The organism is Nanhaiella sioensis, assembly GCF_046557775.1.
GTDB classification, from domain to species: Bacteria; Bacillota; Bacilli; order Bacillales; family SM2101; genus Nanhaiella; species Nanhaiella sioensis.
This window is the reverse complement of sequence record NZ_JBKAEG010000001.1, coordinates 1153430-1211100: the sequence shown is the minus strand read 5'-3', so window position 1 is coordinate 1211100 and position 57671 is coordinate 1153430. Positions and strand designations below refer to the sequence as shown.

51 protein-coding genes, 1 pseudogene, 2 riboswitches and 2 other annotated features (1 of these 56 cut by a window edge) are annotated in these 57671 nt (G+C 34.8%); of the genes and pseudogenes, 43 read left to right on the top strand and 9 right to left on the bottom strand.

All coding sequences use genetic code 11. The features are described from left to right. Positions 1 to 1096, top strand: the 3' portion of a protein-coding gene (locus tag V1503_RS05610) for a chromate transporter (RefSeq protein WP_320258783.1). Its footprint begins 101 nt before the window's first position; 1096 of the gene's 1197 nt are visible here — the last part of the coding sequence; its start codon lies off the left edge, out of view; its stop codon occupies positions 1094 to 1096. A gap of 75 nt (positions 1097 to 1171) precedes the next feature. Here V1503_RS05610 and V1503_RS05605 read toward each other — a convergent pair whose 3' ends face one another. Further along, positions 1172 to 2266 carry a citrate/2-methylcitrate synthase gene (locus tag V1503_RS05605; protein ID WP_410625471.1) on the bottom strand — a complete coding sequence of 365 codons (1095 nt, stop codon included), beginning with the start codon at positions 2264 to 2266 and terminating at the stop codon, positions 1172 to 1174. A gap of 112 nt (positions 2267 to 2378) precedes the next feature. Between V1503_RS05605 and V1503_RS05600 the strand changes: the two genes are divergently transcribed. The 4 genes from V1503_RS05600 to V1503_RS05585 all read left to right on the top strand — a co-directional run bounded on the left by V1503_RS05600 (position 2379) and on the right by V1503_RS05585 (position 7763). Continuing rightward, the gene (locus V1503_RS05600; protein WP_410625469.1) at positions 2379 to 3290 is read left to right on the top strand and encodes a LysR family transcriptional regulator; all 912 of its coding nucleotides are present in this window, start codon (positions 2379 to 2381) and stop codon (positions 3288 to 3290) included. 197 nt (positions 3291 to 3487) lie between these two features. Beyond that, positions 3488 to 4972 carry a methyl-accepting chemotaxis protein gene (locus V1503_RS05595; RefSeq protein WP_410625467.1) on the top strand — a complete coding sequence of 495 codons (1485 nt, stop codon included), beginning with the start codon at positions 3488 to 3490 and terminating at the stop codon, positions 4970 to 4972. A 66-nt stretch (positions 4973 to 5038) separates the two neighbouring features. Then, positions 5039 to 5321: a binding site (T-box leader), on the top strand. 132 nt (positions 5322 to 5453) lie between these two features. After that, positions 5454 to 7082, top strand: coding sequence for a methionine--tRNA ligase (gene metG / locus V1503_RS05590; RefSeq protein WP_410625465.1), 1629 nt, complete (start codon positions 5454 to 5456; stop codon positions 7080 to 7082). 99 nt (positions 7083 to 7181) lie between these two features. Next, positions 7182 to 7763: a YhcN/YlaJ family sporulation lipoprotein gene (locus tag V1503_RS05585; RefSeq protein WP_214483471.1), complete on the top strand. Its 582-nt coding sequence runs from the start codon at positions 7182 to 7184 to the stop codon at positions 7761 to 7763. A gap of 52 nt (positions 7764 to 7815) precedes the next feature. On the opposite strand, the gene proS is transcribed toward V1503_RS05585, so the two are convergent. Then, positions 7816 to 9252 carry a proline--tRNA ligase gene (gene proS / locus V1503_RS05580; RefSeq protein ID WP_410625462.1) on the bottom strand — a complete coding sequence of 479 codons (1437 nt, stop codon included), beginning with the start codon at positions 9250 to 9252 and terminating at the stop codon, positions 7816 to 7818. A 160-nt stretch (positions 9253 to 9412) separates the two neighbouring features. Beyond that, positions 9413 to 9638: a binding site (T-box leader), on the bottom strand. Between the two features lie 253 nt (positions 9639 to 9891). Here proS and V1503_RS05575 point away from each other — a divergent pair. The 9 genes and pseudogenes from V1503_RS05575 to V1503_RS05535 all read left to right on the top strand — a co-directional run bounded on the left by V1503_RS05575 (position 9892) and on the right by V1503_RS05535 (position 20013). Beyond that, positions 9892 to 10251 (top strand): hypothetical protein, encoded by a 360-nt coding sequence (locus tag V1503_RS05575; RefSeq protein ID WP_214483473.1) that lies wholly within the window; start codon positions 9892 to 9894, stop codon positions 10249 to 10251. A gap of 516 nt (positions 10252 to 10767) precedes the next feature. Then, positions 10768 to 12054, top strand: coding sequence for a purine/pyrimidine permease (locus V1503_RS05570; protein WP_410625459.1), 1287 nt, complete (start codon positions 10768 to 10770; stop codon positions 12052 to 12054). Positions 12055 to 12161: 107 nt separating this feature from the next. After that, a riboswitch (TPP riboswitch) is annotated at positions 12162 to 12268 on the top strand. Positions 12269 to 12520: 252 nt separating this feature from the next. Then, entirely contained in the window at positions 12521 to 13204 is a 684-nt protein-coding gene (tenA, locus tag V1503_RS05565; RefSeq protein WP_410625457.1) for a thiaminase II, read from the top strand. Positions 13205 to 13350: 146 nt separating this feature from the next. Then, positions 13351 to 13932 (top strand): ECF transporter S component, encoded by a 582-nt coding sequence (locus tag V1503_RS05560; RefSeq protein ID WP_214483476.1) that lies wholly within the window; start codon positions 13351 to 13353, stop codon positions 13930 to 13932. Between the two features lie 14 nt (positions 13933 to 13946). After that, a complete protein-coding gene (locus V1503_RS05555; protein ID WP_410625454.1) occupies positions 13947 to 15416 on the top strand; it encodes an ABC transporter ATP-binding protein in 1470 nt (489 codons plus the stop codon). Positions 15417 to 15427: 11 nt separating this feature from the next. Then, complete coding sequence (locus tag V1503_RS05550) at positions 15428 to 16228, top strand: energy-coupling factor transporter transmembrane component T family protein (protein WP_320210477.1); 801 nt, start codon at positions 15428 to 15430, stop codon at positions 16226 to 16228. 25 nt (positions 16229 to 16253) lie between these two features. Further along, complete coding sequence (thiM, locus tag V1503_RS05545) at positions 16254 to 17060, top strand: hydroxyethylthiazole kinase (RefSeq protein ID WP_410629387.1); 807 nt, start codon at positions 16254 to 16256, stop codon at positions 17058 to 17060. Positions 17061 to 17756: 696 nt separating this feature from the next. Then, positions 17757 to 18876 (top strand): annotated as a pseudogene (gene tnpB / locus V1503_RS05540) (IS200/IS605 family element RNA-guided endonuclease TnpB). Between the two features lie 261 nt (positions 18877 to 19137). Next, positions 19138 to 20013, top strand: a complete 876-nt coding sequence (locus V1503_RS05535) for an SDR family oxidoreductase (RefSeq protein WP_410625451.1) — start codon at positions 19138 to 19140, stop codon at positions 20011 to 20013. Positions 20014 to 20281: 268 nt separating this feature from the next. Here V1503_RS05535 and V1503_RS05530 read toward each other — a convergent pair whose 3' ends face one another. After that, complete coding sequence (locus V1503_RS05530) at positions 20282 to 20977, bottom strand: 5'-methylthioadenosine/adenosylhomocysteine nucleosidase (protein WP_410625449.1); 696 nt, start codon at positions 20975 to 20977, stop codon at positions 20282 to 20284. A gap of 129 nt (positions 20978 to 21106) precedes the next feature. On the opposite strand from V1503_RS05530, the gene V1503_RS05525 reads away from it, so the two are divergent. Then, a complete protein-coding gene (locus V1503_RS05525) occupies positions 21107 to 21568 on the top strand; it encodes a DinB family protein (protein ID WP_410629386.1) in 462 nt (153 codons plus the stop codon). Between the two features lie 302 nt (positions 21569 to 21870). Here V1503_RS05525 and aroA read toward each other — a convergent pair whose 3' ends face one another. After that, positions 21871 to 23214, bottom strand: a complete 1344-nt coding sequence (aroA, locus tag V1503_RS05520) for a 3-phosphoshikimate 1-carboxyvinyltransferase (protein WP_410625447.1) — start codon at positions 23212 to 23214, stop codon at positions 21871 to 21873. A gap of 120 nt (positions 23215 to 23334) precedes the next feature. Here aroA and V1503_RS05515 point away from each other — a divergent pair, with 120 nt between their 5' ends. After that, a complete protein-coding gene (locus V1503_RS05515) occupies positions 23335 to 24222 on the top strand; it encodes a LysR family transcriptional regulator (RefSeq protein WP_410625445.1) in 888 nt (295 codons plus the stop codon). A 371-nt stretch (positions 24223 to 24593) separates the two neighbouring features. Here V1503_RS05515 and ald read toward each other — a convergent pair whose 3' ends face one another. After that, on the bottom strand, positions 24594 to 25727 hold the full coding sequence (gene ald, locus V1503_RS05510) for an alanine dehydrogenase (RefSeq protein WP_410625443.1): 1134 nt from the start codon (positions 25725 to 25727) through the stop codon (positions 24594 to 24596). A 189-nt stretch (positions 25728 to 25916) separates the two neighbouring features. Further along, positions 25917 to 27158 carry a PucR family transcriptional regulator gene (locus tag V1503_RS05505; protein ID WP_320258768.1) on the bottom strand — a complete coding sequence of 414 codons (1242 nt, stop codon included), beginning with the start codon at positions 27156 to 27158 and terminating at the stop codon, positions 25917 to 25919. 186 nt (positions 27159 to 27344) lie between these two features. Here V1503_RS05505 and V1503_RS05500 point away from each other — a divergent pair, with 186 nt between their 5' ends. Beyond that, complete coding sequence (locus V1503_RS05500; protein ID WP_410625440.1) at positions 27345 to 28274, top strand: alpha/beta hydrolase; 930 nt, start codon at positions 27345 to 27347, stop codon at positions 28272 to 28274. A 114-nt stretch (positions 28275 to 28388) separates the two neighbouring features. Here V1503_RS05500 and V1503_RS05495 read toward each other — a convergent pair whose 3' ends face one another. Then, a complete protein-coding gene (locus tag V1503_RS05495) occupies positions 28389 to 29471 on the bottom strand; it encodes an AI-2E family transporter (protein WP_410625438.1) in 1083 nt (360 codons plus the stop codon). A gap of 470 nt (positions 29472 to 29941) precedes the next feature. Between V1503_RS05495 and V1503_RS05490 the strand changes: the two genes are divergently transcribed. From V1503_RS05490 to V1503_RS05385, 22 genes are all read left to right on the top strand, one after another. Continuing rightward, on the top strand, positions 29942 to 30754 hold the full coding sequence (locus tag V1503_RS05490) for a class I SAM-dependent methyltransferase (protein ID WP_410629385.1): 813 nt from the start codon (positions 29942 to 29944) through the stop codon (positions 30752 to 30754). 58 nt (positions 30755 to 30812) lie between these two features. Continuing rightward, a complete protein-coding gene (locus V1503_RS05485) occupies positions 30813 to 31355 on the top strand; it encodes an NfeD family membrane protein (RefSeq protein WP_410625436.1) in 543 nt (180 codons plus the stop codon). A gap of 45 nt (positions 31356 to 31400) precedes the next feature. Next, positions 31401 to 32963, top strand: coding sequence for a flotillin lipid rafts scaffold protein FloT (gene floT / locus V1503_RS05480; protein WP_410625434.1), 1563 nt, complete (start codon positions 31401 to 31403; stop codon positions 32961 to 32963). Between the two features lie 568 nt (positions 32964 to 33531). Further along, positions 33532 to 34335: a FixH family protein gene (locus V1503_RS05475; protein ID WP_410625432.1), complete on the top strand. Its 804-nt coding sequence runs from the start codon at positions 33532 to 33534 to the stop codon at positions 34333 to 34335. A 292-nt stretch (positions 34336 to 34627) separates the two neighbouring features. Next, positions 34628 to 35017 carry a hypothetical protein gene (locus V1503_RS05470; protein WP_410625430.1) on the top strand — a complete coding sequence of 130 codons (390 nt, stop codon included), beginning with the start codon at positions 34628 to 34630 and terminating at the stop codon, positions 35015 to 35017. A 55-nt stretch (positions 35018 to 35072) separates the two neighbouring features. After that, positions 35073 to 35393, top strand: coding sequence for a helix-turn-helix domain-containing protein (locus V1503_RS05465; protein WP_214483490.1), 321 nt, complete (start codon positions 35073 to 35075; stop codon positions 35391 to 35393). A 185-nt stretch (positions 35394 to 35578) separates the two neighbouring features. After that, complete coding sequence (locus tag V1503_RS05460) at positions 35579 to 36232, top strand: class D sortase (RefSeq protein WP_410625428.1); 654 nt, start codon at positions 35579 to 35581, stop codon at positions 36230 to 36232. 174 nt (positions 36233 to 36406) lie between these two features. Then, a complete protein-coding gene (locus V1503_RS05455) occupies positions 36407 to 36532 on the top strand; it encodes an anti-repressor SinI family protein (RefSeq protein ID WP_214483492.1) in 126 nt (41 codons plus the stop codon). A 206-nt stretch (positions 36533 to 36738) separates the two neighbouring features. Further along, the gene (locus tag V1503_RS05450) at positions 36739 to 37065 is read left to right on the top strand and encodes a helix-turn-helix domain-containing protein (protein ID WP_214483493.1); all 327 of its coding nucleotides are present in this window, start codon (positions 36739 to 36741) and stop codon (positions 37063 to 37065) included. A gap of 364 nt (positions 37066 to 37429) precedes the next feature. Continuing rightward, complete coding sequence (locus tag V1503_RS05445) at positions 37430 to 37744, top strand: YbjQ family protein (RefSeq protein WP_214483494.1); 315 nt, start codon at positions 37430 to 37432, stop codon at positions 37742 to 37744. Positions 37745 to 38062: 318 nt separating this feature from the next. Beyond that, positions 38063 to 38169: riboswitch (TPP riboswitch) on the top strand. A gap of 384 nt (positions 38170 to 38553) precedes the next feature. Next, positions 38554 to 39171 (top strand): thiazole tautomerase TenI, encoded by a 618-nt coding sequence (tenI, locus tag V1503_RS05440; protein ID WP_410625424.1) that lies wholly within the window; start codon positions 38554 to 38556, stop codon positions 39169 to 39171. Next, complete coding sequence (thiO, locus tag V1503_RS05435) at positions 39168 to 40277, top strand: glycine oxidase ThiO (protein WP_410625422.1); 1110 nt, start codon at positions 39168 to 39170, stop codon at positions 40275 to 40277. Before tenI ends, thiO begins: the two co-directional genes overlap by 4 nt. A gap of 169 nt (positions 40278 to 40446) precedes the next feature. Next, positions 40447 to 40650, top strand: a complete 204-nt coding sequence (gene thiS, locus V1503_RS05430) for a sulfur carrier protein ThiS (RefSeq protein ID WP_410625420.1) — start codon at positions 40447 to 40449, stop codon at positions 40648 to 40650. 1 nt (position 40651) lies between these two features. Further along, positions 40652 to 41419, top strand: coding sequence for a thiazole synthase (locus tag V1503_RS05425; protein WP_214483498.1), 768 nt, complete (start codon positions 40652 to 40654; stop codon positions 41417 to 41419). After that, on the top strand, positions 41416 to 42435 hold the full coding sequence (locus V1503_RS05420; protein ID WP_214483499.1) for a thiazole biosynthesis adenylyltransferase ThiF: 1020 nt from the start codon (positions 41416 to 41418) through the stop codon (positions 42433 to 42435). The genes V1503_RS05425 and V1503_RS05420 overlap by 4 nt, the downstream gene beginning before the upstream one ends. A 262-nt stretch (positions 42436 to 42697) precedes the next feature. Then, positions 42698 to 43501 carry a bifunctional hydroxymethylpyrimidine kinase/phosphomethylpyrimidine kinase gene (gene thiD, locus V1503_RS05415; RefSeq protein ID WP_410625417.1) on the top strand — a complete coding sequence of 268 codons (804 nt, stop codon included), beginning with the start codon at positions 42698 to 42700 and terminating at the stop codon, positions 43499 to 43501. A 1-nt stretch (position 43502) separates the two neighbouring features. Further along, the gene (thiE, locus tag V1503_RS05410; RefSeq protein ID WP_410625415.1) at positions 43503 to 44159 is read left to right on the top strand and encodes a thiamine phosphate synthase; all 657 of its coding nucleotides are present in this window, start codon (positions 43503 to 43505) and stop codon (positions 44157 to 44159) included. Positions 44160 to 44740: 581 nt separating this feature from the next. Continuing rightward, positions 44741 to 46498 carry an ABC transporter ATP-binding protein gene (locus V1503_RS05405; RefSeq protein ID WP_410625413.1) on the top strand — a complete coding sequence of 586 codons (1758 nt, stop codon included), beginning with the start codon at positions 44741 to 44743 and terminating at the stop codon, positions 46496 to 46498. Then, positions 46495 to 48519 (top strand): ABC transporter ATP-binding protein, encoded by a 2025-nt coding sequence (locus V1503_RS05400; RefSeq protein ID WP_410625410.1) that lies wholly within the window; start codon positions 46495 to 46497, stop codon positions 48517 to 48519. The genes V1503_RS05405 and V1503_RS05400 overlap by 4 nt, the downstream gene beginning before the upstream one ends. A gap of 278 nt (positions 48520 to 48797) precedes the next feature. After that, positions 48798 to 49034, top strand: coding sequence for a hypothetical protein (locus V1503_RS05395; protein WP_410625408.1), 237 nt, complete (start codon positions 48798 to 48800; stop codon positions 49032 to 49034). Between the two features lie 15 nt (positions 49035 to 49049). After that, complete coding sequence (locus V1503_RS05390; protein WP_410625406.1) at positions 49050 to 49991, top strand: phosphotransferase; 942 nt, start codon at positions 49050 to 49052, stop codon at positions 49989 to 49991. Positions 49992 to 50159: 168 nt separating this feature from the next. Then, positions 50160 to 51296 (top strand): serine hydrolase, encoded by a 1137-nt coding sequence (locus V1503_RS05385; RefSeq protein WP_410625404.1) that lies wholly within the window; start codon positions 50160 to 50162, stop codon positions 51294 to 51296. 353 nt (positions 51297 to 51649) lie between these two features. Here V1503_RS05385 and V1503_RS05380 read toward each other — a convergent pair whose 3' ends face one another. Continuing rightward, positions 51650 to 52036, bottom strand: coding sequence for a globin domain-containing protein (locus V1503_RS05380; RefSeq protein ID WP_410625402.1), 387 nt, complete (start codon positions 52034 to 52036; stop codon positions 51650 to 51652). 567 nt (positions 52037 to 52603) lie between these two features. On the opposite strand from V1503_RS05380, the gene qoxA reads away from it, so the two are divergent. Genes qoxA through qoxD form a run of 4 tightly spaced genes read left to right on the top strand, consistent with a single transcriptional unit; the run spans position 52604 to position 56460 of the window. Further along, positions 52604 to 53596, top strand: a complete 993-nt coding sequence (qoxA, locus tag V1503_RS05375; protein ID WP_320258751.1) for a cytochrome aa3 quinol oxidase subunit II — start codon at positions 52604 to 52606, stop codon at positions 53594 to 53596. Next, the gene (qoxB, locus tag V1503_RS05370; RefSeq protein ID WP_410625399.1) at positions 53586 to 55568 is read left to right on the top strand and encodes a cytochrome aa3 quinol oxidase subunit I; all 1983 of its coding nucleotides are present in this window, start codon (positions 53586 to 53588) and stop codon (positions 55566 to 55568) included. The genes qoxA and qoxB overlap by 11 nt, the downstream gene beginning before the upstream one ends. Continuing rightward, the gene (gene qoxC, locus V1503_RS05365) at positions 55552 to 56154 is read left to right on the top strand and encodes a cytochrome aa3 quinol oxidase subunit III (RefSeq protein WP_214483511.1); all 603 of its coding nucleotides are present in this window, start codon (positions 55552 to 55554) and stop codon (positions 56152 to 56154) included. The genes qoxB and qoxC overlap by 17 nt, the downstream gene beginning before the upstream one ends. Before the next feature lie 3 nt (positions 56155 to 56157). Further along, positions 56158 to 56460, top strand: coding sequence for a cytochrome aa3 quinol oxidase subunit IV (gene qoxD, locus V1503_RS05360; RefSeq protein ID WP_214483512.1), 303 nt, complete (start codon positions 56158 to 56160; stop codon positions 56458 to 56460). Between the two features lie 354 nt (positions 56461 to 56814). Here the strand turns inward: qoxD and V1503_RS05355 are convergent, their stop codons facing one another. Beyond that, positions 56815 to 57039, bottom strand: a complete 225-nt coding sequence (locus V1503_RS05355) for a hypothetical protein (protein WP_214483513.1) — start codon at positions 57037 to 57039, stop codon at positions 56815 to 56817. Positions 57040 to 57671 lie beyond the last annotated feature (632 nt).

Below are 57671 nucleotides of genomic sequence, written 5' to 3'. Positions count from 1 at the left end.
CCATTTGGGGTTTTTCCAAAATGAATATGTCAAAAAAAGAAAATGGCTAGATGATCATAGCTATGCTAATTTGGTTGCTCTTTGTCAGTTTCTTCCTGGTCCAGCGAGTAGTCAGGTGGGGATTGCGATAGGGATGATTCGTGGTGGCTTGCTAGGTGGAGTGATTTCATGGTTAGGGTTTACACTCCCATCTGTCATTGCCCTCGTCCTGTTCGCTTATTTATATCAAAGCTTTGACTTAGGTGGTGCAGGCTGGATACACGGGCTAAAGATTGTGGCGGTGGCAGTTGTTGCCCAGGCTATCATGAACATGGGGAAAAAGCTAGCTCCAGACCGACCTAGAATATCTATAGCTATATTGAGCGCTATATTTATACTCATTTTGCCAACAGCCATAAGTCAACTAGCATTAATTTTAATTGCTGGGTTGGTGGGATTAATCCTCTATAAAAACAAACAAAACACTCCGATGAAAGAATTAAAGGTTGGGATTAATCGCAAAATTGGTGTTTTTGCTTGGGTATTATTCTTTGGGTTATTAATAGGGCTTCCTATACTTAGACAACTATCAGCAAGTCAATCGCTTGCCATATTCGATACGTTTTATCGCGTAGGATCACTCGTTTTTGGTGGTGGTCATGTTGTATTACCAATGTTAGAAAGAGAAGTTGTTCCTAGCGGTTGGATTACTAAGGAAACATTTTTAGCTGGGTATGGAGCTGCGCAGGCAGTACCTGGTCCATTATTTACTTTTTCTGGGTATTTAGGTGCGATTATTAACGGATGGAAAGGTGCTACAATAGCTACAATTGCAATATTTTTGCCATCATTTTTACTTATTATAGGAACATTACCATTCTGGGATATGATTCGTAAGTACCCTTATATACAGTCTGTATTAATGGGAGTAAATGCAGGGGTGTTAGGAATTTTATTAGCTGCTCTTTACGATCCAATTTTTACTAGTGCTATAGCTACACCCGTGGATTTTGCACTTGCAATAGCAGCATTTACATTACTCGTTTATTGGAAAGTTCCAGCATGGCTTGTCGTTATATTAGCAGCCTTAGGTGGAGCCATCGTAGGAATTTTATAATGGATTTGAGCTAGATGACAATGTCACCGCTACCCATAGAATGTGGGGAATGGTGACATTGGTCAGATAGCTTTTTTAAATAGGGGTATGTCCAATATATTGAGCTTTTGGACGGATGATTCTATTGTTTGCAGCTTGTTCTAATACATGTGCCGTCCAACCTGCCATTCTACTTGCTGTAAATGTTGGTGTATAAAGGTTTACAGGCATTTTCACTGCCCGGAGCACAGCTGCTGCATAAAATTCTACATTCGTATATAACTTCCTACCAGGCTTATGTTTTTCAAGCAAAGCAATCGCTTCTTCTTCTACATGGATCGCCAAGTCAAACCATTCATCGTCCTCCACAAGTTGCTGAACAATGTTTCTTAAGGCCAATGCACGAGGGTCATGAGTTTTATACACTCTATGGCCAAATCCCATAATTTTCTTTCCTTGTTCAAGTTGCTCAGTTATCCACTTGTTGGCATATTGCTTTGAGTTAATCTCATTAAGCATGTCAACTACATCTGTAGGTGCACCGCCATGTAGTGGTCCTTTCATTGCTCCTATCGCACCAACAATTGCTGAGATAAGGTCAGATTGTGTTGATGTGATTGTACGTGCAGAAAAGGTTGATGCATTCATACCATGCTCCGCTGTAAGGACAAAGTATGCTGATAATGCTTTTACATGTGCCTGCTTTGGTATGACGCCTGTTAACATGTATAAATAATTCGATACATGGTCTAAGGTTAGATCTGTTTCAATGAAATCTGTATTTGTCAAACGATGATAGCGGTAAGTAATAATTGTTGGAGTCATAGCAATAACTCTAATTGCATCATTTATAGCTGGAGGCCAATCAGTTAATTGTCCACCTAAACACGAAATAGCAGTACGTAGTACACTCATCATATCCATTTCAACTGGTAAGTTATCGATAATGTTCTTAACATCCTCTGGTATGTTACGATATGCAGTTAATTGGTTTTGTAGTTGTATTAATTGATCAATTGTTGGTAGCTCTCCATACAGAAGCAAATAAACAATTTCTTCATAAGAATGATTTTCTGCCAATTCCTGTGCATGATAGCCACGGTAGATCAGTTTCCCATTTTGTCCGTCAATAAAACTAATTTCAGAATTTGCTACGATAACACCTTCTAACCCTTTGTTCATTGTCAACATACATTCCTCCTAGGTAATCTTAATATACTAATAGTTTATAACGTTGCATTAATTACGAATATTAAATAATATAAAGTATATTAATAAGGAATTTTAATTAAAGGAGGAGTATATGGATATTCGTTGGCTCCAAACATTTATTGTAGCTGCAAAGTATCAAAATTTTCGTATTACATCAGAAAAATTATTTATGGCACAACCAACTGTAACTTTCCATATTCAAAACTTAGAAAGATTTCTAGGTGCTACTCTTTTTAGTAAAAAAGGAAGAAATATTGAACTTACTTCAACAGGCATGAAGTTTTTACCATATGCGATAAATGTCGTACAAAGTTTAGAAATTGGTATAGATGAACTTGAAAGCTGGCGACAGGGTTATAATCGCAAGTTAACGATTGCTACGTCGCCATTAATAGCAGCTTCTATTCTCCCTAATTTACTTAGAGTGTTTATTAAAAAACATCGAGAAATAGAAATTGCTGTAAAGGTCATGGAATCAGAGGACATTGCTACTGCTGTGAAAAATAGGGAGGTTGACATAGGTTTATCTCGTAAATACGTTGTAGACTCATCATTACAAATAACAAAAATTATTGATGATCCTGTTGTATTAGTTATTCCTCATGATGGATGGGATTTTGACGCAGGTATACCATTTGATATAGAAGAGATTATAAATAATTATTTAATATTCACACATAATCATCCGGATTATTGGGAGGGACTTCTTCATCAACTTAGGGACAGGTATGCTAAAATGCGTAGAATGGAAGTCACTCAAGTAAATGTAACGAAGAGATTTATTGAGGAGGGGCTAGGTATATCTTTTCTGCCTCGGTCAACAATTATTCGTGAAACGTTAGAAGGTCGATTGTTAGAGGTCGAAATACAAAATTTCGCCATGCCAAAAGCAGCAACATATTTAATCGTTAATCACTCTGAAAGCGATGAAGTCTTGTTATTTAAAGATAGTTTAATACATTTTTACCACGGTAATACAAAAAATAAAAATAATGAAAGTTAGAATGAATTTTCAGAAAAGAATCAGGTATAATTAACTTGTTCGAAAAATTATTTCTTTATATTTTACTTACTAGTAAGTAAAATTTTCGCCAAAGTTGTAGTTACGTTATATTGCAAGCTATGAGCAATTGTTGAAGATTAGAGAAAAAAACAATAGTAGAAAAGAAACAGCATAAAAAAAGGGGGAGAGAGATTGATATGGGAAAGGTTGAAGCATTAAAAATTAAGGATGTAAGAACGAAAAATTTGTTAATGTTTTTGACGTTTTCAATTACTCTCATAGGTGGGTTATTGAATGCTTTAGTTAATGACGGTGGGAATGTAAAAGTTATTTTATATATTAGCACGATCATGGTAAATACGATTACTTTTCTCAGCTATAAAAAGTTTAAAAATGAAATAATTTATGCATACATAGCAGTTATTTTATGTTTTATTCCACCTATCATTATATTACCAATTAGTAAGTCAACAATTACTATACTACTCATTGCATTTTACACAGCTGTATTTTCAGCCATACAATTACAAAAGAGGCTATTTGTACTTGGGTATACACTAGGTTTTATTATTTTGATCGGCATAATATATTTTGAGCCTAGAGACATGACATTTTATTCAGATTCATCAGCTGCGCTATTCCTGACGTATATACTAATAGGGGTGTTACTGTTAGTACTCACAACTTTAAGTGAAAGGCAGTATCGAAATTTGCATGCACACATTGAATCAACCGAAGCTCAAGCGCTAAAATCAACAAAACAAAAGACAGCCTTACAGGGTAGCATAAAGGAAGTGATTGATAATATAGAAAGAATTTATGAACAATTAAATCAAAATCTTATTTCCCAAAATGACATGAGTACTGCTATTAGTGAAGTATCTGTTAGTAGTCAAAAACAGACAAATCATATTCTCGATATTGCTAATCATTTAAGGCAAACTAGATCACTCATCACAGAAGTTCATCAAACATCAGAAATTGTGAAGAATGATTCTGAAAATGCTCAATCGGTTGCACAAGAAGGAACTTATAAGATGAATGAATTAGCACATGAAATGAATAACCTGCATAATAGCGTATCTGAGATGAATGACACTTTTCTAATATTAACCGAAAAAATTAATGACTCAAATAGTTTGACTGATACAATTAAATCAATCACTTCACAAACTAATTTACTCGCATTAAATGCATCTATAGAGGCTGCAAGAGCTGGAGATGCTGGGAGAGGTTTTTCGATTGTTGCTGAAGAAATCCGCAAGCTTGCTGAAGTTACTGAGCAAACAACCGTACAGATTGAAAATAATTTAAAACAAATAAATGACAGCAACAGCTTAGTTCAGGAAAAACTCATGGAAAGTAGTGATAAATTAACGACGAGTTTGGAGACAACGAATAGTAGTACTTCTTACTTTAACGAAATTAATCACTCATTGGTTGAACTATATAACAGAATGGAAAAACTTACAGGAGTTTCAGAAAATGTTCAATTAAAAACAGTAAATGACGAGAATTCAATAGAGGAGTTTTCTGCACTTCTTGAACAAACGTCAGCTAGTTTACAACAAATGTCTGCAACGATTGATCATTTAAATGGTGATAATAAAAAAATTATGAATTATTTAACCGAAACGGATAACAAAGTGCAAATGATACGTAATCAATTTGATATAAAGTAATATAAATGAACGTGTTTACTTTACTACTCTTTTGTTATATTATACAAGGAAGATTAAAGTTGTAAGTTAAAGGCAATGAAGAGAAAAAGTAGGGCATTTTTTTCTTAACAGAGAGCTTCGGTAGCTGAAAAGAAGTAAGAAAAGATTGTTTGAACAATGGTCTCTGAGCTTTACACTGAACGATGGAGGCATTAAATTACCATTTAGTAGGCTGTGACGGGATTTGGCACCTGTTATCAATGTCAAGGTATAAGAGTATTATTTTGCTCCGTACTGTTTGAGGCTAATAATAAAAGGTTATTATTAGTGAATTAAGGTGGTACCACGAGATTTTTCCCTCGTCCTTAGACAAATTTGTCTTTAGGGCGAGGTTTTTTATTTTTCACTGAATTCATTGCCCTCTTATCGTAAGGGGATGTCAATTAGAACGAAGGGGTAAAAAACTAGATGTCAAAATAACGTGATAGTAGGAGGTTTGTTTATGAGTATTTTTATTGGCGGGGCATGGCCTTATGCTAATGGTTCATTACATGTAGGACATATTGCTGGCTTGTTACCTGGAGATGTATTAGCAAGATATTTCCGTTTGAGAGGGAAAGAAGTATTATATGTGTCTGGAAGTGATTGTAACGGAACACCTATCTCAATTAGAGCAAAACATGAAAAGGTTACTCCGACTATGATTACTAATAGGTATCATAAGGAGTTTGTTGATTGCTTTTCCAAGCTAGGGTTTTCATATAATATGTACACTAGAACTGATCAACAGGAGCATCATAAGGTCGTTCAACAAGTTTTTTTAAAGCTTTTAGCAGAAGGTTTATTGTACAAAAAGTCTGAAGAACAAGTATATTGTGAAACAGATGAACAATTTTTACCGGATAGATATGTTGAAGGGGAATGTCCAAATTGTGGGAGTGATGCTAGAGGAGATCAATGTGAGATTTGTTCAGCAATTTTTGAACCGATAGAATTAAGAGCAAAGAAATGTAAGCTTTGTGGTAGCACACCCACAATTAGGTCAACTGAACATTTCTATTTCGCATTATCGACAATTCAACAGCAAATTGAAGAATTTTTTACGTCTATAAAACACAAAGGAAATTGGCGAGAAAATGCAGTTCAATTAACCGAGAGATATATATTAGAAGGACTGAGAGATCGTGCAGCAACTAGAGATTTACCAATTGGTGTACCTGTACCCTTAAAAGAATTTGATGAAAAGAAAATATACGTTTGGATAGAAGCAGTAACTGGCTATTTGTCTGCGAGTATGCAATGGGGGAAACAAAATAATGTTGATTGGCGAAGGTTCTGGAATGAAGGAACATCCGCATATTATGTACATGGTAAGGACAACATACCATTTCATTCAATTATCTGGCCGGCAATATTATTAGGTATTGGAGAGAAAAGTTTACCAGATTATATTTTTTCAAGTGAGTATATGACGCTTGAAAAAAGAAAAATTTCAACGAGCAAAAACTGGGCAGTATGGATACCGGATTTACTTGAGCGGTATGATCCAGATTCACTCAGATATTATTTACTCATCAATGCACCAGAAAATAGAGATACTGACTTTTCATGGCGAGAATTTATATATAGTCATAATAGTGAATTGCTAGGAGCATTTGGAAATTTTGTGAATAGAAGCTTAAAGTTTATCGAAAAGTACTTTGGTGGAAATGTGCCTGAAGGTAATATTGACTCAACGATTAAGAATGAGCTGCAAAATTTATATCAACATGTCGGACAATGTATTGAGCAAGGTTATTTTAAACGAGCAATTGAAGATATATTCCTGTTTATCCGGCATAGCAATAAGTATTTTGACGAACAAAAACCTTGGATTCAAATTAAAGAAGAAAAGAAAAATTGTGAACATACATTATATACATGTACACAGATCATCACAAACTTATCAGTATTATTACAACCATTTTTGCCGTTTTCATGTAAGAAAATTTCAGAAATGTTGCAATTAGACCATAACTCATGGGCTTATACGGAAATTCAACAAGGTAAACTTGATCAAGTAACAGCATTGTTTGATCGTATTGATGTTAACCAAATTGATGAAGAAGTGGCTAGTTTACAGGAACGATAAGTGTACGAGATGTTTAACAATAACTGACAGGCATGTGAGCAATTGATTTTGCCAACTCTAAGGGTGTAAGTTTATTTCACTCTCAAGGAGTTGATATTATTGAAACAGCTGAAGCTATTATCGGTAGCGATGCTATCGGTTCCTTTATTATTTGCTTGTAATACTGCACCTAATGAAGAAGCAATAGATGTTAGGGATAATAACACTTTACGAAATGTCACTTATAATGAAAACCGCGCAGTTAGGCGTAATATAGCATACGAAGGAAATCTTGCTAATCGTAATGTGACCTACGATAGAATGCGTGTTAATAATGCAAACAATCGTACAAATACTGCAAATGAAACACGTATGGAAGTGGCACAAGACGCAGCAGATCGCATCACTGCAATGAAAGAGGTAAGAAGAGCCAATGTTATTGTTACTAACAATAATGCTTATGTAGCAGCAACATTAAATGACAATACAACAGGGACTACAACGAAAAAGCTGGAAAGCCGTATAGCTGATAAGGTTAGAGCTCAAGATAAAAACATTGATAATGTTTATGTGTCGACAAATCCTGATTTCATTAATCGTATGACTGATTATGGTAACAGGATAAATAGAGGTGAACCAGTAGAAGGATTTTTTACAGATTTTAACGAAACAGTTAGAAGAGTATTTCCAACCGCTCGATAAAAAATAAGACTTAATAGGTGCTGGAATGATCATTTTCCAGCACCTAAAATTGTTAATATGCCTTTGCCCAATAGACCATTTGTTTTGCCTCGTTATTACAACATACACATGTTGCTGAAATCTTGTCTTGTTCAAATGGGATACATCTAGAAGTTGCACCAGTCTGCTCTTTAATTTTTTCTTCACAGGATTGCTTACCACACCACATGGCCTTAACAAATCCATTGTTAGTACTAAAAAAGTTTTCAAATTGCACCATGTTTTCCACAGTAGTTGTTTTAGATTGACGATTTAAAAGTGCCTTATGATATAAATGATCTTGTATTTGTATTAATTTTTCTGAAATAGTAGTAGCTAAGTTCTCCATTGGTACCTTTTCTTTTTCTCCCGTATCTCTTCTTGCAAGAACAACTTGTTTATTCTCAATATCCTTGGGGCCGATTTCAAGACGTAGAGGTATCCCTTTCATTTCGTGTTCATTAAATTTCCAGCCTGGCTTTTTATCGCTAGCATCGATGTCAATTCGAATGTCAGAGGAAAGTGATTCCTTCATTTCATAAGCCTTATCTAGTACACCTTCTTTATGCTGTGCAATAGGTACAATCATTACTTGTGTTGGCGCAATATTAGGTGGTAACACTAGCCCTCTATCATCACCATGGACCATGATAAGGGCACCAATTAAACGCGTAGTTATTCCCCATGAAGTTTGATGAACGTATTGTAATTCTCCACTTTGATCTGTATATTGAATGCCAAATGCTTTTGCAAAGCTGTCACCAAGATGATGTGATGTTCCAGTTTGTAACGCCTTGCCATCATGCATAAGACTTTCTATTGTATACGTGAATTTAGCTCCAGCAAATTTTTCTTTTTCCGTTTTTTGACCTTTAATGACTGGTATAGCTAGGAATTGTTCACATACTTCAGTATATACATCCAGCATTTTTCGGGTTTCTTCATGTGCCTCCTCATCTGTTGCATGAGCAGTGTGACCTTCTTGCCAAAGGAACTCAAGTGATCTGAGAAAAGGCCTCGTAGTTTTTTCCCAACGTACGACGTTACTCCACTGATTATATAATTTTGGTAGGTCGCGATATGAGTGTATGATATTTGCATAATGCTCACAAAACAATACTTCTGACGTTGGTCGGACACATAGCTTTTCAGCTAATTCTTCAGAGCCTCCATGTGTAACCCACGCTACTTCAGGTGCAAACCCTTCAATATGATCTTTTTCCTTTTGCAGTAGCTTTTCTGGTATAAATAATGGCATGTACACATTTTCATGACCTGTTTCCTTTATTTTTGAGTCTAAAATATGACGAATATTTTCCCATATAGCATAGCCATATGGACGAATTATCATTGAACCACGGACAGATGAGTAATCGATTAAATCAGCTTTCTTAACAATATCTGTATACCATTGCGCAAAATCCTCATCCATTGATGTTATTTCTTCAACAAATTTTTTTTCTTTACTCATTATACTCCACCTTCCTAAAATGCCTTATCAGCTGGTTTCATTAATTTTGTTATACTGTAATTAAATTAGAATAGCAAGCTGCCGTGAAAGCTAGTTGTAACGAATTAATAAAATACAGTCGATGAGATGATAACAACAAAATAAAAAACCTCTAATCCCAAAAAGGGACCGAGGTTTTCGGCGGTACCACCCTAGTTTGTTTACTACGTGTAGTAAACACCCTTGTATTTGATAACGGTTACAATCCGCTTGTACCTTCATGATCATAATCACTCGATACAGTACTCAAAGGTAGGTTCAAACATGTACTTTAGAAATCTCGCAGCAAATAATTTCCTCTCTAAAAAAGCACATAATGTTTTACTAGTCCTTATCAACGTTTACAATATAAAAGCTGTTTTCGCATTAATTGTTGTTATTGTATTAAGTGATAAACACTTTGACATCTTTTCTATTGAAAAACGATGTCAAACGTATTAAACCTCTTCTTACTATGCTAACTTGGTGAGGCAACAATATTTTCGAAAAGAGCCTTAATAAATTAACATATACTATATTTTCTTTTTCACCTTATGTCAAGAGTAACTTTTGATCTTGGCTGCATAAGATAATTGTAAAAAATTAAGGTGATGGTGTAATGTGACAAATAATATAGACCAAACCTTCATAGAAGAAAAATGGTATCATCCTGTAAATAAAACGGAAGCTGCTGTTTTTGCGAATGAACTATTAAACGAGCAAGTGAAGGTTGTAACGAAGTATGGAAAAATTTTTGAGGGTATAATTGAAAATACTAATGCGAGAAATCTATATTTGCTTACTCCACTGTTTAGGTCTAATGATCTGAATAACTATGAACAAAAGCCGAACTACGATAGCAGTAATTTCGGATTCCTCTCTGCCTTATTTAGCAAACCAGAACCTTTTGCCCAAATAATCATTCCACTTATATATGTAACAGCCTATGGAGCAAAAGTAAATAAAGATAAGACACCTTAAATATAGGCTTTTATCGTAAGACTGTTTTCGTAAGCATTTCGTTCTAATATGTAAGGACGTATATATATATTTAGCGTTCGAGGTATCTTTTCTACTTTTATAATTATTGAGGTTTCATAAGACTCTTCATACTGTCCATTGTTAGTAAAAATAGCAACAAAGTTTACGAAAGGGACATTTCGTAAACTTTGTTGCTTTTATTCACGTGAACTGGGGTTTATTTGTTATAGTCTAAGGAAGTCTCCGAACGTTAGTATATTCGTATTTTGCTCTTATTACGAACTACAACATGCTAAAATATATGACCATATGTATGATAATAGAAAAATCCATATCATAGTTTATAACGCTAACCTCAATTGGTTAGCTATTTTATTATTTCTTTTTAAAGTTAGAAATATTGCACTTATCATTTAGGAGATTCCATGTATTGGGGCAAATTGAATGTATGTTAATATAAAGAATTATAGTAACAATTTCCTGAATTGAATATATATGATAGGATGGAGGTTTTTTATGAGGTTATTATTTTCATCAATGCAATGGATGATTTTTATAATTACAACAAGTGTTGTGGCTCCTATAGTTATTGGAAATTCCTTTGGGTTACCCCAAGCAGAAATCGCTACATTACTACAAAGAACATTATTCGTTTTAGGTCTTTCAGGTCTATTACAAGCAGTATTAGGTCATCGTTTACCGATTATGGAAGGTCCCGCAGGGTTATGGTGGGGTGTGTTTATCGTTTATGCGAGTATCGTTGAAGCTGGAAATCTTGGGACATATGAGGGTTTACAACAGCTTGAAATGGGGATGATACTAAGCGGAGTTTTATTTATCTTATTAGCTCTTTTTAAATTGATCGATCTCTTGAAGAAACTGTTTACTCCAATTGTCACAGGAACTTATTTATTATTGTTAGTTGCACAACTAAGTGGTTCGTTTATGAACGGTATTTTTGGTGTAGGGTATAAACAAGATTCAGTAGATTTTTCGGTCGCTGTTCCTGCGGTTTGTGTTTTAGTTATAACGATATTATTGGCAAAAAGTCGTGTTCCGTTTATTCGAAGATATTCTGTTTTACTTAGTTTACTCATTGGATCACTTCTGTTTGCTGTGCTTCGGCTAGGAAAAAGTATTCCGCCGACCACAAGTGGTATTTCAGTACCACAGATTTTTGCTTGGGGAATGCCACAATTGAATAGCGGGATGATTATTACTTCCATTATGATAGGCTTACTATTATTAACAAATATGCTTGCCTCGATTTATGTTGTAGAAAAAGAGCTACAAGAACATACAAAAAATTATGAAGCTGTAAACTACAATAAAGCAAGCTTTGTTATGGGGATAAACCAGTGGTTAGGTGGTATTTTTTCTGCAATTGGTAGTGTACCGATTTCTGGATCAGCTGGATTTATTGCAATGACCAAAATTATTAATCGCTTACCATTTATTTTAGGAAATGTATTTATCATTTTACTTAGTTTCTTCCCGATGTTTACTACATATGCTGCTATGATTCCCGAACCAGTTGGCTATGCAATTTTATTTTACCCATTTACTATCATGATTGGTTTAGCATTAAAAGATTACCAATCTACACAATTAGGAGATAGAGAATATTTTATTATTGGGCTTTCATTATTGGTTGGCATTGGTTTATTGTTTATCCCTGGACAAGCAATAAATGAACTTCCATCCATGTTAAGACCAATAATAAATAACGGATTAGTAGTAGGCACAGTTATATGTATTACTTTAGATCAAGTGATAAAAAAACAAACTTCCGTGTCATATTAATTTATATCACATTGGATAAAAGGGAAAATATTGAAGTGAGTATGTAGGAATCTTTTGCTTGTGGAAATAATAAAAGTATAGTAAGGTTGTATGTGAAATTAAATATCGCTTACCACTAGGGGTGCAAATCACGTTTGCTGAGAGGGGCTTTGCTGCCTTAACCCTTATACCTGATCTAGTTAATGCTAGCGTAGGGAAGTGGATTGATGACAAACATATTGGATCACATTTTCCAATTCGTCTAATTCCACTCTATTGTAGAGTGGTTTTTGTTTTCTAATGCCTTTATAACAAAGCTATTTATTCATGAACTTTTACTATTTATTATAATGATGTTTTGTTATGATCGAAAACAAAGACAAGGATAGGCAATATGCTGTCAAGAAATTTTCCACTTCATCTTTTTATCATTAGGGTGCCTTACTCTTAGTGAAGCGAATGTTATAAAAGAAGGGTGGAATTTATCATGAAGTTTTCCAAAAAAATTAGAGAAGAAGCAGACCAAATTTGGCAGAGGAGCTTTGATCATCCATTTGTGAAAGAGCTTGCAGATGGGACATTATCATTGGACCGCTTTCGCTATTATGTTCTACAAGATTCTTATTACTTAAGTCATTTTGCAAGAGTGCAAACATTAGCAGCAGCACAAGCAACTGATCTAAAAATAGTGAGCCAAATGGCATCTCATGCGATCGGTACGAATGAAGCTGAATTATCTCTTCATAAGGACTTTATGGTTCAGCTAGGTATCACCGAAGAAGAAAAAGCTAATTTTAAACCAGCTCCAACAGCATACGCATACACTTCTCATATGTATCGTGCAGCACATACTGGGCATATAGGAGACACAATCGCTGCTTTGTTACCATGCTACTGGTTATATTATGAGATTGGAGAGCAGCTCGTTCATGCAAATCCAACTGAACCTATATACCAACAATGGATTCAAACATATGGTGGTGATTGGTTCCGCAAATTAGTTGAAGAAGTCATCGATTTGCTTGATGACATTGCTGATCAAGTAACAGAAGCTGATAGAGAAAGAATGCAGGAGCACTTTATCATTAGTAGTCAATATGAACTAATGTTTTGGGAGATGGCATATACACAAGAAACCTGGCCTATTTCAGCAATGTCAACATCCAAATAAAGCATGCTAGTCAGGTTGAAAAATTTTGTGAGGTCTCTTATCTAATATAAAACGATGACAATCGCATAATTCTCGTTTTTGGCTTGTAATTTTGGAAAACAACTTAGAGCGTTTTTGATTGATATAAAAGATAGGAGGAAATAACTATGAACAAAGGTTTAAAATTAACTGATATTTTAGTTACAATAGTCATTGCAATCGTATTTGGAATCGTATACAAATTATGGGGAACATTCTATGAAACGATAGGCGCATTTGGGTTACAAGTAGATCAGCTTGCATATGGAATGTGGTTTATAGCAGCAACTGTTGCCTTTTTGGTTATTCGTAAAGCTGGTGTGGCAATTATTGCTGAAATGGCAGCTGCATCGGGTGAATTTATCATGGGATCTGAATACGGATTAGAAGTAATGCTATATGGGTTGTTACAAGGATTAGCTGCAGAACTAATATTTGCAGCAGCACGTTATAAACGCTATGATATCTTAATTGCTTCACTTGCAGGTGCTGCATCAGCAGTAGCATCAATAGGGATGGATTTTTACAAAGGGTATATTGGTGATCTAGCAGCTTGGAATTTAACATTATTCATTGGATTCCGAGTAATCAGTGGGATTATAATAGCTGGTGTTTTTGCATATTATCTCGTTAAGGCTTTGGAAGCAACTGGTGTTACAAATTTAGTTCGTCCTGCATCAAAAGAAGACTATGATGCGTTGGATAAGTAGTTGAGGTGTTATACATGCAAGAAATCACAAGTGTGAAAAATTTACGCTTAAAGTTTACTGGGAGTGCATCTTTATTATTTAAAGATGTCTCCTCTTCTTTTTATGAAGGGGAAAAAGTATTAATTCTAGGCCCTTCGGGATGCGGTAAATCTACGCTTTTGCAAGTGTTATCAGGAATCATTCCAAATTCGATTGAAGTACCTATTAAAGCTGATGAAATTATTACACCGGAATCTTGGGGATATGTTTTTCAAGATCCAGACACGCAATTTTGTATGCCTTTCGTTGATGAAGAAATTGCATTTGTGTTGGAAAATTTGAGGGTTAAGCGGAAGGATATGCCCGAAAAAATTCGCGAATATGTAAATATGGTAAAGCTTGAAGTAGATGACCTCCATACATCAATACAAACGTTATCAGGAGGAATGAAGCAACGCTTAGCGATTGCTTCAGTGATGGCCCTTCAACCTGAAGTATTATTTTTAGATGAGCCGACGGCTATGCTTGACCCAAAAGGGACGAAACAAATATGGGATACGATAAAAGATGTGAGCCGTGACAAAACGGTTATCGTCGTTGAACATAATATTGACCATGTATTAGATTTTATCGAACGAATTATTTTGTTTAATGAACATGGAGAAATCGTGGCAGATGGTCCTAAAGAGTTTGTGCTGTCTACATATAAACAAGAGCTAATTGACCAAGGTATATGGTATCCTGATGCCTGGCATGACTATATTGACAGAACAACAAAGCAAATTCCTACTGTACCTGTTTTGGAAGAATCATTTGTTAGCGTTTCACAATTCAAAGGGTATCGTGGAAAAAATGTAAAAATTGATATAAACAACGCAAATATTTCTGAGGGTGAATGGATTACGATCGTTGGTGAGAATGGTGCTGGCAAAAGTACGTTACTTCACTCACTTATGCAACTGATAAAAACGACAGGTAATTATACAATTGAAGGAAGACAAGTAAAGGAAATAGGTAAATTAACGGATTACTTAACATTTGTTTTTCAAAATCCCGAATTTCAATTTGTCACAAATTCAGTCTATGATGAAATTGCCTTTTCATTGCACTTAGATAAGCTGGATGACCATGCTATAGATGAAAAAGTGACCACCTTGTTACATGAATTTCGTTTGAATGAGCAAAGAGATCAACACCCATATCAATTATCAATGGGGCAAAAGCGGAGGCTTAGTGTAGCTGCTGCAATTGTTAAAGAACAGCAAATTGTGTTGTTAGATGAGCCTACCTTTGGGCAGGATGCAAAGAATACATTTGCAATCTTAGAGCTAATCGAGCATTGGCGCAAGCAAGGAACGATTGTTTTAATGGTTACACATAGCATGGAAATCGCGAAATACTTTGCGACTAGGGTTTGGCTGGTTGATGATGGTGAACTTATTTTTGATGGTACTTCTCAACAATTTTTCCAAAGACAAACGAAAGAATTATCAATCAGCAGATAGGGGGGGAAGTCATGCAATTTGATTTTACCTATAAAGAAACTTGGCTTCATAAAATTAATCCTAGTTTAAAATTGATCACCATGATGATATTATTTTTGTCAGTTTTATTAATCCATAACATTAACTTTATGATCAATTATACAATTATTACACTAATATTGTTTATACTATTTTCTGGCCATCCATTGAAAAGAGTATTGCTTATTTTCATCCCTTTTATCTTTATTTTTGTTACAACAGCAACGTCAATGATTTTCTTCGGTAAAGGGGATACGACGTGGTTTAAATGGGGACTTGTTCATATTACAGAAGAGAGCTTCTTTCGTGGGCTTCATATAGGATTTCGAGCATTAACCTTTGCTTGCCTTGGCATCACTTTTGCTTTGACGACTCGACCGGTTTTCCTTTTTTATTCGTTGATGCAGCAATTGAAGCTCTCACCAAAATACGCTTATAGTTTTATGGCTGGCCTGCGCCTTATCCCAATCATGATCGATGAATTTCAAACAATACGCTATGCAATGAAAGTTAGGGGAGTGGAATCAAAGCGTGGGATGAAAGGTTTTTATGAAAAACTTCGTTCTTATGCTATTCCGATGCTGTCACAAAGTATTCGTCGTGCACACCGCATTGCAGTAGCAATGGAAGCAAAGAGATTTTCACAAGTGAAAAATAGAACATATTACTATCACATATCGTTTTCCAAATTTGATATATCATTTGTCATTTACTTTGTTACGATGATTTCTGTTGCTTATATCATAAGTAACCAGTATCCATATTTTCCAATTACAGATGTGAGGTACAATTAAACGATATTAAAGGAGGATTTACATGATGGAAATTGCAAGTATTGTTTCAGCCTTAAATAAAGTAAGAGAACGACAGCCACTTGTGCATAATATTACTAATGTTGTTGTTACTAATTTTACGGCTAATGGGTTGTTAGCAGTTGGAGCATCGCCAGTGATAGCATATGCAAAGCAGGAAGTTGCGGATATGGCAAAAATAGCAGGTGCACTCGTCTTAAACATTGGTACCTTAAACGAAACTGAGATTGAAGCAATGATTATAGCAGGAAAATCAGCAAATGAACATGGTGTGCCAGTCGTATTTGACCCAGTTGGTGCTGGAGCAACAGCGTATCGAACAGAAACAGCTAAGCGTATTATAAACGAAGTACAGGTAGCAATCGTACGTGGTAATGCCGCTGAGGTTGCAAACGTCATTGATGAAAAATGGAATATAAAAGGTGTAGATGCTGGAGAAGGTGCTGGTGATGTAGTAGATTTAGCAAAAAAAGCAGCACTAAAATTGAATACAACAGTTGTCATTACAGGACAAAGTGATGTCATTACAAACGGAAAGACGACTTATACAGTGAACAACGGTCATCAAATGTTAACAAAAGTTACAGGAACAGGCTGTTTACTCACTTCAGTGATTGGTGCTTTTGCAGCAGTAGAACAGGATGTTGTTAAAGCAGCGGTATCGGCAGTGGCATATTATGGTGTTGCTTCAGAAGTAGCTTATGAGAAACAAGGTATGAATGGTGTTGGCAGCTTTCAAATTGAATTATTGAATCAACTACATAAAGTTAATAAAGAAGAATTAGTAAACAAGGTAAACTTTCATAAAAAATAATAATTCACGGTTAACTATTAGGTGGGGTGTTATTCTCTCATTATTTTTTCTAGCATTTACTATATTCAACATGTTATTTAATCGACAGTATCGATCATTATATAAAGTACTTTAAACATCTTTTATGGTAGATGTCTTTGAATACTAGCCATTTACTTTGCTAACATGGTGCTTTTTTTCACTTATATATGAGTAACGTCTTTAGGGGAAAAAAGGTGCAAAATGTGTTTAGCTCATATTAAAAAAGGCGCTTATATTAACAACAAAACATATAGTTATCCATTTACCACGTACTTCTATGATTGTGAAAAATTAAAACCGTCCTTTTAAAAGGAGGTTTTTTTTGTATGCTTTTTTCGTAAACTTCGTGTGTATTTCATAGTACAAAAAGCAACAATCAATGCGAAAACACCCTTTATGCAACAACTTCCCACTTCAAATAAGTAACAAAAGCAAGCACAGTAAAAATGATCAAAAATGATTTTTTCACTTGCACATAGTGAAAATTCAAGTGTGCATAAAATATGAGAGTAATGAGACGTTTTTTCACCCCAGACAGAAGACCTCCACTTCAAACCAAAACAATGCGAAGCGAGTGAAGGTTAAGTGGGTGATGAATGGCGTTTGGCGTAAGCTAAAAACTCACTTCTAATATGGTATAATTAACCTAATTAATAGATAAGTGAGGTGAAGAAAATGCTAGTCAACAAAGCCTTTAAATTTCGTATCTACCCCACTAAAGAACAAGAAATATTAATTGCTAAAACCATTGGTTGTAGTCGTTTTGTGTTCAATCATTTTTTAGCTGCATGGAATGAAACATACAAACAGACTGGAAAAGGTTTAACATACGGCGCTTGTTCTACGGAGTTAACAAAGTTGAAAAAGGATTTGCAATGGCTTAAAGAAGTTGATAGCATTTTACTACAATCCTCACTACGCAACCTTTCGGATGCTTTTAACCGTTTTTTCAAAAAGCAAAATGACATCCCTAGATACAAATCTAAAAAGAATAAAGTCCAATCGTACACAACCAAATATACAAATGGAAACATTGCCATTGTCGATAACAAAATTAAATTACCTAAACTTGGACTTGTTAAGTTTGCAAAAAATCGAGATGTTGACGGTCGTATTATCAATGCGACGATTAGACGTAATCCGAGTGGGAAATACCTTGTCTCTCTTCTTGCAGAAGTTGAAGTTCAGTCTTTAGAAAAAACAAACTCAGCCATTGGCGTTGATATGGGACTTAAACAGTTTGCTATTCTTTCAGACGGAACAGAATATTCAAACCCTAAATTCTTTCAAACTCTAGAAGGGAAGTTAGCAAATGCTCAGCGTATTTTCTCAAGACGCACAAAAGGTGGGTCTAATTGCAATAAACAACGGATTAAAGTAGCTCGTCTGCAAGAAAAAATTTCAAATGCTAGAAACGACTACTTGCAAAAAATATCTACTGATATTGTCAAAAGCCACGACATTATTGGCATTGAAGATTTGCAAGTCAGCAATATGCTTAAAAATGATAATCTAGCAAAAGCAATTAGTGAAGTGTCTTGGGCGAAATTTCGTACAATGCTTGAATACAAAGCGAAATGGTATGGTAAACAAGTCATCGTAGTCTAAAACATTCGCTTCAAGTCAACTTTGCTCTAGTTGTGGTTTCAAAAACAAAGAAGTTAAGAATCTAAACTTACGTGTATGGGATTGCCCATCATGCGGAACCCATCACGATAGAGATATTAACGCAGGAAAAAATCTAAGAAACGAAGCAATTCGTCTCTTAACCGTAGGAACTACGGGGATAGCCTAATCAATTAGAAGCCGTTAGGTTTCCGTACTTAGGAATCCCCCACTTCAATCATGACCGTAAGGTCTGATAAGTGGTGGGTAGTTCAAAGTTTTAATATTTTGACAATATCAAAAAAATTAAAATATGAGTATGCTCATATTTTATGAATAGTTTATAAATGTGTTGTTAAAGAACTATAAATAGGTTTTTATCGTTATTCGCTTTTTGTGAAATTTAAATATAGGTCTTCTTAAATTGATGAGATTGTTGGAGGTGGAAGTGGTGGAGAAAGTTTTAGTTGCTGGAGCAACTGGTTTTTTAGGACGTCATGTAGTAAAGGTTTTAAAAAAAGAAGGTTATCATGTAAGTGTCGTAGTTAGGAATAAAGATAAACTGAAACGACGAGGTAATTATATGGAACCTGCAATTGATAAAGAAGTGGATCGTGTTATAACCGCTGAGGTTACGAATCCAATTACGCTTGAAGGGATCTGTGAAGGAATAGATTATGTTTTTTCTTCAGTTGGCATTACAAGGCAAAGGGATGGTTTAACATTTCACGAAGTTGATTATCAAGGCAATACCAATTTATTGAGGGAAGCAGAAAAAAGCAATGTAAAAAAATTTATGTATATTCACGTATTCCGTGGTGATGTTTTTGAAGGACCTATGACAGAAGCGAAAGAAAAATTTGCTAAAGAGTTAATCAGTTCTAAACTGGTGCATTTAGTTATTAGGCCAACAGGGTATTTTTCTGATATGACTGAATTTCTCAATTTAGCTTTAAAAGGTAGAGCTTTTTTAATTGGTAAGGGAATGAATAAATTAAATCCTATCCACGGGGAAGACTTGGCAAAATTTTGTGTGGAATCTTTTGAACGCTATTCTAATGAGGTTTTGGATGTAGGGGGGCCTGAAATATTAACCCATCAACAAATAGCTAAAATAGCTTTTAAAGTTATAGGAGAAAAAGAAAAGATAACATACTTACCAGCAGTATTATTTCCACCCATATTAAAAGTTTATAAAATGATAAATAAGCAACAATACGGTATATTTTTATTTTTTTATCAAGGGGTGATTCAAAATATGATCGCTCCTAAATATGGTTCCTTGTCGTTGGAAGATTTTTTTGTACAATATTTGAATGAGAGATAGAAAGATGTACAATGTGTCATAATACCCATTCTCTCAGATGAAAATTAACACTTACTTTGGTTTTGTTTAAATGACTGCTATTTTGATCATTTTTACTAAAATTTAACGTTTTAACCCTGCTCTCATTTTTTTGTTATAGTTTGAAAAATAACCATCATTATATAACCCACCTCTACAGGTGGGCCTTTTAATCAATTTATATGGTATTATTTTAGCTAATGTTAAAATGTAAGTTTAAATCGATTTAGACATAGCTGCTTCATACCAGTTACATTACTACAGATGATATATTTTTTATCATATTCATTACTATCGTTGAAGACTTTTCTCCTGCAATTTTTTCAAAGGAATCATATGATAATGAAGCTTGTTCATCAGCATTATCGGATATACACCTAATGATAAGAAATGGGATATTGTTTAAAAAGGCTACATGACCAATTGATGAACCCTCCATTTCTACACAAGCAGGTGAGTATGTATCAATGATTGTTTCTTTTATTTTACTGTCTTCAACAAAACATTCGCCGCTAACAATTCTACCTATATGATATGCTGTCGATTTTAGTGAATCACAGGTTGTAATCGCGCAGTCTATTAGTTGTTTATTTGCATAAAATGCTTCTTGGTAAGGGAAAAGATTTTTCATTTGAGAACTTCTCACATCATGATGAGTTACATCTGACGAAACAACAATGTCACAAACTTTTATATCATCTCGTAAACTACCAGCCACGCCAGTATTAATAATCGCGTCAATCTCAAACTTATCTATTAAAATCTGTGTACAAGAAGCTGCATTTACTTTGCCTACTCCACAGCGAGTAAGTATAACAGGCTGATGAAAAAGAGTTCCTTCATAAAAAGAAAAGCCTGCAATTTTGTGTTCTACGAGTATTTCCATTTCTTTTTTGAGCAGGTCAATCTCAACCTGCATTGCTCCGATAATAGCTATTTTTTTCAATGACTATTCACCTCAGTTTATACTTGACGTAATTACAATATATTAAAGTTTGACGTAGCATGCAAAAAATATTTAACTTAATAGATTATAAATTATAGATTGGAGCTAATAAACGTGGTTTCAAGTAACATATATCATTTATTCAAATACAATTGGCACGTAAGAGATGAATGGTTCCATTGGTGTAAGCAATTAACTGCTGAAGATTTATTATCAGATCGTGTTGGAGGCGTTGGGAGCATTCTTTATACGTTATTTCACATTATTGATGTTGAGTACAGTTGGATTCGTGCAATTCAAGGTGAAGAGGATAAGGTGATAGAATTTAAAAAATATTATACGCTTGAGAACATTATTTCACTTTCATATGCCTGTCGCTCTGACATTGAGGGCTTTATTGAGAAAAACTCACAATGGTTAGATGATGAACATGTTACTGTGTCGTGGGATGACGAGGAATTTACGAAGCTAGAAATTTTAAACCATGTCATTGTTCATGAAATTCATCATCACGGTCAACTATCTGTTTGGGCCAGAGAGCTAAATTTAGTACCTGTTGGCGCAAATTACATTGGAAGGGGGTTGAGATAAGCCAGATTCTACTCGGCTACTTTATCGAATCTCACCCCATTTAATAAAAACGAAAGGAGCTTCTGTTCCTAGACGTACTGAATGACTACAGTTGTTTGAGGTATTAACCGAACCTTACGATATAATAGTTAATAACTCTTTTCGTAAACTTTTGTTGCTTTGTTCACTCAAATTTGACAACCGATGTGTATTATATGATTTATATGGTTTTTAGAAGAGAGATGATGCCATATGAGTTTATTTCTTTAGCGAAAAACAACAATTAATGCAGAAACTGCCTTTGGTAAATACCATTATACGGTCTAAGATACACCTAGTCCTAGCTTTTTTAATAGATCAAAATAAGTTGGACATGTTTTTGAAACACATCCCGGATTTTCAATCATAATTCCTTCAACACGAGAGCCAATCAGTGATAGAGCCATGGCGACTCTATGGTCATCGTAAGATTGTAATAATGTTGGGGTTGGTTCTCCTGGATAGACAGTCAAACCATCTTCAAATTCTGTCACTTTAATATTTAGTTTTGAAAGAGATGTACAAATGGCATTTATTCGATCTGATTCATGATGTCTAATATGAGCTACTTCTTTAATGGTAATTGGTCCGTCAGCAAACGGTGCAATTACTGCAACGGTTAATGCTTGATCTGACATCTCTTTCATGTTTATTTCGAAGCCTCCCTTTAACCTCGGTGGTCCTTGTAATTCGATAAAATTAGCTCCTTTTGTCACCTTACAGCCCATACGAGCTAAAATATCAGTTAATTGAATATCAGGCTGCTTCGTTTGATAATTGATATTTGGTATACGTATTCTTCCATTAGTTATCGCAGCTAAGGCTAAGAAATAACTTGCTGTAGATATGTCGGGCTCTATATGAATGTGTTGAGCTACATATCTCTTTGGCTCAATTTTTATATGGCTAAGGTTTTTATCATATTGAATTTCTGCACCGAATTTTTCCATTAAATCAAGTGTAATATTTACATAGGATTTTTGAACAATATGATCTAATATTGCTATGTTAACAGTTTCTTTTGCATAAGGTGCAGCTAGCAATAAACCACTAATAAATTGACTTGATAATGCACCCGAAATTGGAATATCTCCTCCATTAAAGCCTGATCCTTTTACCATTAGAGGATAGTATCCTTCTTGTCCCAAGTATTTTATGCTAGCCTTCGTTTGTAATAGCGCATCTATTAATGGCTTTATAGGCCGCTCACTCATTCTTTTGCTAGCATGTATTTCCCAAGATCCCTTATTGGCTATCGTTAACACACCTGGTAAAAATCTTGCAATGGTGCCAGCAGCACCGATGTATAGAGGTTCACCTCTTTCTGACCACATGCCGTTTAATCCTTCGATTGACACTATATCATCATTAATCGAAATGCCTACCCCTAAATTACGTAATGTTTCTAGGCACCAATACGAATCATCACTTTTTAGTACCCCTGAAATGACAGATTTCCCAGTAGCTAAAGCACTTAAAATCAATGCTCTATTAGTAAAGCTTTTACTACCTGGGATCGTTACTATACCATTTACGTTACCGGTTTTTGGAGAAATCTTTATTACTTTTTTGTCTCTTAATGAGGACCAAGGAGACCTAGCCTTCATGTCTATTAATGAGTTCTTCATATTTTGCACTCACCTCATATAATAATTTCTTATCTTACACGTATGTCGCTTCCCGTTTTGTATATTATAATTAACTTCTAGCTATAAATATAATTAATGTTATTTATAGCAAGTATAGAGGTGATTTATATTATTGAGAATTTAGATTTGTATCGTGTTTTTTATATTACTGCAACAGAAAAAAGTTTTTCACTTGCAGCAAAAAAAATGTTTTTAACACAACCTAGCGTTAGTCATTCAATAAAACAATTAGAGGAGAAGTTAGATACTTTACTGTTTGTAAGAACATCAAAAGGAGTTAGGTTAACAAAAGAAGGGGAAATGTTATTTCATTTTGTAGAGCAAGCCTTTCATTTTATTGAAAAAGGTGAGAAAAAAGTTAATGAATTAAAAAATTTAATGAGTGGAGAAATAAGTATAGGAAGCAGTGATTCTTTATGTAAACATTATTTACTTCCTCATATTAAAACGTTTACTGACAAGTATCCACAAGTTCAAATTCAATTAAAACACGGGACGACACCTAACATTATTGAGTTGTTAAAGATAGGGAAAATTGACCTAGGGATTGTCCACTTGCCAATCGAAGATAATCAAGTGGACGTTACCGAGTTCATTAATATTCATAGCTGTTTCGTCGTAAGTTTAAAGTATAAGAAGTTATTAAAAAATGAAGTATCCTTAAAAGAGCTTTTGACTTATCCACTCATTACATTTTCTAAAAACAGTAGCTCTAGGAAGTTTATAGAAGCTTTGTTTAAAAAACATGACTTAACTATTGAACCTGAAATAGAACTGGGGAGTGTAGACTTGCTCATTGAATGTTCCAAAATTGGTCTAGGGGTTGGGTTCGTGACAAAGGAGTTTGTTACTGAAGAGTTAGAACAAAACTTACTTTATGAAGTGAACTTGCAGGAAGATATACCGGTTAGGAAACTTGGCATCGTTACATTAAAAAATACGCCTATTTCAGTCGGCTCTAAAAAATTTATAAAATCGATGAAGTAGAAGGAACTAGTTAAAAAGCATCATGAAATGTACATACAATAAAAGTGACATTTGCATGTAGTAGAGGATTTTTTATAACTACCATATCACCTCATCGATTCACAATTAAACAAGCTAGCGCTCGGGTAACATTAAGAATGATGTATTGATGGAGCTAACTACAAAAGAATGTGCATACATTCTTAAGTTCTGAGACTGAGATCTATACTATGGGTTGTTATTTTTTTTATCCATATGCTTCAGATGAACAGAAGGCTCAGCTTGCTGTTATTGTATGTAATAAATTACAAACAAAAGATCAATTACCTTGGATACTACTAGAGGACGACCTATTAATAAGTCGTCCTCTGTCTTTTATATATACATCTGTGTTAAATAGTTGTTAATTCTTTATTGAGTGCTTGATCAACTGAAATGTACTCGTATCCTAAGTCTTTTGCGACTGCTTCATATGTTACCGAACCGTTCGCAACATTCACACCAAGCTTTAAAGACGTATTATCTGCGATTGCTTTTCCGACGCCTTTATTAGCAATTTGTAACGCATACGGAACTGTTACATTCGTTAAAGCGATCGTAGATGTACGCGGTACAGCACCAGGCATGTTTGCAACTGCATAGTGGACAACGCCGTGTTTCGTATATGTTGGATTATCATGTGTTGTAATATGGTCAACTGTTTCAAAAATCCCACCTTGATCAATTGCAACATCAACAATAACAGAACCTGGTTTCATCGTAGCAACCATGTCTTCTGTAACTAGTTTGGGAGCTTTCGCACCAGGAATCAAAACAGCCCCGATAACTAGATCGGATTCTCTTACTGCTTCTGCGATATTTAGCGGATTCGACATTAAAGTTTGTATGCTATTTCCGAACAGGTCATCCAATTGGCGAAGACGTTCTGGGCTTAAATCAATTATCGTTACATCAGCACCAAGTCCAGCAGCAATTTTTGCTGCATTTGTGCCGACTACGCCACCACCGATGACAGTAACTTTTCCGCGTGAAACACCTGGAACTCCACCGAGGAGAATACCTTTTCCGCCTTTCGGTTTTTCTAAGAATTGCGCACCTATTTGTGAGCTCATGCGCCCAGCAACCTCACTCATCGGTGTTAATAACGGTAATGTGCGATTTACTTCAACTGTTTCATAAGCAATCGCTGTTACTTTTTTATCAACAAGAGCTCGTGCAAGTTCTGGTTCTGCAGCAAGGTGAAGGTATGTGAATAAGATTAAGCCTTCGCGAAAGTAATTGTATTCAGAAGGAAGTGGTTCTTTGACTTTCATAATCATATCTGCGCTGTCCCATACCTTAAGAGCAGAATCAATTATTTGTGCGCCAGATGCTTTGTAATCTTCATTTGTGAATCCGCTTCCAACGCCTGCATTCGTTTCAACTAATACACTATGCCCTGCATTCGTTAATGCTACAACTCCAGCTGGAGTGATTGCAACACGGTTCTCATTGTTTTTAATCTCCTTAGGTACCCCTATAATCATCCTTTTATCCCCCTTGATAAATGTCACTAAATAACATGATCATATATTTAAGGTTAGTATAAATGTAAAAAAATATTTTTTCTTTGTGTAAAAACTAAAATGTAAAATTGACCATTTGTGGATTTCCACAAATGGTTTGAGGTCTGCCCCTCACTACTTTAATAACTTTAGGTAGTGAGGGGCAGACCCTTACATTAAGCGGCTTAATTTCATTTCGATATAGAGGGTAAGTTTTTGGTTGGGATCCTTTAGATTTATATCGCCAATCGCTGAAATACGTTTTAATCGGTAAGATAATGTGTTGACGTGAATATGGAGATGTTTTGCTGTTTCATTAATATTACCGTCAAAATCTAAATAAGCTTCTAATGTCTGAAGTAAGTGGTTATTTTGTTGGCGATCATATTCTACAAGCTTGTTTATTGAATGATTCTCAATACCATCCTTACGTTTCTTTTCTAATAAAATATCAAAGTATTGATAGATGCCAATATCCTGGTAACTTAAAATATTATTCATTTCATTAGGATAACGTTCCTTTAGATCAAGTACATTTAACGCTTCTCTATAGCTGGTTTCAACTTTTTCATACTTATCATAAATGTGTCCTGCGCTTCCAATAATATTTGTGACGTTGAAGCGTTCTTTCATTAGTTTTATAAAAAGTTCGATAAAGTTAGTCAGTCCATGTTTTTGCTCGTTGTTCTCTTCCTTAGGTGATGTGAATAATATTAATTTATTATAATCAATAGTGTAAAAAATAATTTTTACACGTTGTGACGTAGTTAAAATATATGTAATGTTTTTTTCTATATTATGATCAATACTGCTTTCAAATTGAAATACGATGATTGAAAATAATTTAGGTGGATTAAGTTGTAATTGAAAGAACTTTTGGTCGATTTCATCCTTTGATAACATATGACCAGTTAATAACTTCCAATAAAATTCTTGATAGCCCTCTTTGTTTTGTTGCTTACGAATTTGGAGCTGTAACAGATGATTCTTTGCTAATTGTGCCATTTGTTGTAAATAAACCAAGTCATCTTCAGCTAGGGGATTCTCTACTTCTAATGCCCAAATAAAGCCTAATACTTCTTTGTTTTTGCGAATCGAAATTGCGACACGTGATCCTAAACCTACTTCACTGATACTTTTAACACGCAGCGGTTCGTCCCCTGCTAATAAAGCAGGAATTACACCGTTTTTCCATAGACTGTTAATAATTTTTTCAGGAACTCTTCTTCCAATGATTGTCTTAATTCTTGCTGGGTCTGTTCGTTCATCATGTGTACTATAAGCTATTAAACGGTGGTTAGCATCCTCAATGGTTATAGGGCATTGAAGTACGTCACTTATATGATCAACGAACGATTCCATATCACCTAGTACACCTTTATATGAATGGTTTTTAGAAGAATAACCTGTCATACAATCGCTCCTATTCATAATATTTCTCATATGATTTCATAAGGAAAAGCAGTATGCCTTAAATATAACTAAAGCTAATGAAATATTATGTTATTTGCATATATTTTAATTGATTGGAAGGATTAATTCTATGTGTAGTCAAAATAAAATATAACAAAGTGAAAATTTTGCCGAGGGGATGTTATGATGCACGTTGCAACCTTTACTTATTCAGCAACCGATAGTGAGCAGATTTATGCTAAAAAATGGATTCCTGAACTATCCGAGTACCGAAGAGGAATTGTCCAAATTGCGCATGGTATGGCAGAACATATTGGGAGGTATGATAAATTTGCTCAGGCGCTCGTCAATGAGGGATATATTGTTTATGGCAATGATCATCGAGGTCATGGACAAACTGCAAATAATGAAGAGAACATTGGATATTTTGCAGATAGAAACGGCTTTGATTTAGTTGTAGAGGACATGTTTTATCTCACAAACCTGATCAAGGAACAACATGAACAACTTCCAATATTTTTATTTGGTCACAGCATGGGATCGTTTTTATCTAGAAGATTTATACAATTACATGGTGAAGAGATCACCGGTGTAATACTTTCTGGGACTGGCGGCGACCCTGGAATCTTGGGGAAAATTGGGGCGAGATTAGCAAAAAGCGAAATGACTAGGAAAGGACTGCGTCACCGTAGCAAACGGTTAGATAAACTTTCTTTTGGTAGCTATAATAAATCATTTAAACCGACACGAACTGATTTTGATTGGCTATCCCGGGATCAACAAGAAGTTGATAAATATGTTGACGATGCTTTATGTGGTGGAGTATTTACTTCTAGTTTCTTTTATGATCTATTAACAGGGCTTGAGGTTATTCATAGAAGAGATAATATTTTAAAAATACGAAAAGATTTACCGATATACTTATTTTCGGGTGCAAAGGATCCCGTGGGTAATTTTTCGAAAGGTGTATCGAAAGTATATGAAGCGTATAAGGCAGCAGGTATTGAAGACGTTACTTGTAAGTTATATAAAGATGGACGGCATGAAATGTTGAATGAAACAAACCGGGATGAGGTGTATGAAGATATTATGACATGGCTTAAAAAGCATACGTGAATTAGAGGATGCAACGATGTTAAAACAAATAATCGTTAACATAAATAAAGTAGTTCATATTGGAAATTATTAATTATAATCCAACTGAACTACTTGATGTTAAGGTATTTGTTCTTATTTAGATAACCTAGCTTCTACTAAATCTTCAAGCGTAGTTTTTATGACGGCTACAATTGGTACTGCAATGAACATCCCTATTACACCAAATGTACCACCACCGATTATAATAGCTAAAATGATCCATACTGGGCTTAAGCCAACTTTATCACCCAAAATTTTTGGTCCTAAATAGTAACCATCAAATTGCTGAAGTGCAAAGATGAAAATGGCTACCCATAGTGCTTGGATTGGATCACTAAATAATGTAATGATAACAGCTGGTACCATTCCAATGAATGGACCAAAATATGGAATCATATTAGTAATACCTACAATTAAGCTGATTAATAGTGCATACGGTACATTTAATATTAAAAGTCCTATAAAACAAATTATTCCTATAATAAGGGAGTCTAACAATTTTCCAACTAGAAACTTTGAGAAAACTTCATCTAAATGACTGAAAAATTGTAGAACAGATTTCGCATAGCGTTCAGAGAGTAATGCTTTAACCAATTTTTTTGCTCCGGCACCAAAAGCCTCTTTGTCTTTTAGCATATAGATCGAAATAATAATTCCTATTAAAATATTGAAAGCTGTGGATGTAAGGGATATTAACCAGTCAGCAAGCTTATTTAAAAACAAACTAGTATATTCCCCAATTTTCAAAAATAGATCATTAGTATATGTATTTACATTAGATGTAATACCGTATTTTTCTAACAGTTCATTCTCAACGATATATTTTGTTATCCATTTGTTTGTATCTTCTATATACTTAGGTAGGTTGCTAATTAGGTTACCTATATTATCAATAATAATTGGCGTTATAAAAGTGAAGATTAAGCCTATAAATGAAAAGAATAACAAATAAACAGTAGTAATACTTATAATGCGGTTTACTTTGAACTTTCCTTCAAAATAATCAACTAGCGCCTTTAATAAATAAGCAATTCCAAAGGCGACAAAAAATGGAGAGAGTAACGATAAAAATGAAGAGACCGTCAGCTTCACCAATTCATAATTATCTACAAATTTCCATAATACTAATGCTGCGAATAAAAACAGCAAATATTGATACCACTTACGATCCTTCAATGCACAAATCTCCCTACATTTATTTTATGTACTTCTATATTAGACTGTTTTATCGCAATAGTCCATTTATCTGCAAAACGACATTGTACAAAGTTGTTTTTGCATAAATTGTTACTTTTTACTAAAGGATAAACACGATTACGTATAGCATTCTTGATATCATTTCTACCATCAAATAAAGAGGGTCGAACCAAGCCCACCTTTCTTTCCGTTTTCGTAAAATAGAAAAGACCCTTTTACTAATTTAAGCAGTGGCAATAATTGAGACTATTTTCGTGCTAAGAAATATACTTATTATGCCACTAGAATTGAATCTGTGTTTTTTATAAAAATGACAATCGAATAAAACAGCAAAAAAATTGCAATAAAGTTATTAAAGAAACCTAATATTTTCGACTTGAAAAAAGTTAAAGGATTAAAACAGCAACATGACGAATATTATTAAACTTAGTAGAATGGGGGGATACGAAATAAAACAGGATGTAGTTAGTTTCTATAATCAAATGGCATGGAATGAGAAAGCTTACGAAGCTTGGTTTGCAAGACATGGCACACCGAAAGAGTACGCTTTACGGTTAAAGAAAAATCCAGAAAATAAAGTATCTCACTACTTAAGGTTTATGGGTGACGTAAAAGGTAAAAAGCTAGCAAATTTATTAGGATCTAAAGGTAATAATGCTGTGTGTTTTGCATTATTAGGTGCTGAAGTAACCGTTGTTGATATTTCAGAAGAAAATAAAAAATATGCAGTAGAGTTGGCACACGAAGCTAATGTGAACATCGAGTACATCGTTTCAGATGTATTAGCAATTCCAGATGAAAAAAAGCTAGCAGAGAACGATTTCATTTTGCTAGAATTAGGAGTGCTGCACTATTTCATTGATTTAGAACCTTTATTTAAGCTTGTCTTCCAATCACTCAAATATGGGGGGAAGTTGATACTTAGAGACTATCACACAATCGTATCGAAGTTGCTCCAAGGAGAAAATAAACTGAAAGCTGCAGGAGATTATTTTCAAGAAGAAGTAATAGAAGAAGATGTTGCATATCGGGTCTTATTACCTGAAAATCATCGTAACACGTTAAACAAAGTGAAGATTCGCAGGTGGAATATAGGAGAAGTCGTGACAGCTGTCTCACAAGCTGGCTTCATAATAAACTGTTTAGAAGAAGAAAAGGGAATCAAATGGGCGATGCCATATGATTTAGATGATGGAATTGAAAATAGGATTCCGGGATTATTCACTTTGGTTGCTTCTAAACAAAATATTAAAGAATTTTGAAACTATTCTTGCATAAGATCGTATTATTAATTAGGCAGCCTAAAGAAAGGAGGAAAAAATGATGGAGGTTATGGGATATCCCTTACAAACTATTTATTTGTATTGTTTAATCGGTGGAGGCATATTAACGGTTATTTATATTTTATTTGGTGATATTCTTGATGGAATATTGGATGTTGATCCCGGAGGATATTTAAATCCATCTTTGTTGTTATCATTTTTCACTATTTTTAGTGCAGCAGGATACTTATTAGAAAGGTTAACTTCCCTTACAAGTATTGTTTCAGCAATTATATCTTTTGTTACGGCTCTTGTTTGTTCAATTATCTTGCATTTATTTGTTTTTGTACCATTAAAGTCAGCTGAAAGTTCCATTACTATATCTGAAGACGATTTAAAGGGGAGAATTGGTAAGGTTATTATTTCAATTCCAAAAGGTGGCTATGGAGAGGTAATATTAGAAGGTAAGAGTGGCAATATCGCAAAATCTGCACAGAGCTTTGATGAAAAGCCGATTGCTTCTGAACAGCAAGTCATTATCATTGATGTCAAATCCGGCGTATTACAAGTAGCACCTTATGAGGAAAATTATGAGTTTTAAAAATAAATTTATTGTAAGATAGAAAATAATAGAGGAGGAGATAATATGAGTGGTCTTAGCACAATATTTATCGTAATAGGAGTTGTAGTTTTATTAATTCTTGCTTTAATTGCTGTATTTGTTAGCAGATACAGAACAGTTGGTCCAGATGAAGCACTTATCGTTACTGGAAGCTACTTAGGGAGTAAAAATGTTAATGTCGATGAAGGTGGCAATAAAATAAAAATAGTACGTGGTGGAGGTACATTTGTATTACCAGTATTCCAACAATCCGAACCGCTAAGCTTGTTATCTAGTAAACTAGATGTACAAACACCTGAAGTATATACGGAACAAGGTGTTCCTGTTATGGCAGATGGTACAGCGATTATTAAGATTGGAAGCACAATTGGAGAAATTGCAACAGCAGCAGAGCAGTTTCTTGGGAAAACAAAGGATGCACTTCAAAATGAAGCACGAGAAGTATTAGAAGGACATCTTCGTTCTATACTAGGATCAATGACTGTAGAAGAAATTTACAAGAATCGGGAAAAATTCTCTCAAGAGGTTCAACGGGTAGCATCTCAAGACTTAGCAAAAATGGGTTTAGTTATCGTATCATTTACGATTAAAGATGTACGCGATAAAAATGGCTACTTAGAATCATTAGGTAAACCTCGTATTGCACAAGTAAAACGTGATGCTGACATCGCGACAGCAGAAGCAGACAAAGAAACACGCATCAAGCGTGCAGAAGCGGATAAAGATGCTCAGAAAGCTGAATTAGAACGTGCAACAGAAATTGCTGAAGCAGAAAAAGAAAATCAAATGAATATTGCTGATTACCGTAGAGAGCAGGATATTGCGAAAGCACGGGCTGACCAAGCGTATCATTTAGAGGAAGCACGTGCTAGACAGGAAGTTACAGAACAACAAATGCAAATTAAAATTATAGAGCGCCAAAAGCAAATTGAGCTTGAAGAAAAAGAAATAACACGTCGAGAGAAGCAATATGATTCTGAGGTGAAAAAGAAAGCAGATGCTGATCGCTATGCTGTAGAGCAGTCGGCAGAAGCGGAAAAAGCTCAACAAATTGCACAAGCAGATGCACAAAAATACCGTATTGAAGCGATGGCAAGAGCAGAAGCGGAAAAAGTACGAATTGACGGTGTTGCAAAAGCAGATGCAGAACGTGCACAAGGGGAAGCAGAGGCAGAAGTTACACGTCTTAAAGGTCTTGCAGAAGCAGAAGCGAAACAAAAAATTGCTGAAGCATTTGAAATGTACGGTCAAGCAGCAACACTTGATATGATTATTAGCATGCTTCCACAATATGCGAAGGAAGTTGCAAGTCCATTATCAAATATTGATAAAATCACTGTCGTTGACACAGGTAGTGGAGAAAATGGTGGTGCCAACAAAGTAACAGGCTATGCTACAGATTTGATGTCAACACTACAGGAATCCCTAAAGGCCTCTTCTGGTATTGATGTCAAAGACTTGATTGAGAATTTCTCAGGAAAAGGAAATATAAAAAATAGTTTAGACGAATTAAAGGAAGAAATGGTAAAAGAGCCTATTTTGGTAGAAGGAAAGTCGAAAGATCTAGTAACAAGTGAACAACAATAATATTGATTTGTAAGACAAAAAAAGGAAATTGACATATCATCAACGATATGTCAATTTCCTTTTTGTCGTGTATATTAGTCTTAATGAATGATTACATCATGAATCGTTTGTTACTTATATAAAGAAACTTAACTAGTTGTTCTCACTCTAAAGTAACAAAGGTAATATATGAACATGTAGAAAAATAAACAGATAAACAGCTTTATTTATAATAAAGTAATGTTGAAAGATAACTTTAATTGACCTTTCTCAAATAGATGATCGACTATTTTGTCATCATCACCCTTTTATTTTGTTAGGAAAGGTCTGAATCAAGCTTTTGAAGTTGTTTTATACTGTTGTCATTGTTTTGTAGACTACTAACTTTAGTTGTAAACTTGTTTATTTCTATGGGCGAAATATAACAATCAAAGATTATAACAATTTCTATTTGTGAAAAAAGAAATACATTTGCGTTAATTTCACAGATCTAACACAATTTTATTGTAAAATGACTGTTAGATATTTTTTACATAATAAAATTGGTAATAATGGACTTATCAATGATAGAAGGGGGGATAAATTAATAATGAAAAAGTTACTTGTATTAGTTGCAGTATTGATCATAGGGTTAGTTGGTTGTTCTAAAACAGAGGAGCCACCTGTACAATTGGAATTGATTGAGGTAGTAATTCAAACTAAGCCAGCTGTAATTAATCCACAGGATGAAGTTGAAATATCCGCAACAGTAACACAGGGAGAAGGTTTTGTTAATGATGCTGATAGTGTGACCTTTGAAATTAAAAAAATGGACGAAGAGGAATCAGAGGAAGTAGAGGGAAAGCTCAAAGGAGACGGAGTTTATTTTATTAACAAAACTTTTTCAGAAGCAGGTGTTTATGCTGTTACTGCACATGTTACAGCACGAGGGTTACATACTATGCCTACGGAAGATATAACAGTCGGTTCGGCTGATGTTCAGCAAGAGAGCGAAAGCGTAATGAATGATGACTCAAGTGAGAGCATGGATATGAACGACGAAGATAGTCACGAGAACATGGAAAGTGAATCTACCGACCATGAAGAAGTAAATCATGGTGAAGGACTCAAAATTCATTTTATGTCAATGGATAATGTGAAATTAAATACTGAAGTAGCATTAACGGCACATATCCAATTAGATAATAATCCATTATCAAAAGCTGAGGTTCAGTTTGAAGTTTGGCAGGACGGTCAAGAAAAGCATGATTATATTGACGCTATTGAAGGTGACGCTGGAGAATATAAGGCGCTAAAAACGTTTGATACCATCGGTGAGTATAAAGTGACTGTCCATATGAAAAAGGATGAGCTTCATGATCATATTGATAAAACAATTCATGTAGTAAAATAACCTATAAAAGGAAGTTTATAAGGATAAAGCTATAACTAGACAGCTATTGGGGCGACTCTAAGTCGATAATTCGACTTAGAGCCGCTCTTTTTTATTGGAGTAAATTGGTAATATTTTTTTATGTTTTTTTTTCATCATTGGAATGGAATTATGGTAATTAGCACCAAAAATTAAGTTGCGTTTTTTATGTGGTTCGATTTATACTAGATATATAATTCTTTATAAAGAACTTAAAATTCATTAAGGAGAACAGTTTTGAGGATTATAATGTCCTTTTTTGGAGGTGAATTTTTTGTTACCGATAAGCATACAACAACCTGCTAGTGGGGTTGTATCAATTGTAAGATTTAGAAATCAGTCTATCCAAACGAAAAGTGCAGCTATTAAAATTATCTCTTTTCAAGATGATGGGTTAATTTTTGTTTGTGATTTGAAATTTCCTGTGAGTAAAGAAATAATTTTAAAAATTAACTTAGATATATTTAAAGAAGAAATAAATGTATTTGGAAGTATCGATGAAAGGTGTGAAATAGGAATAAAAGGATATGAGCATGTGAATGTTTACCATTTAGTAAGTGATGAGGTTATTGGAGACCTTTCAGAGGTAACAAAAAAATATTTGAAATTATCATTGTATAAAAAGAACCTAGAGATTATACAACAACAAGATAAGATGTATTGAGTAGAGAAAGGGAGATGGTGCTCACTAAAGAAAAAATGCCGAAGGAGGAAAATAAATGGATGGTTGTAAGGTAAAAGAGATAAGAATAATGCAAGGGATTTCTTTGTCAGAACTTTCTAAACTATCGGGTGTTTCTAAATCATATTTAAGTATCATTGAAAGAGGAATACAGAAGAACCCTAGTATAGAAATAATTTGTAAAATTGCAGCAGCACTTAATGTGAATGTTGAAAAACTTATCAGTCCAAATGATGAAAAGTATATACATAAAGAAATAGATAATGAGGTTTTAGCATTAGCATTAGAGTTTTCTCAAGTTGATATCGATAAGGAAAAAGTAAAAAAATTTAAAGAATTCATCGAATTGCTCAAGTAAACAATATAGGGGGCTTGTATATAAGTCTTTGCTTCTTTCGATTTGAGACTAAGAATAGCTATCAATTTATTGTTCTTTATTAAGAATATGAATGATTTGTCTGTTGTATGACAAGTATTAAACATGTTGTATTTTATCAGTAAGAACAAATAAGATGATTTAACAGTTGGTGGAGAAGGAGATTCATGAAAAAATTTTATATTTGTTTTGTTTTTCTTGGTATCTTAATTATTGCTTATCCAAAAGTGAATAATTTTTATAACTCTTACAATCAACAAAAGTTATTACAGTCCTTCAAACAAGTATCACCAGTAACGATAGATGATAACTTACAAAGTAATTACCAGGCGGTAAATCAAGTATTAAACAAAGGTGAGACAATTGATTCTGGAAAGATAACTAAAAGTCAACCAGATAAAGTATTAGAAAGTGAAAATCTCGACGTTATAGGTACTCTTTCAATTAATAAAATTGAGTTAATTCTACCGATTGTTGAGGGGTCTTCAGATAAAGACTTGAAATATGCTGCTGGTCATTTAATTGAAACGGCTCCTTTAGGTAAAAAAGGTAACGCTGCTATCGCAGCACACCGAAGTTATACTTACGGAAAATTTTTTAATAGATTAGATGAACTTGAAAGTGGGGATGAGATAGTCATTCAAACCCTTACTGATTATCATGTGTATTCTGTTTTTAATAAGATAGTAGTTTTACCAACTGATATGTCTGTTCTTTCTAATCTAGGAGATGATTCATATATTACGTTAATTACCTGCGATCCTATTAAGAATCCTACTCATCGTTTAATTGTTCAGGCACAAAAGAAAAATGATGACTGACAGAGGATTTTTGCCTACAGCCTTGTTGTTATTACGAAGAAAAAATGCGGGACATAATAGAAAATTTATTATTAGGTAATTCATATGGAAAAAGGAAATTTATTGAGATGTTCAGGGAAGAGGATATATAGCAACAAAGTATATAACAAAGAAAACTATTGTGGAGGGGAAAAAATGAGTAATACAAAGCAGCAAGTAAAGCTCGATGAGGAGTGGGTTGATTTAATTCTTACAGCATTAGAAATTGGTTTACCTGTAGAGGAAATACGTAATTTCTTAAAAGATGTCAAACAAGCATAATTGAAAAAATCTACTGTGCTTTAAGTTGTTATGATTTTATGAAACAATCATCTCTTGCTCTATGGTATACTAAAACATATATGCGAAAATGTTTAGTAAATGAATATATACGCAGAAATAATTCGAATAGTTTTTATGTCCAATGAATTTAGATAACCAATAAAACATTTTAACTCTAACATAGAAAGAAATAAGTAGGTGAAAAAATGATAGGGGAACGCGTGAAAAAATACCGATTACAAAAAGAATTATCACTAACAGAGTTGGCTGATCGTGCCGGGGTTGCAAAATCATATTTAAGCTCTTTAGAGCGCAATCTCCAGTCAAATCCTTCTGTTCAGTTTTTAGAAAAAATTTCAATGGTTTTAGATGTTTCAGTCAATTCATTATTATTTGATGAAGATGAAATACCCGATGAAGATCTTGATTCTGAATGGATAAACCTTGTAAGAGAGGCAATGGATTCTGGTGTTTCGAAAAATGATTTTAAAGAATTTTTAGAATTTAACAAATGGAAACTTAAAAAACAATAATATTCTTTTAACCATATTAATAACAACTTACATGCTCATCGAGCTCTTATGTGGATTATTCTTCATAGGGGCTTTTTGTTTTTTCTTTGAACTATTTGATAGGGGCATTCGTATTATACATGATTAACACATTTTTAATACTTGTTCACAAAACTATATTTTTTAGAGGTGGTTTGTATTGAGTGTGCTTAAATATTGTTTAATTACTTTAATCATATGTTTTCAAATACTTGGGTTTGTATTTCTCTTAATTAAATTCAAAGTAAGTTTGTATTTTTTTGGTAGTGCTTTTGTTATTTTAATCATGTTACTTGTCATGTTAATTTTTGAACGTTTAAAAGGAAAAAAAAGGAGGAAGATCAAGATGATCTTAGTAACTACTGATTTTGTCCCAGGGAAAGAGATCAAACAATTAATAGGATTTGTTAGAGGAAATACTGTGCAAACGAAGCATATTGGTAAAGATATCATGGCAGGGCTTAAGACACTTGTTGGAGGAGAAATTAAAGAATATACAGAAGTCATGGATGAGGCTCGGCAGCGGGCGATTAGCAGAATGGTAGAAGATGCAAAAAGTAAAGGGGCGAATGCCATTATATGTTTACGCTTAGAAACATCTAATGTGATGACAGGTGCTTCTGAAATCATTGCATTCGGAACAGCTGTAGTAGTTGAATAGTACGTTTATTTCGTGAAATTTGTTGCTTTCTTATTAAATTAGTACAGTTTCGCGAGGGATTGTTGGTCCCCATCGTTTAAATGTGAAAAGTTGATATGATATTCCTTTTTGCTTTTCTAAAAACGAATATAATTAAAGTTCAGGAAATCTCTTCTTCTCTAAAGATTATAAAAATTCTATATCTTGTGAAAAGCTGTGAGTCATGATATTCACTCAACTGTCATATATATTAATTGAGAAATCTAGTACATGTGTTATACTATGAAAAGAAATAACTAAAGGCTTTCTTAGGAAAGTATGAGACAGCCTAACTAAATATATTAACACTAGGGGAGTCTGAATAAAGACTGAGATGGAAGCTTGTTTCCAGACCCTTTGAACCTGATCTGGCTGACACCAGCGTAGGGAAGTGGACAACATGTGATAATGACTTTGTCTTCATGCTTAATTTATGAAATAGGTGTGAGACATATTATTCATGAATTGGATTAATAACGTCAACTATTCATTTCGATACATGTAAACCCACTCTTACGCAAGAGTGGGTTTTTTAGTTGCTTATGCTTATGACTGTTGCTGGCGACATGTACATTTCAATATTGTTATTTTCCTATTTGCCAATCACGTCTAGGACACAAATTATAGTATATGGGTAATTCTCAATATCGATGAGCAGTTTGGATTGCTAAGCAAATTTAAGTTGGTACATTCCTCATCTTGATATGTGAGACCGTTTATTAGTGAGTAATGTCTAGAGCTGAATAAACTAAGCTCAAATACTTGACTAAATTTATTTACAAGGAGGTCTTATGGCAAACAAAGAGCTACATATTGTTTCAACTGGGGCACAATCAATCAACACGTTTGTTTCGATTATTAGTGAGATTCATCCTTTTGCAACTGCTATACATTTACGTGAAAAACAAATGTCAGCGAGAGACTTATACCAAACGATTAATCAACTAATTCAACGAAGTGTACCACTTAATAAAATAGTCATAAATGACCGAATTGATGTTGCTTCAATTGCTGAAGTTGGTGGTGTTCAGCTAGCATATCATAGCTTATCAGTAGGCGATGTGAAAAGGGCATTTCCAAAACTTCGCATTGGGAAGTCTGTTCATTCATTAGAAGAGGCTGTTGAAGCAGAACTGCAAGGGGCTGACTATGTGATATATGGTCATATTTATCCTACCTCCTCCAAAAAAGGAGTGATAGCTAAAGGGGTTGATAGCGTCGAAGAATTAAAAAAACAGCTATCTATACCTTTAATTGTCATTGGAGGAATTAAACCATCTCATATTCCTGAACTGATAGATAGAGGAGTAGATGGAGTGGCAGTATTGTCAGGCGTATTATTAGCCCAAACGCCTATAGAAGCAGTAAAGGAATATTCAAAAATGTTATCGAAAGAGATGATTACATGAAGAAAACGTATGATGCCATCGTTATTGGTGGGGGTATAAATGGTGGTTCAATCGCTTATCATCTAGCAAAGCGAGGGCACCATGTGCTGGTCATTGAGAAAGATCAATTAGGTAGTAAAGCTTCTGGTGCTGCTGCAGGGATGTTAGCAGCTCAAGCGGAATTAACTGAGGATGGGCCACTGTTTCAATTAGCAAAAAAAAGCAGGAGCATGTTTCCTACAATGATCGAGGAATTAGAATGCAAATCGAACGTCCATATTGGATATGTGAACAAAGGAATGCTCAAGATTGCAATAAGTGAAGAAGAGGAGCAGCAATTAAAACACATTATTCAATTGCAGAAAAATATTGGGGAACAAACTGAATATTTAACATCTGAGGAAGTGAGAGCATATGAACCTTCACTATCTCCAGTTGTAAGAGGAGCTATGAGTATACCTACAGATGGCCAAGTGTCCGCTTATGATTTAACGATTGCATTTTTTAGGGCAGCAAGGGTGCTAGGAGCTACGATCAAAGAGGAAACGAATGTTTATTCATTAATCATAAAAAATAATAGAATCCAAGGTGTTGTGACAAACGAGGGTGAATTCCATTCCGAACGGATTATTGTAGCTAGCGGTGCTTGGACGGACATGGTTGTCAAGCAAACTGGGTTGTCATTGCCTAGCTATCCAGTAAAAGGGGAATGTTTAGCTGTCAAGACTGACAAACCTCTGTTAACACAAACAATCTTTTCTCATCATTGTTACCTAGTTCCAAAAAAAGGTGGAAGAATAATTATTGGAGCAACAATGTACCCAAATACATTCAATACGACAGTATCTACGGGTTCAGTTTGTAGTCTAATAGAGAAAGCTTCGATCATTTTACCAGAAATTATCAACACTCAATTTGAAAAAGCATGGTCAGGCATTCGTCCTCAAACTCACGATGGTATGCCTTTGTTAGGGGAGCACCCGCATGTGGAGGGCTTAATTATAGCTACAGGGCATTATCGTAATGGGATTTTGTTAGCCCCTATAACTGGCAAAGTTACTGCTGATTTAGTTGAAGGAATCGATCTTGATCATGAGTTAATACACCATTTTCGAATTGATCGTTAAAATGATTGGGTTTTTAAATATAGGTTCTTTTTCCGTATGTTTTGTTGATGAGATATACAGCTAGCTTACGTAAACAGATTGAATGTTGTACGCAAATCAACACCGAGATAGAAAATATGAAAATAACAATCTAAGATTAGACAATGTTGTTAGTGAAAGGAGTGTGAGAATGAAGTTATTTATTAATGGTGATCGGGTTGATGTACCTGATACTTTAGAAAATATATCAGATGTACTCGCCCACTTCGAGCTTGAGGATAACATTGTTATTGTTGAAATTAACTCTACTATTTTACAAAAACAGGATCATAAAGATACACAAGTAAATGATAATGACAAAATTGAGATTGTACATTTTGTAGGAGGCGGTTAATATGTTAAAAATTGGACCATATGAATTTTCATCACGCTTATTTTTAGGAACAGGTAAATATTCTAGTTTTGAGGTACAAAAGGAAGCTGTTGATGTATCGAATACAGAAGTATTAACTTTTGCAGTTCGAAGAATGAATATTTATGAAAAAAGTCAACCTAATTTTTTAGAACAGTTAGACGTGAGTAAATATAAGTTATTACCAAATACGGCTGGCGCAGCAACGGCTGAAGAAGCTGTTCGTATTGCAAAGCTAGCAAAAGCTTCTGGTCTTTGTGATATGATAAAAGTAGAAGTAATTGGAGATTCAAAAACGTTGCTACCAGATCCAATAGAAACGTACAAAGCATCCGAACAATTACTTGATGAAGGCTTTATTGTCTTGCCTTATACGTCTGATGATGTTGTACTAGCAAGAAAACTACAGGAGTTAGGCTGTCATGCAATTATGCCAGGTGCATCACCGATTGGCTCTGGACAAGGTATTATCAATCCTTTAAATTTAAGCTTTATTATTGAACAGGCTACGGTTCCAGTAATCGTAGACGCAGGAATCGGTAGTCCAACAGATGCAAGCTTAGCAATGGAGTTAGGTGCTGACGGCGTATTGTTGAATACAGCAGTATCTGGTGCAAATGACCCGGTTAAGATGGCACAAGCAATGAAGCTGGGGATTGATGCAGGACGGTTAGGGTATGAGGCGGGGCGTATACCAAAAAAACGATATGCTACTGCTAGCAGTCCGATGGAAGGAATGAGCATTGGTTGAGTGAACGTTATTCACGACAACAATTATTTTTACCGATTGGTGAAACAGGTCAACAAAAAATCTCTAACAAGCATGTACTCCTTATTGGGGCTGGAGCATTAGGAACAGGCAATGCTGAAGCCCTCGTGCGAGCAGGGGTTGGAAAATTAACAATCGTTGATAGAGATTATGTTGAATGGAGCAATTTACAAAGACAACAACTTTATAGTGAAATAGATGCACAAGAGAGAATACCTAAGGCTGTTGCAGCAAAAAGCCGATTACAAGCGATAAATTCACATGTGGAAATCAATGCACATGTTGCAGATGTGTCTGTACGAGAAATGGAAGAGTTGGTTTTAGGAGTAGATCTCATCCTTGATGCAACCGATAATTTCGATACGAGATTGCTAATAAATGATATTTCGCAAAAATACGAAATTCCTTGGATATATGGTGCTTGTGTTGGAAGCTATGGAATTAGCTATACTATTGTCCCTGGAATCACACCATGTTTACATTGTTTACTAGAAACAGTCCCTTTAGGAGGGATGACATGTGATACTGCTGGAATTATTAGTCCAGCAGTTCAAATGGTGGTCGCTTATCAGACAACTGAAGCTTTAAAGATATTAGTCGAAGACTGGGCTGCTTTAAGAAAAAAGCTAGTATCTTTTGATCTTTGGAAAAATCAACATTCAGCAATTAGTGTTGATAAAGTAAAGAAGACTGAATGTTCATCTTGTGGTGAAGATAGAACCTATCCATTTCTATCTTATGAAAATCAAACGAAATCAGCCATTCTTTGTGGCAGAGACGCGGTACAAATTCGACCACCCAAAAAAATTGATCGGGATTTGGAAAAAGTAGCTGATCTACTGAAATCTCAAGGTGGTACGGTTGAGCGAAATCCATATTTAGTTGCATTTTCGACAGGTCAACATCGGCTCGTTATTTTTAAAGATGGTCGTGTCCTCGTTCACGGCACAAAGGAAATATCAGAGGCAAGGTCGTTATATCACAAATATTTAGGGTGAAAACATGTAATGAAATGAAGACACTCATTGCCAATACAGTCAAACAACATACTGTTTTGCTTGGAGTGTTGTTTTTAGCGATAAACAAAGCATTGTTACTTCATCCAAATGAGGATGTATAAACCTTCAAAAGCTGCGCTAATTTAGTAGCAATAACAACATTTTAAAATGAGCTAAATAAAATAGTGTATGTTCAAAAAGTCCTTCCCATTATCAAGCACTTACTTATTTGAACATCCTAGTAAAGTTGGAGATGGTACAAATGAATGTATATAAAGCATTAACAATTGCTGGATCTGATAGCGGAGGTGGAGCAGGGATTCAAGCTGATTTAAAAACATTTCAAGAGCTTGATGTGTTTGGTATGTCTGCTATTACAGCAGTGACCGCACAAAATACTCTCGGTGTTCAAGGGGTCTTCCCATTAACAGTAGAAGCTGCGATTCAACAAATAGACTCTATCGCTACCGATTTAGCTCCAGACGCCATAAAAACTGGCATGCTATTTTCGAGTGAATTAATCAAAGCGGTAGCTAATAAAATTTCTGAATATAGGTGGCAACATATAATTGTTGACCCTGTAATGGTTGCAAAGGGTGGTGCTGCCTTGCTTCAAGAAGAAGCGGTTACGACTCTTAAGAAGTACTTAATCCCGTTAGCATATGTTATTACTCCGAATATACCAGAAGCAGAAATAATTGCAGGCATCAAGATAAATAATTTGGATGATCGACAAAACGCTGCAAAAATGATTCATGAACTAGGTGCACAGAATGTAATCATTAAAGGTGGTCATGACGAAGACGATATTGTTGTAGACTTATTATTTGATGGTGACGAGTTTTATGAGTTTCATAACAAAAGAATAGAAACGAGACATACACATGGAACTGGTTGTACTTTTGCAGCGGCAATTACCGCAGAAATTGCTAAAGGAAAAGCTATTTACGAGGCTATTGAGACTGCAGAAGCTTTTATCCAAGCAGCGATACAGCATGAGTTAGGCATTGGTTCGGGACATGGACCTACGAATCATTGGGCATTTGGTAAGAAAGGAGCTCTTTAAAATGTCTAATAAAAAGGTTCAAGAAATGTTACCACTTTATCTCGTGATGGGCAGTCAAGATTGTTTAGGTGATCCTTGTGTCGTTCTACTCGAAGCGATCCGTGGTGGTATCACTGCTTTTCAATATCGTGAAAAAGGTATTGAAGCAAAAAGTGGCATAGCAAAATATGATCTAGGAATTGAGCTTAAAAAGATATGTAAAGATCACAACATCCCTTTTTTCGTTAACGATGATATTGAACTAGCAATTAAGCTTCAAGCAGATGGTGTACATATTGGCCAAGAGGATGAGCCAGTCGAAAATGTGCGTAGTAAAATAGGCTCCACAATGGTATTAGGCGTATCTGCTCATACTGTTGAGCAAGCAAAAGATGCAACCGCAAAAGGAGCCGATTATTTAGGTGTAGGCTCAATCTATCCAACTAATACAAAAAAAGATGCGACAAATGTAAATGGACCTTCGATTATTCAAGAAATGAGGGACAACGACATTTCGGTACCGATTGTTGCAATTGGTGGGATAAAAGCTGGAAAGATTCAGCCAATAATACAAGCTGGAGCAGAGGGTGTTGCAGTCATTACAGCGATTACACATGCAGAGGATAAAATGAACGCTACACGCAAATTAATTGAAGAAGTTAGCTCAGCAAAGATTTAAATCGTTAACACAATTTGTTAATTCACATATTTTTTAAAAAAATAAGAATTGACAGAACAAGCCAATTAATGATAATCTAGCAAAGTATTAACTTTAACTATTAACAAGGAGGGTTACGAAATGATGAAGAAAATTGTATTCATTACTGATATCAAAGATATAGACGTGAACAATAACAATAACAATAACTTCATAATGAAAAACGTGACCTATCCAATGACGGCTTTTTATATTTAAACTAAGAGAATTTTTAAAAAATCTCAGAAGTTGAAAAACAATTGTTCTCACAAGGTATAGGTCATGGAATTAATCCGTGGTTTGTGCCTTTTTATATTGCTATACAATATAATTGGATAATTAGGGCATATCTGGAATCATTCGGATATGCCCTTTTTATATATAACGATTGTTCAACATAACAGAGCAAAGGTATTTCTGTTCATTGAACACTAAAACAACATACTTAACCAAATTTTTGAGGAGGACATGAAATGGAATCGAAACAATCATTGAGAACGATGAATACTGGGGATCTCGAAGGTGGCTAGCGTACAGACAACTAAGAAAAGGAGGATGATCACATGTTTTCAGTTTTATTAAAATTAAAATGGTTTTTTAAGGAAGAATGGAAACGCTACGCAGTGGCAATTACATTATTGTTTATCGTGAACATATTAGAGGTGATTCCGCCATGGCTAATCGGTGGGGCAATTGACGATATTTTTGTAGGTAGTTTGACTGTTCAAAAACTGACTCAATATTTACTGGTGTTATTGGCAATTATGGTTGTCACATATGCAATGACATATAAATGGATGTACAACTTATTCGGTGGAGCGTTCGTTGTGGAGCGAACGTTACGTTCAAGATTTATGAATCATTTATTAAAGATGACCCCAACATTTTATGAAAAGAAACGCACAGGGGATTTAATGGCACAGGCTACGAATGATTTAAAAGCCATATCAATCACAGCCGGTTTTGGAATACTTACACTCATAGATTCTTCTGCATATATGTTGACGATATTATTTACAATGGGCTTTATGATCAGCTGGAAGTTAACGCTTGCGGCAGTGTTACCAATGCCAATCATGGCGATTGCGATGAAGATTTATGGAAAGAAAATCCATGAACGGTTTACGGAAGCTCAGGATTCATTTGGTGATATGAATGACCGTGTGTTGGAATCCATATCAGGTGTTCGAGTTGTGCGTGCATATGTACAGGAGCAAGCAGACCGACAACAATTTGAGTCCCAGACCAACGATGTTTATAAGAAAAATGTAAAAGTTGCAGTCATTGATGCACTGTTTGACCCAACGATAAAAGTATTAGTTGGTATGAGTTATTTAATAGGTCTAGGTTACGGAGCGTATCTAGTCTTTCATAAGGCTATTACATTAGGTGAGCTCGTTTCATTTAACGTTTATTTAGGAATGCTTATATGGCCAATGTTTGCAGTGGGAGAATTAATGAATGTAATGCAACGTGGTAATGCGTCACTAGATCGTGTTAACGAAACACTTTCATATGAAGCAGATGTAATGGACGATAAGCAACCTCGTTCGCTTGAATATCCAGGAGCAATTTCATTTGACAATGTGACATTTAAATATCCTTCTTCAGAGGTTAATAATTTGGAGGGAATATCATTCAATCTATCTCGTGGAGAAACGTTAGGGATTGTTGGTAAAACAGGAAGTGGAAAGACAACGTTAGTAAAACAACTTTTACGTGAATACCCGCTTGGTACTGGAAATATTGCTATTTCTGATGTGTCACTTGAGCATATTGCGATAGAGGAAATTCAAGGATGGCTCGGTTACGTTCCTCAAGATCACGTGCTGTTCTCTAGAACTGTAAAAGAAAATATCATATTTGGTAAGAAAGACGCAACAGACAAAGAGATTGACAAAGCCATTGATTTAGCTGCTTTCCGTAAAGATTTAGCTCTTATTCCTGAAGGACTAGAAACATTAGTAGGAGAAAAAGGAGTGTCATTGTCGGGCGGGCAAAAGCAGCGGATTTCTATCTCTCGAGCGCTCGTAGTTAATCCAGAAATACTGATTCTAGACGATTCTCTTTCAGCAGTTGATGCTAAAACAGAAACAAAAATTATTGAGAATATCCAGCAAGAACGAGCTGGCAAAACTACAATTATAACAACACACAGATTGTCTGCTGTCCAGCATGCTGACAGAATACTCGTTCTCGAAGATGGAAAAATCACTGAAGATGGTACCCATTTTGAATTACTACAACAAAACGGATGGTACAAAGAGCAATATGACCGTCAGCAACTAGAAGAACATATTGAAGAGGAGGTGGTTGTATGACGATAGGAAAACGCTTATTTAATTATGCCCTTTTATACAAAAAAACAATCATCTTTGCACTACTCATGCTAATGGTTGCTGTTGCAGCTGATTTAGCTGGTCCATTTATTGCAAAGCGCATGATTGATCAGCACATTTTAGGAATTGATAGTTATCCGTGGTATGAAACAGATGAAGGGGAAAACGCTGTATTATATCAAGATACATGGTACAAACGGGAGGATCACTTTTCTGTCGATGAAGTAAAAGGAAAAGAGGTTCGCGTCTTACAAGTAGGTAGAGATTATGTGTTTGTTGACCAACCAGTTACGACTCCTGAGGGTGAAAGAACATTTGATGACGGCACATTGATCATTACCCGTAGTAATGAACAGATGAGCTATCCAGCTGTCGAACTAACAAATGATGAGCTATTATCTTTTTACATGCCAGAAGTAGACGATTTATTTAAATTAATTTTAGTGTACTTTGCTTTGCTTGTCGTCGCTTCAATATTCACATATGGGCAAAAATTTTATCTAGAAACTTCGGCAAATCGTATTATTAAGAAAATGAGAAACGATGTATTTACACATATTCAAAAACTGCCAATTAAATATTTCGACAGCTTACCAGCTGGAAAAATAGTTTCAAGGATTACTAATGATACTGAAACGATAAAAGAACTATTTGTAACCGTGTTAGCAACATTCGTTACTAGTATTATTTATATTACTGGTATTTATATTGCGTTATTTTTATTAGACGTAAAACTTGCACTCATTTGTTTAGTGCTTGTTCCAATACTAGTCATTTGGATTAAATTTTATCGAAAGTATGCGTCAAAATACAACCATATCATACGATCACGCTTAAGTGATATAAATGCAATGATCAATGAATCAATACAAGGAATGACTATTATTCAAGCATTCCGAAGAAAACCTGAAACAAAAGAAGAATTCGAAGAAATTAATAAAGATTATTTCGACCATCAAAATAAGTTACTACGCTTAAATTCTTTAACATCTCATAATTTAGTTGGCGTACTACGTAATATTGCCTTCGTTGCTTTGATTTGGTATTTTGGTGGCCAATCATTAACAGCAAATTCGGCTGTATCCCTAGGTGTGCTATATGCGTTTGTTGATTATTTGAATCGTCTATTCCAACCGATCACTGGATTAGTAAACCAATTAGCAAATCTTGAGCAAGCATTAGTATCTTCAGAACGAGTTTTTGAGCTTCTTGACAAAGATGGCACAGAAGTTTGTGAGGATAAAATGCCACGCTATAAAGGTAATGTTACATTTGATAAAGTTTCTTTCGGCTATAAAGAAGGGGAAACAGTTCTCCATGATATTTCCTTTGAGGCGAAGGAAGGGGATACGATTGCACTTGTAGGTCATACGGGTTCAGGAAAAAGTTCAGTTATGAATCTTCTGTCCCGCTTTTATGATACGAAAGAAGGCAAAATACTCATTGACGGTCAAGATATAAATACTATCCCAGTACAAATGATAAGGCAGCATATGGCAATCGTTTTACAAGATCCATTTTTGTTTACGGGTACAATAGCTTCTAACGTTAGCTTAAATGACCCAATGATAACTCGTGAACAAGTAGAAAAAGCTTTAAGAGATGTTGGGGCAGATCGATTGCTTAAAAACTTACAAAATGGCTATGACGAGAAGGTAATTGAAAAAGGGAGTACGTTATCTACAGGGCAGAGACAGTTAATATCTTTTGCACGTGCACTTGCTTTTGATCCAGCAGTTCTCATTCTTGATGAGGCCACCGCAAATGTTGATACAGAAACTGAAAAGATTATTCAAGACGGGTTAGAAGTGTTGAAAAAAGGACGTACAACATTTATTATCGCTCATCGCCTATCGACGATAAAAAATGCAAATCAAATTTTAGTACTCGATCGAGGACGAATTGTTGAACAAGGTAATCACGATGATCTCATGCAAATGAGAGGCAAATACTATCAGATGTACCAGTTACAACAAGGTAAACAGTCATCTTTAGCAGGATAAACGGTACTTCAACGTAACGGATGACCTATTTAAAACATGTATTTTACCGTATGAGGAGTTTTCGATTAAAAACATGTTTTATGGGTCAAACTGAGACATTTATGGGTCAAAAACGTGAATTTATGGGTCAAACTGAGACATTTATGGGTCAAAAACATGTTTTATGGGTCAAACTGAGACATTTATGGGTCAAAAACATGAATTTATGGGTCAAATAGAGAGGTTTATCGGTCAAAACATGTTTATGGATCAAAATCGACAAGTGGTGGTGAACGACCATGACGGAAATTGATAAACGGGGTAGATTAGATGAAGAAATGTTTAGTTACCGAGTAACAAAGAACAACACAGTTTTTATTACATGGATGGGTAAACAAGTAAAAACATTAAAAGGTAAAGAAGCAGAAAAAATAATTACTAAACTTCAGCAAGCCAATAGTAAGCATGAAGTTCAATTAATTCTTGCTAAAGTAACAGGAAATTTCAAAAGAGGTAATGAACGTTCTATAAATTAGGAAAAGGTGATATAAGTGAATACTCAAGAAACACAAAACTTGTTCAGGCTATGGGATGTGAAATGGACAGAGGAAGCTGCTAATTCTATATATAGATATTCTCCTGTATATAAATGTCAGTATCGAGGGCAGGATGTTATTATTAAACGAACTCGAAGAACGATGGATACTGCACAAAAGCTTGTTGAATGGACTACGAGCTTACATTCTAATGGAATAAAAGTGGTTACCCCAGTCAAGGTAGAAAATCCATTCATTCAATATAAAGACCATACTTGGACAATGTATCCATTTATTAAAGGTCGTAAATATGATGGTTCTCTTCAAGACATCTATGAAGCAGGAAGATTATTAGGTCAAATTCACAATAAAGTAGATACGTTTGAATGTGCTCGGTTTGACTGGCTAAATTTTGATGATGAATTTACGAATGATGTAACAAATGACTTGCAAGAGATCTCATCTAACTTATTAAAAAATCGTCCAGAGAAAAAAGAGTTTAATATATTAAAAGGTCGTATTGAAGATTTCTTAACGAGTGATTTTTCTCGTTTAAAGAAAAAAACGCTACCAATGGTTAATGCAAGCTGGGATTATAAAGCAAGTAATTTAGTTTACGAAAAAGATAATCATCCAGTTTTAATTGATCCAGACAATGGAGGAATTGTTCCAAGAATTGTAGACTTAGCATTAGCATTAATTTTATTCCATACTGAGATAGAAACCGCACCTAGCAGGTTGTTTACTGAAGAGGAATGGACTGAATTTACAAAAGGATATTTTGAATATATTACATTAACTGAAGAAGAAAAAATATTATGGCAAGACGTATTGTTATTCGTTTATTTTGATGAAGCGTTGTGGGCAATCGTTGATATGGAAGACGATGAAACAGAGCGACAAAAGAAGTTTATATATTCTTTAACAGCATTTAATCCAGTAAAATACTCACTATAATTTGAGGGTTACTCAAAAAGCGGAGTGACTACAACCGTTGTAGTTATGAACGCATCTTTGAGTTTAGCCCTTTTTATGTGCAGATGCATGTATTGCATAACTGAAATATATTATTTTTTCCTATTTTAATATATATGGAATATTTGTAGATTACGAGGTGGTGAAGAAATGACTCTAGTTCTTAAAATTCTCGGTATAGCAGTTATTATATTTCTTGTTATTATTTGGGGTATAAGGCGCTGGATATACACACCAAGCACTGATTATGTCTTAAAGTTCCTGGAGGAAAATAAAGAAAAATCATCACTTTATTTAATCCAGAATGGTGAGGTAATAGGGGATATTAGATCTGATCAAAACATGCCTTTAGCTAGTACAGTAAAAACGATTATCGCAATTGAGTATGCGGAACAAGCAGCTGAAGGTTTAGTCACATCAAATGAAACTGTTCAAATTAGTGTGTTAGAAAAATTTTATGTTCCCAATACAGATGGAGGTGCTCACAACGCTTGGCTAGAGCGTATGAAAGAACTAGACCTAATACAAAATGACACTGTTAGACTTGAAGAAATTGTAAAAGGTATGATTCAGTTTAGTTCAAATGCAAATACAGAATTTTTAATGATGAGGCTTGGATTAGATCAAATTAATGAGCTAATAAAAAAATTGGGACTGGATAATCATGAAGAAATCTATCCATTCGTATCTAGTTTATATATTCCATACGAAGTAAAGTCTAATAACTACGGAAAAATAACAAGCAAACAAGAGCACCAACTAGTGAAAGAAACACTTAAAGATTTATCTTCAGTAGAGTGGAAAGAGTTAGCTAATCAAATACATAAAAAACTTAAAAGTAATGGTGCGAGCATTTATAAACAAAAAGCAGATCCTTCAACTTGGCATGATAGCGACTTTGATCGAATGTTTTCAGAGCGGTTTAGTACATCAACGACTTATAATTACGCACGTATTATGGAGAAGATTAATAGTCGTGAATATTTTTCATCTGAAGTACAAGAGCATTTACATCCTGTAATGGAAGGATTAATGGAAAATCCAGCTAATCAACAATGGTTGAAACATGCAGGGCAAAAAGGTGGTTCAACTTTATACATATTGACAAAAGCCCTATATGCTACTGATAAAAATGGGAATCAAACAGCGCTAGCAATCTTTTTTAATCAATTAAATACCTATGAATCAATTAAACTTTCAAGTAGTTTAAATGAGTTCGAATTATCAGTTTTACGTGACAGTCAATTTAGAGATAGAATTAAATCACTAACAAATAACCATGAATAGGTTCAAATAATTTTCACATTATTGACATAAAACGTTTGAATTTCCTTGTCAATTGTTATGATTGTTCATGCTAACCTTATTATAAATAGAAGTAAAATATTTTATGAGCACGTAACAAATATGATTAATGTACATAATGGGGGATCATGATGGAAGAATTATCTGTGACACTATTCATCGCAAGCTTTATGGTGTTAGGGCTACTAATTGGGACTAATATATGGGATTCTTAAGCTGCTACATTGCGTAGCAGCTTAATTTTATTATTCACGATCTCTTTGAGTCTGTGTCTTGAGGTAGATTTTTCTTCGCATGTGGAGATTAAATTCTACTTCATTTACAAAAATTCAAGTTTATTTAGTATGTGTATTTACCATTATTGCAGCCACTTGTTTCAGTCGGTCGTAGAACATGTCAGCAGCATGTCCAGTTAACTCAGTTTCTTCAAACGCTTCTTTCATACAATTCAGCCAAGCTTGAGCTCTGACAGGAGTAATTTCAAATGGGAGATGGCGATGCTGCATAGCAGGTGGTCCGAATTCATTACTGTATAGAGTGGGTCCACCTAAAAACTGTGTTAAAAACATTTGTTGTTTTCTTTTTATTTCATTTATATCGCCACTAAACAGCGGTTGTAAATCTTTGTTTGCATAAACCTTTGGATAGAATGCATCTACAAGACTGTGAACAGCCCTTTCTCCACCAATTAATTCATATAGTGAATGCATACCTTTGTTCATAAAATCCACCAACTTTATACAATACACATCATTGTGTAAGTTATTTTTTATTCACATTATTACTATACCAATTGTTAATACGTGTTTTAGTGATATGAATCACTACAGAGTATATGAATTTTATATAATGAACGCTGAGTTTTTTTCACATTGATTGTTGTTTTCGGTACGAATTTCATCTAAAAAATCAGGGTTAGAATTTTGCCACAAAGGCTTCGTATCAAGTAGCAACTATCCATTTCACTCTTACAGGAAGAGTCATATCAAGCCAAAATGTACATTTTTCATTTGCGAAAATAGGCATGATGGGAAAATTAGAATCGGTAAAATGACTTTAAATATCATGGTGAAATTAAATGTAGTTTCTCCAGTAAATTCCTTGCGTATTTTGTCACAATTACAGACTTAAGTGTTCATAGAATCATGTTATCATTATTTACACAGTGTTAATGTTTTTTATTGATATAAATTAGCAAAGTTTGTGAAAAACCGAACAATCGGTTGTGAAGAAATGAACATATTCACGAAATTTTTAGTAAGTATACTTAACTTTTGGGGTGAATTAACATGAAGTTTAACAAGGGACTTGTCTTGTTGTTTTTAACAACTCTCCCAGTATTGTTTCTAAGTGGCTGTGAAACAAATTTGGTTGTGCTTGATCCACAGGGACCTGCAGCAAGAAGTATCGCCAACTTAATTAATCAATCGATTTTATGGATGCTGTTAATTGTTGTTGTTGTGTTCGGTTTATTTGCTTATATCGTTTGGAAATATCGAGAAAAACCAGACAATATGGATTATGAACCGCCAGAAGAACACGGTAGTACATTGCTAGAGATTATTTGGACCGCCATTCCAGTCCTTATTCTTGTTGCTCTAACAATTCCTACGGTAACTACGCTGTATGACCTTGAAAAAATTCCAGAAGGCTACGAAGATCAAGAGCCAGTTGTCATTCATGTGACATCTGCCGACTGGAAATGGATTTTTAGTTATCCAGAAGATGGAATTGAAACAGTTAATTATGTAAATATTCCAGCTGATAGACCAGTTCACTTTAAATTAACATCAGCTTCAACGATGCAATCATTTTGGGTGCCTGCTTTAGCTGGACAAATATACACAATGAATAAAATGGAAACAGATTTATTTGTTGTAGCGGATAATCCTGGTTCTTTTGAAGGTAGAAATACGAACTTCAATGGTCGGGGTTATGCGAAAATGGAATTTGAAGTATTAGCACAGACGCCACAAGACTACGAGGAGTGGAAAAAGGAAGTGCAGGAAACGGCTCCTAAATTAACTGAGGAGGAGTATGAAGAGCTTCTTTTGCCAACACATTTAGGTAGATTAACATATTCTAATACTCACTTAGAGTGGGTTAACCATGCTGATATAGACTCTAAAACGTATACAAATCCTGAATTATATAAGAATCATAGCTATCAAGGAAAGATATTCTCAGAAGAAGACAACTATAAAAATGATTCTACTGACACTCAAAAAGATGATGATATGAACATGGAAGAGGAAAACGGGGGTGATCACGGTGGGCATTAAATGGGATGAGTTTTTTATAACAGGTGATCCATTAATTCTAGGGTCACAAATCGCAATTTTACTCACAACGGTAGGTATTATAGGTGTTGTAACCTATTTGAAAAAATGGCGTTGGTTATGGACTGAATGGTTAACGACAGTCGATCATAAAAAAATAGGTATTATGTATATCCTATCAGCAGTATTAATGTTTTTCCGTGGTGGGATAGACGGTCTTATGATGAAAGTCCAAACATCTAGACCTGAAATGGAATTTTTAGATGCTCAACATTATAATGAAATATTTACAACTCATGGTGTGATCATGATTTTGTTTATGGCTATGCCGTTTTTAATCGGTTTAATGAACGTGATCATCCCTCTACAAATCGGTGCGAGAGATGTAGCATTCCCACAATTAAATGCTTTAAGCTTTTGGTTATTCTTTAGTGGAGCTATGCTATTTAATATATCATTCGTCATAGGTGGATCACCTGATGCAGGTTGGACATCGTATTTCCCGCTAGCTGGTAAGGAGTTTAGTCCAGGTATCGGAAACAATTATTATGCCATTGCGCTTCAAATTGCGGGTATCGGTACATTAATGACAGGTATCAACTTTATTGTCACGATCCTGAAAATGAGAACAAAAGGCATGACATTGATGAAAATGCCAATGTTTACTTGGACATCTTTCATTACATCAGTCATTATCGTTGCTGCATTTCCTATTTTCACGGTCGCGCTTGGCTTAATGACATTTGACCGTTTGTATGGTACTCACTTCTTTACACTGTCTGCTGGCGGATCAGATATGTTATGGGCAAACCTGTTCTGGTTATGGGGACATCCAGAAGTGTATATTGTAGCATTACCTGCGTTTGGTATTTTCTCAGAGGTAATCGCGACCTTCTCAAGAAAATCTCTATTTGGCTATAAATCTATGGTTTTCTCAATTGTCGGCATAGCATTTTTAAGTATGCTTGTGTGGGTGCATCATTTCTTTACAATGGGTGTTGGAGCTGCAGTTAATTCGTTCTTCTCCATATCCACGATGTTAATTGCTGTACCTACAGGTGTAAAGATATTTAACTGGTTATTTACGATGAGAAAAGGAAGAATTAAATTTACTAATGCGATGTTATGGGCTTTAGCATTTGTGCCAAACTTTGTTATCGGTGGTGTAACTGGCGTTATGCTTGCGATGGCAGCAGCAGATTATCAATATCATAATACGCTGTTCTTAGTTGCTCATTTCCATTACGTATTAATACCTGGTGTCGTGTTTGCCGTATTTGCGGGTCTATATTATTGGTGGCCTAAAATCTTTGGCTTTAAGCTAAATGAGAGACTAGGAAAATATCATTTCTGGTTATTTGTGATTGGTTTTAACTTAACCTTCTTCCCAATGTTCTTATTAGGATTAGATGGTGCAGTAAGACGCTCATATACTTTTTCAGTAGAATCAGGTTTTGCACCACTGTTCTTAGTTTCAGCGATCGGATCAGCCATACTTGCTATTGGATTTGCTGTATTCTGCTATAACATTTATTGGAGCATACGCCATGCTGATCGCAATGTTTCAAATGATCCGTGGGATGCTAGAACATTAGAATGGGCAACAGCTTCGCCAGCACCATACTATAATTTTGCAAAACTACCAGAAGTAAAATCATTGGACGTTTTTTGGCACATGAAGAAGAACAAAGAAGGACTAGATCTGAAGGGTAATGAGATTGAAGAAATTCATATGCCGAGCAATTCAGGGCTTCCATTTTATATGGCTGTTGTTTTCGGTATAGCAGGATTCTTCCTCGTATTTGAATGGCATATTGCTGCAGCAATAGCGGCAGTGGGTATTTTCGCGGGGCTGATCATTCGTTCATTTGATTATAACGATGGTTATCATATACCTGTAGAAGAAATAAAAGAGACTGAAAAATCTTGGAGAAATAAAGCAGAAGAGGTGAACAATCATGTCAGCAAAGGTTGATACTTCCTTACCACTTGAATATCAAACAGAGCAAGACCGTATGAATATTTTTGGTTTTTGGATTTTCTTAGGTGCTGAGATTGTTTTGTTTGCTACATTGTTTATGGTATACGGTGTTCTGGGGGGGCGTACAGCAGGTGGACCAGGGCCCGAAGATATTTTTCAAATTAAGGATGTCATGATTGAAACTTTATTGCTATTAACGAGTAGCTTTACTTGCGGATTGGCCATCTTTGAAATGAGAAGACAAAACTTAAAAGGCCTGCTTACATGGCTTATTATTACAGTATTACTTGGCGTAGGGTTCGTATACATGGAGATTACTGAATTCATCCATTATGTTAGTGTAGGTGCTACGATGCAAACGAGTGCTTTCTTATCAAGCTTCTTCGTGCTTCTAGGTACACACGGACTCCATGTAACGGTTGGAATCGGCTGGGTAACGATCATTATTATACAGTTACTAAGAAGAGGCTTAACACCTGTTACTGCTAGAAAAACATTCATCATTAGCTTGTACTGGCACTTCTTAGATGTCGTCTGGATTTTTATTTTCACATTTGTGTATTTAAAAGGGATGGTGTGATTTATGGCAAGTAAAACAAATCGTTTTCCTACTGGGCACGTATTAGGTTTCATATCTTCCATCGTACTAACCTTTATAGCTACAGGAGTAGCTCTTAAAACGAACTTATCGTTTAATGTAATTATGTGGATCATCGGTTCTTTAGCAGTTATTCAAGCAGGGCTACAATTGTTCATGTTTATGCATATGACCGAAGGGGAAGATGGGAAGGCTAACATTATTAATATTGGTTATGGAGTTTTTATAGCTGTTGTTATTGTTGTAGGCTCTATTTGGGTGTTGACAGCAGGTCATGCAGCACATTAATGACTAGCCAAATTAGTTAAAGGCTTTTTTCATAAGGCTCTTTTACTACTGTTACTAAAATGGACAATAAGTTGGGTCTTTCTATGAAATCCATCATTCTTAGTACGAAAAGAAACAGCCTTTCATCAACACCATTACTGAATGGCACGGGTCTTCATGACACTAGATTCTAACAATATTAACCTTATAAATATAACGAAAAGGGTCAGTCTTATTTTCTATATCGGTATACTAGGTTTGCTACTACCTAGCATGCTTTTCGAGATATAGAGTAAGGTCTGACCCTTTATTATTTGTGAGCATCGTATATGGCTATACGATTCATTACTATCTAAAAATGAATATTAAAAATCATTAAGAGGTACTGCGATCACTTACTGCTTCCATGAGATTTAAACTAAGACCAAATCCGAAAAGGATCATTGAAGATATCATAATGCTAAGCCCTATTGATAGTACGTAATCACCTTTGATACCGCTTACAAAAAAACTAAATAAAAAAACAATACAACCTAATATTAATCCAACACTTGTTATTTTTTTCATAAACAATAGTGACTCAAGTGGTTTTTTCTTCATAAATTTTCATCCCCTTATAAGAATATTCTATCTTTTGTCACAAAATTGTCAAACTTTTTTTGAAAAATAAATATGTTTATTCACGAACAAAAACGGTAGGAATAATACTTTTAGAATAAGTATTTGAAATGATATATTTTTACAACTCGTATGGTTATATAAATGGTGTATTTCCGCTGGCAAACAAAACTTGCAAACATTAGCCTACTTTCGTTGCCTCTTAACGTTGTCAATTCCACAAAATTCACTTGAGTTAACAACAAATTTTGTCTAAAGTTCTTTTGTAAAAGGCTGTTTTCGCACCGATTGTTGCTTTTCGTACTTAGATATAAGCACACCTACATATAACGTTCGTGGTATCTTTTCTACTTTTAAAATCTATATGCCCATATAACTCATCAAACTGACCATTTTTAGTAAAGTTTACGAAAAGAACCTTTTTAAATACTATTTTCACAGCGATTGTTGCTTTTCATGCTTAGATATAAGCACGTCTACACCTAACGTTCGTGGCATCTTTTCTACATATAAAACCTATGAGACCTAATGAAACTCATCATACTGTCTATTCTTAATAAAAATAGCAACAAAGTTTATGAAAAGAGCCTTTGTAAAATAAAAATATTAAACAA

What these genes read in the sequence shown, in the direction of transcription:
- thiD (WP_410625417.1), top strand. Translation starts at nt 42,698, where the DNA reads ATGAATGTATATAAAGCATTAACAATTGCTGGATCTGATAGCGGAGGT.
- V1503_RS05355 (WP_214483513.1), bottom strand. Translation starts at nt 57,039, where the DNA reads ATGAAGAAAAAACCACTTGAGTCACTATTGTTTATGAAAAAAATAACA.
- V1503_RS05595 (WP_410625467.1), top strand. Translation starts at nt 3,488, where the DNA reads ATGGGAAAGGTTGAAGCATTAAAAATTAAGGATGTAAGAACGAAAAAT.
- metG (WP_410625465.1), top strand. Translation starts at nt 5,454, where the DNA reads ATGAGTATTTTTATTGGCGGGGCATGGCCTTATGCTAATGGTTCATTA.
- floT (WP_410625434.1), top strand. Translation starts at nt 31,401, where the DNA reads ATGAGTGGTCTTAGCACAATATTTATCGTAATAGGAGTTGTAGTTTTA.
- thiE (WP_410625415.1), top strand. Translation starts at nt 43,503, where the DNA reads ATGTCTAATAAAAAGGTTCAAGAAATGTTACCACTTTATCTCGTGATG.
- V1503_RS05400 (WP_410625410.1), top strand. Translation starts at nt 46,495, where the DNA reads ATGACGATAGGAAAACGCTTATTTAATTATGCCCTTTTATACAAAAAA.
- V1503_RS05380 (WP_410625402.1), bottom strand. Translation starts at nt 52,036, where the DNA reads ATGAACAAAGGTATGCATTCACTATATGAATTAATTGGTGGAGAAAGG.
- V1503_RS05485 (WP_410625436.1), top strand. Translation starts at nt 30,813, where the DNA reads ATGATGGAGGTTATGGGATATCCCTTACAAACTATTTATTTGTATTGT.
- thiO (WP_410625422.1), top strand. Translation starts at nt 39,168, where the DNA reads ATGAAGAAAACGTATGATGCCATCGTTATTGGTGGGGGTATAAATGGT.
- V1503_RS05460 (WP_410625428.1), top strand. Translation starts at nt 35,579, where the DNA reads ATGAAAAAATTTTATATTTGTTTTGTTTTTCTTGGTATCTTAATTATT.
- ald (WP_410625443.1), bottom strand. Translation starts at nt 25,727, where the DNA reads ATGATTATAGGGGTACCTAAGGAGATTAAAAACAATGAGAACCGTGTT.
- V1503_RS05395 (WP_410625408.1), top strand. Translation starts at nt 48,798, where the DNA reads ATGACGGAAATTGATAAACGGGGTAGATTAGATGAAGAAATGTTTAGT.
- V1503_RS05500 (WP_410625440.1), top strand. Translation starts at nt 27,345, where the DNA reads ATGCACGTTGCAACCTTTACTTATTCAGCAACCGATAGTGAGCAGATT.
- V1503_RS05405 (WP_410625413.1), top strand. Translation starts at nt 44,741, where the DNA reads ATGTTTTCAGTTTTATTAAAATTAAAATGGTTTTTTAAGGAAGAATGG.
- thiS (WP_410625420.1), top strand. Translation starts at nt 40,447, where the DNA reads ATGAAGTTATTTATTAATGGTGATCGGGTTGATGTACCTGATACTTTA.
- V1503_RS05455 (WP_214483492.1), top strand. Translation starts at nt 36,407, where the DNA reads ATGAGTAATACAAAGCAGCAAGTAAAGCTCGATGAGGAGTGGGTTGAT.
- V1503_RS05425 (WP_214483498.1), top strand. Translation starts at nt 40,652, where the DNA reads ATGTTAAAAATTGGACCATATGAATTTTCATCACGCTTATTTTTAGGA.
- V1503_RS05550 (WP_320210477.1), top strand. Translation starts at nt 15,428, where the DNA reads ATGCAATTTGATTTTACCTATAAAGAAACTTGGCTTCATAAAATTAAT.
- V1503_RS05560 (WP_214483476.1), top strand. Translation starts at nt 13,351, where the DNA reads ATGAACAAAGGTTTAAAATTAACTGATATTTTAGTTACAATAGTCATT.
- proS (WP_410625462.1), bottom strand. Translation starts at nt 9,252, where the DNA reads ATGAGTAAAGAAAAAAAATTTGTTGAAGAAATAACATCAATGGATGAG.
- qoxD (WP_214483512.1), top strand. Translation starts at nt 56,158, where the DNA reads ATGGCAAGTAAAACAAATCGTTTTCCTACTGGGCACGTATTAGGTTTC.
- V1503_RS05385 (WP_410625404.1), top strand. Translation starts at nt 50,160, where the DNA reads ATGACTCTAGTTCTTAAAATTCTCGGTATAGCAGTTATTATATTTCTT.
- V1503_RS05445 (WP_214483494.1), top strand. Translation starts at nt 37,430, where the DNA reads ATGATCTTAGTAACTACTGATTTTGTCCCAGGGAAAGAGATCAAACAA.
- V1503_RS05465 (WP_214483490.1), top strand. Translation starts at nt 35,073, where the DNA reads ATGGATGGTTGTAAGGTAAAAGAGATAAGAATAATGCAAGGGATTTCT.
- V1503_RS05450 (WP_214483493.1), top strand. Translation starts at nt 36,739, where the DNA reads ATGATAGGGGAACGCGTGAAAAAATACCGATTACAAAAAGAATTATCA.
- V1503_RS05555 (WP_410625454.1), top strand. Translation starts at nt 13,947, where the DNA reads ATGCAAGAAATCACAAGTGTGAAAAATTTACGCTTAAAGTTTACTGGG.
- V1503_RS05605 (WP_410625471.1), bottom strand. Translation starts at nt 2,266, where the DNA reads ATGTTGACAATGAACAAAGGGTTAGAAGGTGTTATCGTAGCAAATTCT.
- tenI (WP_410625424.1), top strand. Translation starts at nt 38,554, where the DNA reads ATGGCAAACAAAGAGCTACATATTGTTTCAACTGGGGCACAATCAATC.
- thiM (WP_410629387.1), top strand. Translation starts at nt 16,254, where the DNA reads ATGGAAATTGCAAGTATTGTTTCAGCCTTAAATAAAGTAAGAGAACGA.
- V1503_RS05570 (WP_410625459.1), top strand. Translation starts at nt 10,768, where the DNA reads ATGAGGTTATTATTTTCATCAATGCAATGGATGATTTTTATAATTACA.
- V1503_RS05475 (WP_410625432.1), top strand. Translation starts at nt 33,532, where the DNA reads ATGAAAAAGTTACTTGTATTAGTTGCAGTATTGATCATAGGGTTAGTT.
- V1503_RS05505 (WP_320258768.1), bottom strand. Translation starts at nt 27,158, where the DNA reads ATGACAGGTTATTCTTCTAAAAACCATTCATATAAAGGTGTACTAGGT.
- tenA (WP_410625457.1), top strand. Translation starts at nt 12,521, where the DNA reads ATGAAGTTTTCCAAAAAAATTAGAGAAGAAGCAGACCAAATTTGGCAG.
- aroA (WP_410625447.1), bottom strand. Translation starts at nt 23,214, where the DNA reads ATGAAGAACTCATTAATAGACATGAAGGCTAGGTCTCCTTGGTCCTCA.
- qoxA (WP_320258751.1), top strand. Translation starts at nt 52,604, where the DNA reads ATGAAGTTTAACAAGGGACTTGTCTTGTTGTTTTTAACAACTCTCCCA.
- V1503_RS05600 (WP_410625469.1), top strand. Translation starts at nt 2,379, where the DNA reads ATGGATATTCGTTGGCTCCAAACATTTATTGTAGCTGCAAAGTATCAA.
- qoxC (WP_214483511.1), top strand. Translation starts at nt 55,552, where the DNA reads ATGTCAGCAAAGGTTGATACTTCCTTACCACTTGAATATCAAACAGAG.